The sequence below is a fragment of the Arthrobacter sp. fls2-241-R2A-172 genome (genome assembly GCF_030208885.1).
In the GTDB taxonomy this organism is placed as follows: Bacteria; Actinomycetota; Actinomycetes; order Actinomycetales; family Micrococcaceae; genus Arthrobacter.
On sequence record NZ_JARVTB010000008.1, the window covers coordinates 230,687 to 273,315 of the forward strand.

General features: G+C 63.7%; 38 protein-coding genes and 2 tRNA genes (1 of these 40 cut by a window edge). 19 read left to right on the forward strand and 21 right to left on the reverse strand.

The features are described 5' to 3' along the window. Nucleotides 1–975 carry the 5' portion of an ADP-ribosylglycohydrolase family protein gene (locus tag QRM57_RS13950; protein ID WP_257369119.1) on the reverse strand. 96 nt of this gene lie to the left of the window's left edge, so the window shows 975 of its 1,071 coding nt (coding positions 1–975); the start codon lies at nucleotides 973–975; its stop codon lies beyond the left edge, outside the window. An 81-nt stretch (nucleotides 976–1,056) separates the two neighbouring features. Between QRM57_RS13950 and QRM57_RS13955 the strand changes: the two genes are divergently transcribed. The 6 genes from QRM57_RS13955 (at nucleotide 1,057) to QRM57_RS13980 (ending at nucleotide 8,638) form a co-directional block, all read left to right on the forward strand. After that, the gene (locus tag QRM57_RS13955) at nucleotides 1,057–1,413 is read left to right on the forward strand and encodes a YidH family protein (protein WP_175538584.1); all 357 of its coding nucleotides are present in this window, start codon (nucleotides 1,057–1,059) and stop codon (nucleotides 1,411–1,413) included. 28 nt (nucleotides 1,414–1,441) lie between these two features. Further along, nucleotides 1,442–1,792, forward strand: a complete 351-nt coding sequence (locus tag QRM57_RS13960; protein WP_257369118.1) for a DUF202 domain-containing protein — start codon at nucleotides 1,442–1,444, stop codon at nucleotides 1,790–1,792. Nucleotides 1,793–1,945: 153 nt separating this feature from the next. After that, on the forward strand, nucleotides 1,946–2,887 hold the full coding sequence (locus QRM57_RS13965; protein WP_284987055.1) for an MIP/aquaporin family protein: 942 nt from the start codon (nucleotides 1,946–1,948) through the stop codon (nucleotides 2,885–2,887). Between the two features lie 71 nt (nucleotides 2,888–2,958). Beyond that, entirely contained in the window at nucleotides 2,959–4,137 is a 1,179-nt protein-coding gene (locus tag QRM57_RS13970; protein ID WP_284987056.1) for an exonuclease SbcCD subunit D, read from the forward strand. Then, nucleotides 4,134–7,190, forward strand: a complete 3,057-nt coding sequence (locus QRM57_RS13975) for an AAA family ATPase (protein WP_284987057.1) — start codon at nucleotides 4,134–4,136, stop codon at nucleotides 7,188–7,190. Before QRM57_RS13970 ends, QRM57_RS13975 begins: the two co-directional genes overlap by 4 nt. 86 nt (nucleotides 7,191–7,276) lie before the next feature. Beyond that, nucleotides 7,277–8,638 carry an MFS transporter gene (locus QRM57_RS13980; protein ID WP_284987058.1) on the forward strand — a complete coding sequence of 454 codons (1,362 nt, stop codon included), beginning with the start codon at nucleotides 7,277–7,279 and terminating at the stop codon, nucleotides 8,636–8,638. A gap of 27 nt (nucleotides 8,639–8,665) precedes the next feature. Here QRM57_RS13980 and QRM57_RS13985 read toward each other — a convergent pair whose 3' ends face one another. Then, the gene (locus tag QRM57_RS13985) at nucleotides 8,666–9,628 is read right to left on the reverse strand and encodes an AraC-like ligand-binding domain-containing protein (RefSeq protein ID WP_284987059.1); all 963 of its coding nucleotides are present in this window, start codon (nucleotides 9,626–9,628) and stop codon (nucleotides 8,666–8,668) included. A gap of 235 nt (nucleotides 9,629–9,863) precedes the next feature. Here QRM57_RS13985 and QRM57_RS13990 point away from each other — a divergent pair, with 235 nt between their 5' ends. After that, nucleotides 9,864–11,339, forward strand: a complete 1,476-nt coding sequence (locus QRM57_RS13990; RefSeq protein ID WP_284987060.1) for an APC family permease — start codon at nucleotides 9,864–9,866, stop codon at nucleotides 11,337–11,339. Between the two features lie 74 nt (nucleotides 11,340–11,413). Here the strand turns inward: QRM57_RS13990 and QRM57_RS13995 are convergent, their stop codons facing one another. Beyond that, entirely contained in the window at nucleotides 11,414–12,214 is an 801-nt protein-coding gene (locus QRM57_RS13995) for a MoaF C-terminal domain-containing protein (RefSeq protein WP_284987061.1), read from the reverse strand. A gap of 122 nt (nucleotides 12,215–12,336) precedes the next feature. Continuing rightward, on the reverse strand, nucleotides 12,337–13,083 hold the full coding sequence (locus tag QRM57_RS14000) for an IclR family transcriptional regulator (protein WP_235521569.1): 747 nt from the start codon (nucleotides 13,081–13,083) through the stop codon (nucleotides 12,337–12,339). A 131-nt stretch (nucleotides 13,084–13,214) separates the two neighbouring features. On the opposite strand from QRM57_RS14000, the gene QRM57_RS14005 reads away from it, so the two are divergent. Next, nucleotides 13,215–14,549 carry an MFS transporter gene (locus tag QRM57_RS14005; RefSeq protein WP_257369111.1) on the forward strand — a complete coding sequence of 445 codons (1,335 nt, stop codon included), beginning with the start codon at nucleotides 13,215–13,217 and terminating at the stop codon, nucleotides 14,547–14,549. A gap of 88 nt (nucleotides 14,550–14,637) precedes the next feature. On the opposite strand, the gene QRM57_RS14010 is transcribed toward QRM57_RS14005, so the two are convergent. Next, nucleotides 14,638–15,354 carry a phosphoribosyltransferase gene (locus tag QRM57_RS14010; RefSeq protein WP_284987062.1) on the reverse strand — a complete coding sequence of 239 codons (717 nt, stop codon included), beginning with the start codon at nucleotides 15,352–15,354 and terminating at the stop codon, nucleotides 14,638–14,640. A gap of 38 nt (nucleotides 15,355–15,392) precedes the next feature. Here QRM57_RS14010 and QRM57_RS14015 point away from each other — a divergent pair, with 38 nt between their 5' ends. Further along, the gene (locus QRM57_RS14015; protein WP_284987063.1) at nucleotides 15,393–15,806 is read left to right on the forward strand and encodes a winged helix DNA-binding protein; all 414 of its coding nucleotides are present in this window, start codon (nucleotides 15,393–15,395) and stop codon (nucleotides 15,804–15,806) included. A 55-nt stretch (nucleotides 15,807–15,861) separates the two neighbouring features. On the opposite strand, the gene QRM57_RS14020 is transcribed toward QRM57_RS14015, so the two are convergent. The 5 genes from QRM57_RS14020 to QRM57_RS14040 form a co-directional block, all read right to left on the reverse strand. After that, the gene (locus QRM57_RS14020) at nucleotides 15,862–16,689 is read right to left on the reverse strand and encodes an alpha/beta fold hydrolase (RefSeq protein ID WP_235521566.1); all 828 of its coding nucleotides are present in this window, start codon (nucleotides 16,687–16,689) and stop codon (nucleotides 15,862–15,864) included. A 4-nt stretch (nucleotides 16,690–16,693) separates the two neighbouring features. Beyond that, nucleotides 16,694–17,023, reverse strand: a complete 330-nt coding sequence (locus tag QRM57_RS14025; protein ID WP_211711587.1) for a biotin/lipoyl-containing protein — start codon at nucleotides 17,021–17,023, stop codon at nucleotides 16,694–16,696. Beyond that, entirely contained in the window at nucleotides 17,016–18,086 is a 1,071-nt protein-coding gene (locus QRM57_RS14030) for an alpha-ketoacid dehydrogenase subunit beta (protein WP_284987064.1), read from the reverse strand. Before QRM57_RS14030 ends, QRM57_RS14025 begins: the two co-directional genes overlap by 8 nt. Then, nucleotides 18,079–19,125, reverse strand: a complete 1,047-nt coding sequence (locus QRM57_RS14035) for a thiamine pyrophosphate-dependent enzyme (RefSeq protein ID WP_284987066.1) — start codon at nucleotides 19,123–19,125, stop codon at nucleotides 18,079–18,081. The genes QRM57_RS14030 and QRM57_RS14035 overlap by 8 nt, the downstream gene beginning before the upstream one ends. Nucleotides 19,126–19,266: 141 nt before the next feature. Then, nucleotides 19,267–20,649, reverse strand: a complete 1,383-nt coding sequence (locus QRM57_RS14040) for an amino acid permease (protein ID WP_284987067.1) — start codon at nucleotides 20,647–20,649, stop codon at nucleotides 19,267–19,269. A gap of 174 nt (nucleotides 20,650–20,823) precedes the next feature. Here QRM57_RS14040 and QRM57_RS14045 point away from each other — a divergent pair, with 174 nt between their 5' ends. The 6 genes from QRM57_RS14045 (at nucleotide 20,824) to QRM57_RS14070 (ending at nucleotide 27,302) form a co-directional block, all read left to right on the forward strand. Then, complete coding sequence (locus tag QRM57_RS14045; RefSeq protein WP_284987068.1) at nucleotides 20,824–21,297, forward strand: Lrp/AsnC family transcriptional regulator; 474 nt, start codon at nucleotides 20,824–20,826, stop codon at nucleotides 21,295–21,297. Nucleotides 21,298–21,398: 101 nt separating this feature from the next. Beyond that, on the forward strand, nucleotides 21,399–22,118 hold the full coding sequence (locus QRM57_RS14050; protein WP_257369289.1) for an NUDIX hydrolase: 720 nt from the start codon (nucleotides 21,399–21,401) through the stop codon (nucleotides 22,116–22,118). After that, nucleotides 22,115–23,422 carry a quinolinate synthase NadA gene (gene nadA / locus QRM57_RS14055; RefSeq protein WP_257369106.1) on the forward strand — a complete coding sequence of 436 codons (1,308 nt, stop codon included), beginning with the start codon at nucleotides 22,115–22,117 and terminating at the stop codon, nucleotides 23,420–23,422. The genes QRM57_RS14050 and nadA overlap by 4 nt, the downstream gene beginning before the upstream one ends. A 35-nt stretch (nucleotides 23,423–23,457) precedes the next feature. Beyond that, nucleotides 23,458–25,257 (forward strand): L-aspartate oxidase, encoded by a 1,800-nt coding sequence (locus tag QRM57_RS14060; protein WP_284987069.1) that lies wholly within the window; start codon nucleotides 23,458–23,460, stop codon nucleotides 25,255–25,257. Next, complete coding sequence (gene nadC, locus QRM57_RS14065) at nucleotides 25,250–26,128, forward strand: carboxylating nicotinate-nucleotide diphosphorylase (protein ID WP_284987070.1); 879 nt, start codon at nucleotides 25,250–25,252, stop codon at nucleotides 26,126–26,128. Before QRM57_RS14060 ends, nadC begins: the two co-directional genes overlap by 8 nt. A 16-nt stretch (nucleotides 26,129–26,144) precedes the next feature. Continuing rightward, a complete protein-coding gene (locus QRM57_RS14070) occupies nucleotides 26,145–27,302 on the forward strand; it encodes a cysteine desulfurase family protein (protein ID WP_284987071.1) in 1,158 nt (385 codons plus the stop codon). A 9-nt stretch (nucleotides 27,303–27,311) separates the two neighbouring features. Here QRM57_RS14070 and QRM57_RS14075 read toward each other — a convergent pair whose 3' ends face one another. Together QRM57_RS14075 and QRM57_RS14080 are read right to left on the reverse strand one after the other, a co-directional pair. Continuing rightward, nucleotides 27,312–27,797 carry a GtrA family protein gene (locus tag QRM57_RS14075; protein ID WP_235521558.1) on the reverse strand — a complete coding sequence of 162 codons (486 nt, stop codon included), beginning with the start codon at nucleotides 27,795–27,797 and terminating at the stop codon, nucleotides 27,312–27,314. Nucleotides 27,798–27,814: 17 nt separating this feature from the next. Then, entirely contained in the window at nucleotides 27,815–28,678 is an 864-nt protein-coding gene (locus QRM57_RS14080; protein ID WP_284987072.1) for a fumarylacetoacetate hydrolase family protein, read from the reverse strand. A 273-nt stretch (nucleotides 28,679–28,951) separates the two neighbouring features. Here QRM57_RS14080 and QRM57_RS14085 point away from each other — a divergent pair, with 273 nt between their 5' ends. Then, complete coding sequence (locus QRM57_RS14085) at nucleotides 28,952–30,148, forward strand: SLC13 family permease (protein ID WP_284987073.1); 1,197 nt, start codon at nucleotides 28,952–28,954, stop codon at nucleotides 30,146–30,148. On the opposite strand, the gene QRM57_RS14090 is transcribed toward QRM57_RS14085, so the two are convergent. Beyond that, nucleotides 30,145–30,813 carry a DUF1684 domain-containing protein gene (locus tag QRM57_RS14090; protein ID WP_284987074.1) on the reverse strand — a complete coding sequence of 223 codons (669 nt, stop codon included), beginning with the start codon at nucleotides 30,811–30,813 and terminating at the stop codon, nucleotides 30,145–30,147. The two genes, QRM57_RS14085 and QRM57_RS14090, sit on opposite strands and share 4 nt — an antisense overlap. A gap of 54 nt (nucleotides 30,814–30,867) precedes the next feature. Here QRM57_RS14090 and QRM57_RS14095 point away from each other — a divergent pair, with 54 nt between their 5' ends. Together QRM57_RS14095 and QRM57_RS14100 are read left to right on the forward strand one after the other, a co-directional pair. Next, nucleotides 30,868–31,719 (forward strand): hypothetical protein, encoded by an 852-nt coding sequence (locus QRM57_RS14095; protein WP_284987075.1) that lies wholly within the window; start codon nucleotides 30,868–30,870, stop codon nucleotides 31,717–31,719. Nucleotides 31,720–31,788: 69 nt separating this feature from the next. Further along, nucleotides 31,789–32,595, forward strand: a complete 807-nt coding sequence (locus QRM57_RS14100) for a transglutaminase-like domain-containing protein (protein WP_284987076.1) — start codon at nucleotides 31,789–31,791, stop codon at nucleotides 32,593–32,595. Here QRM57_RS14100 and QRM57_RS14105 read toward each other — a convergent pair. From QRM57_RS14105 to bcp, 7 genes are all read right to left on the reverse strand, one after another. After that, complete coding sequence (locus QRM57_RS14105) at nucleotides 32,592–33,059, reverse strand: MarR family winged helix-turn-helix transcriptional regulator (RefSeq protein WP_257369097.1); 468 nt, start codon at nucleotides 33,057–33,059, stop codon at nucleotides 32,592–32,594. The genes QRM57_RS14100 and QRM57_RS14105 overlap by 4 nt on opposite strands. Further along, a complete protein-coding gene (locus QRM57_RS14110) occupies nucleotides 33,059–34,183 on the reverse strand; it encodes an LLM class flavin-dependent oxidoreductase (RefSeq protein WP_284987077.1) in 1,125 nt (374 codons plus the stop codon). The genes QRM57_RS14105 and QRM57_RS14110 overlap by 1 nt, the downstream gene beginning before the upstream one ends. 136 nt (nucleotides 34,184–34,319) lie before the next feature. Continuing rightward, nucleotides 34,320–37,529: an efflux RND transporter permease subunit gene (locus QRM57_RS14115; RefSeq protein WP_284987078.1), complete on the reverse strand. Its 3,210-nt coding sequence runs from the start codon at nucleotides 37,527–37,529 to the stop codon at nucleotides 34,320–34,322. Between the two features lie 67 nt (nucleotides 37,530–37,596). Then, complete coding sequence (locus QRM57_RS14120) at nucleotides 37,597–39,102, reverse strand: malate:quinone oxidoreductase (RefSeq protein WP_257369095.1); 1,506 nt, start codon at nucleotides 39,100–39,102, stop codon at nucleotides 37,597–37,599. A 79-nt stretch (nucleotides 39,103–39,181) separates the two neighbouring features. Further along, on the reverse strand, nucleotides 39,182–40,843 hold the full coding sequence (locus QRM57_RS14125; protein ID WP_257369094.1) for an ABC transporter substrate-binding protein: 1,662 nt from the start codon (nucleotides 40,841–40,843) through the stop codon (nucleotides 39,182–39,184). Nucleotides 40,844–41,039: 196 nt separating this feature from the next. Next, nucleotides 41,040–41,121, reverse strand: a tRNA-Leu gene (locus tag QRM57_RS14130). Nucleotides 41,122–41,174: 53 nt separating this feature from the next. Further along, entirely contained in the window at nucleotides 41,175–41,648 is a 474-nt protein-coding gene (bcp, locus tag QRM57_RS14135; protein ID WP_257369093.1) for a thioredoxin-dependent thiol peroxidase, read from the reverse strand. An 85-nt stretch (nucleotides 41,649–41,733) separates the two neighbouring features. On the opposite strand from bcp, the gene QRM57_RS14140 reads away from it, so the two are divergent. Continuing rightward, a complete protein-coding gene (locus tag QRM57_RS14140) occupies nucleotides 41,734–42,201 on the forward strand; it encodes a MarR family winged helix-turn-helix transcriptional regulator (RefSeq protein ID WP_284987079.1) in 468 nt (155 codons plus the stop codon). A 103-nt stretch (nucleotides 42,202–42,304) separates the two neighbouring features. Here the strand turns inward: QRM57_RS14140 and QRM57_RS14145 are convergent. Further along, a tRNA-Lys gene (locus QRM57_RS14145) sits at nucleotides 42,305–42,380 on the reverse strand. Between the last annotated feature and the right edge of the window lie 249 nt (nucleotides 42,381–42,629).

Sequence of the window (42,629 nt, forward strand, 5' to 3'; positions counted from 1 at the left end):
GCCGTAGTATGCGCCGAGGATGTTGCCCGCGATCGATCCGGTCGAGTCACTGTCACCGCTGTGGTTAATGGCGACGCCGATTGCGTTGCGGAAATGTTCTGCCGGCTCGCTGCCACCTGTGGACAGGACGGCGTACAGCCCGACGGCGAGTGCTTCCTCAGCCACCCATCCCTCACCGAGCTCCGCGGTCAGTTCTTCCGGGCCCAGCGTGGTGGATTCCGCGGACAGTCGCAGGGCCGCGTTCAGCCTTTCACCGAGCTCGGGTGCCTTGGTGGGAACGGCGCTGACGTACTCAAGGGCGTCGACGGCGGCAGTATGGACGTCGCTGCCTGCCACGATGTTGTGGATCAACAGGCTGAAGGCGGCCGCACTGAGCCGTGCCGAGGGATGTCCGTGGGTCAACGAGGCGGCGTCGGAGCTGAGCTTGTAGACCGCTTCACGGGAGATGTGGGGGATGAGCCCGAACGGGGCTGAGCGCATCACTGTGCCGCATCCTTTGGAGTCCGGGTTGACGGGCCGGGCTACTGTTCCCATGTCGCCGGTTGCCAAGCCGCTGAGGCAGGCGTTGCCGGGCGCGCGGCGATGCTTCAGCACGTCCTGGGAGTCAATCCACCGGGGCTGCGGCGCTGGAGCGGAGGACGAAACGGCGACATCCTGGGTCGCAAGCCAACGCAGGTAAGCGAGCCAGAGGCAGGCGATCTCGTCCGCAGCTACACCGTCGTTCGCCCATTCGAGGGCTTCTACGAGCCCGTCAACCGTATACAGCGTCATCTGGGTGTCGTCCGAAAAGTGGCTGCCGCCGTCGAGCTGCGTGAACGAGGTCAGGCCGTTCGGCCCAAACCGTGCGCGAATGGCGGCAAGGGAATCGAACTCCACCTCGTAACCCAGGGAATCACCCAACGCCCCTCCCAAAAGTGACCCGTAAACCCGGGATTCGAAGGACGGAACGGCGGGGGAGGAAGCGTCAACACTCATGCCAGTAACTTACCGTGCCCGCAGGCCTCCGCTGATATGGTGGGGAAGCTGCCGGCACCGATGAAACCCTGGAGAGACAACGTGCGTGAACCTGCTTGGCGACGGACCGGAAAGACACCTGACTACCGGTTTTCGCTGGCCAACGAACGTACCTTCCTGGCATGGATCCGCACATCCCTGGCGCTGCTCGCGGGTGCGGTAGCGGTTGACCAACTGGCCCCCAACATCGCCCCTACGCCGGTGCGCTTGGTTCTGTGTGTACTGTTGGCGCTTGTCGGGGCCGGGCTGGCCGCCTTGTCGTATCGTCGCTGGGGTCAGATGGAAGCCGCGATGCGCAATGACCAGGCCCTCCCTTTCTCCCGGGTGATGCTGTTCATGACCATCGTGGTGGCCGTAGCCGCCTTCGCCTTCGCCGTGTTGATCCTCGTGGCGCGTTGAGTATGGTCGGATCGAACAGGACGGAACCGTGAGCGTGGAAGTCCGGGATCCTGGCCTGCAACCCGAACGCACCACGCTGGCATGGCGACGCACACTGATTTCGCTGGTGGTGGTGGACCTTTTCATCTGGCGAAGTTGGCTGACATCGGAGCCCGCCGCCGGCAACGTCGTCGCCGGCCTGCCAGGGCTGGACTACCAAGGGCTTTGCGCTCTCATGGCCGCAGCGGCCACGGTAGTCCTCGCGGCAGTGGTGTGGGTCCGCTCACGCCAGCTCCAGGCTGGCAGCCAGGCGGCATCGGCACGGTTGGTCCTGGTCAGCACGCTGGCAGTGGTGGGCCTCGGGGGCACGGCCATCGCAGCGATAGCCTTGGGCGGATAAGCTCGGAGGCGGGATTCAGCAACTGCCCAGATTCGGCTGGCAAGATGCTCAAGGACTCCGGACGTTCCGGGCGAACCATGGGCACGCCACCGTGCAGCGCGATCCGCGGCAGGCCATACCGGCCTGCACACCAACCGTAAGGACAACTTCGTCATGACCTCTCCTGTGCACGCCACCTCCGATCCCCAACCGGGACTCATCGCCCGGCTGTCGGCTGAAGCTTTGGGCTCCATGTTCGTCGTGCTGGTTGCGGTCGGTGTCTCGATCTTCTCCAACCCTTCCGGTGCCCCGCTGCCTGCAGCACTGGCAACCGGCCTGACGGTTACCGTGGCGATGCTGGCTTTCGGGTACGTTTCCGGTGGCCACTTCAACCCGGTGATCACCTTGGGCAACCTGATTGCGGGCCGCATCCGCGCGGTGGCCGCGATCGCATACATCGTGGCCCAGGTGATTGGCAGTGTTGTGGGTGCCGCCCTTGCATACTGCGTGGTGCTGACCGTTCCCGTGCTGACGGACGCCCGCGCAGCCTTCGGCTCTGTGGCTGCCGGTTATGGTGAACACGCCGCTGCACAAACCCAGATGGCCGGGGTCCTGCTCGTTGAGGTTATCGGTTCGGCACTGCTGGTCGCCGTGTTCCTTGGGGCCACCTCCGGCCGCCGCGCACTTCCTGCAGTGGCACCTTTCGCAGTAGGACTCGCCACGGCTGTCCTGCTCCAGTTTGGACAGGTCTTGGGCAACCTTCCGTTCAACCCTGCACGTGCCACAGGGCAGGCGTTCTTCAGCCCCTCCTGGGCATTGGACGGTTTGTGGCTCTTCTGGGTGGCTCCCTTGATGGGTGCCGCGCTCGCCGGTCTGGCATTCAGGGGTTTCCAGGGTTTCTCTGCCGGCAACCGGGGTGCCGAAGCAAGCTCCGTGCTCGCAGATGGCGGCGTCAACGATTCCTTCGACACGGAGGCGGACCCCACCGAGGACGTTGCAGTGACCCGTGAGGCGAAGGGCAGCCAGGATGAAGGCAGCACATCGGCCCGTCCGGCTCCTGCTGCTCCCGTCGCCGACGATGACGCACGCGACTTTTTCGAGGGCAAGAAAGGCTAGCAGCCGGACAGGACCGACGGCGGTCGGCTCGCCTCCGCTTTAATGTCGGTGCTCCCGGATAACTTGAGAATATGCGGTTACTCCATACTTCCGATTGGCATCTTGGCCGGTCTTTCCATGGCGTTGGGATGCTTGAAGCCCAGCGCAACTTCGTGGACCAGCTGGTGTCTTTCGTCGAAGCCAGGTCCGTTGACGTTGTCCTGATTGCCGGTGACGTCTATGACCGCGCGCTGCCTGGATTGGATGTCGTCAAGCTGCTTGATGAGGCTTTGGTGCGCATTACCCAGGCGGGGGCCAATGTTGTGCTGACCAGCGGCAACCACGACTCCGCGATCAGGCTGGGCTTCGCCTCACGGTTGCTGGAACGTGGGGGAGTGCATTTGCGGACCCGGATCGAGGACCTGGACGTACCGGTCATGTTGCCTGCACGTACGGACGGCCAAGGAAACCCTGCGACAGTGGCCATTTACGGCATTCCGTTCCTTGAACCGCGGCTCGTGGCTGAGCGGTTGGAGGCCCCCAGCGCCACCCACTTTGAGGTCACGCTCGCTGCGGTGGAACGCATCAAGGCCGACGTTGCACAACGCCGCGTTTCCGGGCCTGTTCATCCGGTGGTCCTGGCCCATACTTTCGCCAGCGGCGGTATCACCTCGGAGAGTGAGCGGGACCTGAGTATCGGCGGCCTGGGCGCAGTCCCGTTGGATCTCTTCGAGGATTTCACGTATACCGCGCTCGGTCATCTCCATGGCCGCCAGGAGCTGGCACCCCACGTCCGTTACTCCGGTTCACCCTTGGCCTACTCGTTCTCGGAGGCCAGGCACCACAAGGGCGCCTGGCTGGTGGAGATCGGTGCCGATGGCGTGCCGGACGTCCAGGAAGTCCTATGGGAGGCCCCACGGACACTCGCCGTGTTGAGGGGAAAGCTCGATGACCTGCTGGGGTCCGCGGAGCATGCGTGGGCGGAAGCTGCGTACTGCCACATCACGTTGACGGACGCCCAGCGGCCCGCCCAAGCCATGGAGACGCTGCGCAGCCGTTTTCCAGACACCCTGGTCCTGGCATTCGACCCCGAAGGCGCCGAAGCCCGGTCCAAGACCAGCTACAGCACCCGGCTTGCCGAGGCTGAGGACGACCTCGGAGTATGTTGCGGCTTCCTGGACCATGTCCGCGGCCGTGCCGCAGGCGAGGCCGAAGAAACGGCGCTGCGGGAAGCCCTTGAGTCCGTTCGGTTGGAGGAAGCGGAGCTGTGAGAATCCACCGCCTGGACATCGAAGCGTTCGGTCCGTTTGCGACCCCGCAGCACATCGACTTCGACCAGTTGAGCTCCCAGGGACTCTTCCTGCTCAATGGCCCCACCGGGGCCGGCAAGACGAGCATCCTGGATGCCATCTGTTTCGCCCTGTACGGATCTGTGCCTGGCGCCCGCCAGGAAGGTAAGCGGCTTCGTAGCGACCACGCGGCACCGGGGGTTGAACCGCGCGTGGTCTGCGAATTCACAGCCCGTGGCAGGCGCTTCGAGGTAAGCCGTTCTCCGGCATGGGAACGACCCAGCGCCCGTGGCCGCAAGGGGTACACAACCCAGCAGGCCAAGACGCTTCTCCGGGAACGCATCGGGGGCACATGGGAGGAAAAGTCGTCCAGGAATGACGAGGTAGGTGCCGAGCTCTCTGACGTCCTGGGGATGGACCGGGACCAGTTCACCCGTGTAGTGATGCTCCCCCAAGGGGACTTCGCAGCCTTCTTGAGGTCAAAGGCCGGCGACCGCCTGGACCTCCTCCAGAAGCTCTTCGGCACTCAGCGGTTCGAGGCCGTCGAACAGCAACTCGCCCAGCAAGCGGCGGCAGCAGCCAAAGAGGTTGGGGAGAACGCATCGGGGCTCCAGATGCTGCTGGACAGGATTGCCTCAGAACAGGCACAGTTGGGTCTTTCCGGCGCCACGGGGGAGGACGCACCGGGCGACCATGACGGGCCTGCCCTTACTGCTGGAGAGACACCCCAGGCTGACAACGAGGACCCTGAGGCGTGGCTCCAGGTTGTCGAAGAAGACGTTGAGGCCGAACGGAAACGCCGGGAGGCCGCGGCCACCGAAGCGGAAACGCGATCCGTCCGGTATGCCGAGGAATTCAAGGAAGCCGAGGAGAAGTCACTGCGGCATGCCCGCCTCGCTGCCGCCTTGCAGCGGAAGATCGTGTCTGAATTGGCGGCACCCCGGGCGCTTGAGAACAGGGAAGCATTGGCCAAACACCGTCGTGCTGCCGTTCTCAGCGGCCAGCTCGACGCTGTTGGATCTGCGGCCCGAAAGGTCGAGGCCGCTGTAGAACGGGTGGCAAAGGCTCGCGGCAAACTGGCTGCGGCGGGCGTGGCGACCGAAGATCCCACAGTGGCCCTGGATAAAGCGAAGGCGTCGCATGCGGTACTCCAGGCCCGGCTGCCGGACGAGCAACGCATGGAGGAAATCGCCGGACGCCTCGCTGCCAAGCGGACTGAGGAGACAACCCAGCTGGCTGCGGCGGCGAAAGCAACGTCCTTGCTGGCTCAATTACGCGAAGAAGCCTCGACGTTGGAGTCACGGATTGAGCCGCTGAAACCTCTTGCTGCCCACCTCGCAGACCGGGAACGGGACGCCGCGTCAGCAGCCGAATTGGTAGGCATCGTAGCCCGCTACTCCACCGCAACACACGAACTCGACACCCTCAACGAACAACACCTCCAAGCACGGTCAGCGTCGCAGGATCTTCGTCAGCGCTGGCTTGATGTCCGCGAGCTCCGCCTCGCCAACGCCGCAGGGGAGCTTGCCGCGGCGTTGGAGAACGGGAAGCCGTGCGCCGTCTGCGGCAGCGCGGACCATCCGCAGCCTGCGGCAGCTGCGCGCTCGGCCCTGTCTCTGGCCCAGGACGAGGAAGAAGCCAGGCAGCTTTTTGAGGGCAGCGAGAAAGCCCTGGCAGAGTTGGCCGGGCACGTTTCCGCTGCGGCCCAGGTTGTCGCCGGTTTGGCGGCCCAAGGCGGTTCACTTGACCTCGCCGAGGCTAAGGCCAGCCTTGTGGCGGCTGAGGCTGCTGCGCTGGAAGCCCGGAAGGCTTCCACCTTGCTGGCGGAGCTGCGGGGCGAGCTTGAGGTCCTCAGCAAACGAGTGGCCCAGATGCAGGAAGAACATTCCGCGTCAGTCGGCGCGGCAGCGCATGCGGCCTCGAGTGTCCAGCTTCTTCAGGAGCAATGCGATGCCCTGACAGCCGAGCTGGCAGGTCTAAGGGGGGATTTCCCCAGCCTGCGTGAACGTCTGGAAGCGCTGTCCAGGGAAAGTGCCCTCCTTCAGGAGGCTGTCGATGGGGATCAGGAGCTGGAGGGCGCCCGGCATATCATGAGCGAGGCCGCGGCCGCACTGGAACGCGCGCTGCCCGAATCCGGGTTTGCCACCGCTGAAGAAGCCCGTCGTGAGTTGCTGTCTCCCGCCGACGTCGTTGGACTCGAGCAGGACCTCGCCGATTTCGACGCCGAAGCAGCAAAGTTGGACGAGCTGTTTGCCGGCGAGGACCTGGTCCTGGCTGGCAAGGAAGCCAGCATCGGCGAACTGCCCATGCCTGAATCCGAACGCGCGGAAGCACGGCTCCGTGCTGCCAAGGCCGCAGAGGATGCCCGGTCTGCTGCCCTGGCCGCAGGGCTCGCGGGCAAGTCGGTTGACGCCATTCGCCGCTACCGGGCGGAGTACCGTTCCCTTGCCCAGGCCGCTGAAGAACCGCGCAGGAAGGCCCGCGTGCTTGCCGGGCTGGCTGAAACAGTCCGGGGAGCCGGGGAGAACAGTTACCGGATGAGCTTGAATACCTATGTTCTCGCTGCTCGTTTGGAGCAGGTGGCCGCTGCCGCTTCCGAAAGGCTTGTTGCCATGAGTGATGGCCGGTATACCTTGCAGCACACCGATGCCAAGGCTGCGCGGGGCGCGAAGTCCGGCCTTGGGTTGGAAGTAGTCGACGAATGGACCGGCCAACATCGTGACACGTCCACGCTCTCGGGCGGTGAATCCTTCATGGCCTCCCTGTCCCTGGCGTTGGGGCTCGCGGATGTCGTCCAGCATGAGGCAGGTGGAGTGGACATTGAAACGCTCTTCGTCGACGAAGGCTTCGGCAGCCTGGACGAGCAAGCGCTCGAGCAGGTCATGGACGCTTTGGAGGGACTACGCGACGGCGGCCGGGTCGTCGGACTGGTCAGCCACGTTGCGGAGATGAAGCAGCGCATCACCAGCCAGCTCCAGGTGGTCAAGGGGCGCCATGGGTCCAGTGTGCGGATTGCCGAGGTAGTTCCCTCATGACCCATATCCGATAGACTTACCCCGTTACACCGGGTCGCGCGCATCGGGAGGAGGGACGATGCGCACCTTTTAGCGAACCCGGATTAATGGAAAAATCTTCTGTGGCCTCCGAGCCCTTGTCATTGGCGCCAGCACGTCCCTCACGCCTGCCAGGCCGTTTCGCCCGGCTTCCCGAACTGGCTGGACCCGGCTTCCTGCCTTTGGGTCTTTTCGCCAGGCTCCCCTTGGCCATGCTTACCGTGGGTACCTTGACCTTGGTGACAGCCGTCAGCCATTCGTACGCGATCGGCGGGATGGCAGCCGGAGCCGTAGGCATCGGCTCTGCACTGGGTGCTCCGGTCCTGGGCTCCCTGGCTGACCGCGCCGGCCAACGCATCGTGCTTGTCGTTGCGGCCATCGTCAACACCTTGGCCGTTGCCGCACTGCTTGCTGCGGCCTACCTCACTCCCGGCTACGAATCGGCGGCTGACGCGATCGCCGTCCTTGTCGCCGCGTTCCTGGCCGGGGCGAGCTGTCCCCAGGTAGGTCCCATGGCAAGGGTCCGCTGGATGGCGCTGACCACACGCAACCTGTCGCCTGCGGCAGGCAGCGGGGGCAGGAGCGTCGCGGCCAACCGGGCCGACCTGGATACCGCCCTGTCCTACGAGGGCACCGCGGACGAAATCACTTTCGTCCTTGGTCCCGCCTTGGTGGGCGTCCTGGCGAGCATCGTAGCCCCTTGGCTGCCCCTTGCCCTGGCTGCTGTCATGACCATCACCCTCGTTCCTGCTTTTGCCGTCCATCCCAGCCAACAAGCTGTGGTGCCGGCCCCACGAAAGGCGCGCACCGGCGGCGTGCCCGCCGCAGGGCAAAACGGCGGAGCGAAACCACAGCGGCGTCACCGCTGGGCCGGTGCCGTGGTTGCCGTTCCGGTCCTGGCCATGGTCTGCATGGGCACCTTTTTCGGCGCGACCCAGAACGCTTTGAGCGCGTTCTCGGCGCAATACGCGACAGCCGAGATCGCCGGGCTTCTGTACGCGGTCATGGGCATGAGCTCAGCGGTTGCGGCGTTGTCTGTCGCTTTCTGGCCGCAACGGTTCAGCTTGGCTGCGCGTTGGGTAGCCGCTGCCCTGGCGATGTCGGTGTTGTCGTTGCTGTTGCTGCTCCCGGCCGGAATCTGGCCCATGGTCCTGGTGCTGCTGGTCCTTGGCATTCCTGTGGGACCGGTCATGGTCACCGTCTTCAGCATCGGTGGCCTGGTGGCGCCTGCCGGCCGGATGGCAACCGTGATGACGGCGCTGGCCAGCGGAATAGTAGCGGGTACCGCACTGGGCTCCTACCTGGCCGGGCAATTGGCCCAAACCCAGGGCTCCGGGGCGGCGTTCGTGGTTTCCATGGGCGCAGCAGCAGGACTCTTCATGCTGGGCGTCGTCACGTTCCTGGTGATGAAGCGTCGGCCCCAGGGTTGACCTTCCAAGCCCCGACCTTAGGGCTGGTCACGCTCCGGCATTGCGGTATCCGGTGGGCGAGTTGCCGAAAGCGGCCCTGAAGATGCGGCTGAAATGGGCGGCGTCGGTGAACCCCCACCGCGCTGCGATGGCTGTGACGGGGCGTTCTGCCAGTACCGGATCCATCAGGTCCCGGCGGCACCGCTCAAGACGCCGTTGCCGGATCGACGAAGCCACCGTAGTGCCGATCTCCTGGAAAAGATCGTGCAGGTGGCGGGTGGAGATGTAGTGGGCGGCGGCGATGGTTCCGGGGGAGAGGCCGGGATCACCGAGGTTGGCTTCGATGTAGTCGTGGATCCGGCCCAGCAACAGCAGGTGAGGATCGCGGCCCGTCTCGATCATTTGGTCGAGTTCGCCGTTAAAGAGCGTTGTCACCAGGTCCAGGGCATTGCGGACCAGCCGCAGGCCGTTGGTGCCGGACAGGGCTTCAAGGTTGTCGGCCAGTTTCACCAGGAAGGGGCTGATGAGTTCGCCGAGCCCCTCGTCACCGGGAATCCGCAAAGCTGTCACATGGCCCATGGCTTCGGCCGGCAAGTCCAGCAGGACGTGAGGGAACATCAGCACCAAAGTGCGGAAGTCGTCGTCGAACGTTAGCTGGTACGGGCGTGAGGTGTCGTAAATGGAGAGGTCGCCGGGGCGCAACACGGCTTCGCGTTCGTCCTGCACCAGGCGACCGGACCCACTGAGCTGGATGCTGAGTTTGAAGAAGCGGCCGGTGGACTTGGCTATCAGCTCAGGAGTGCGGAGGACAGCATGGGGTCCGGCGGTGACTTCAACTACGGAGATCTGGTCAAGGACACGTGCCCGCATGGTTCCGTGGAAGGCTGAGTTGCGTGGGCCTTGGGCCAGCAATGGCACGAAGGATGCGGAGATTGCCCTGCTCCACTCCTGGAACGACTCCGCCACGATGGTTTCCACGGTTGCGGGGCCGGTTTCGGCCGCGACGGTCATCAAACTCCCTTTCAGAGGCCCGCGGTGCCGCTGCGAGTGGGCCGGGAGGGCCGGCACTGCGGGACGTGAGCTTGCCCACGATTCTACACCGGGGACCATGTGGCACTGTGCCTGCGTCCAGCGACAACGACCTTGCCGTGTGAGACAAGTCACGCGGTGGCACGGCGGTGGAAGATTGCGGAATGACAGACACCGTGCCGCGCTCTCTCCCGCGGCACCGAGGCAGGAGCACACTATGAGCGTGGACAACCCCGTCAAAGGCAGGACCCCCGCAGCCGCCGTCACCAAGAAGCGGCTGGGCGTACCGGCAGTGACCTTTATGATCATCGCGGCCTCCGCGCCGCTGACCGTCCTGGCAGGCGGAGTAACCACCACGTTCGCCGTCACGGGGGTGACCGGCGTCCCGCTGTCCTTCCTGCTCCTCGGCGGAATCCTGGCGTTGTTCGCTGTGGGTTACGCCGCTATGAGCCGCTACGTCACCAACGCCGGCGCGTTCTATGCGTACATAGCGCAAGGCATTTCCAGGCCGGCCGGAGTGGGCGCTTCCCTGGTTGCCCTGATGGCCTACAACCTGATGCAAGTGGGGATCTACGGACTCTTCGGCTTCACAGTTTCATCACTCCTGTCCGTGCGGCTGGGCATCAGCGTTCCTTGGTGGGTACCCGTGCTGGTGTGCATCGCGATCGTGGGCTGGCTGGGCGTGAACAGGGTGGATTTGTCGGCGAAGGTCCTTGGTGTCCTGGTGGCCCTCGAGTTCCTGGTGGTGATCGTGTACGACATCATCAGCCTCGCCGTGGCCCCTGAGGGCATCAGCGCAGCTGCCTTCAGCCCTGAGAGCCTGTTCGTTCCCGGCATCGGCGCGGTACTGTCCTTTGGCATCGCCGCCTTCATGGGTTTTGAATCGGCAGCTATCTACGGCGAGGAATCCAAGGACCCCCAGCGGACCGTCGCCCGTGCCACCTTTGCCGCCGTGGGCATCATCGCCGTCTTCTATGCGGTATCTGCCTGGGCGATGACCGTAGGAACGGGGCCGTCAGCTGTCATTGAGACCGCGGCAACCTCCGGCCCGGACATGATCTTTGCTTTCCTGGGCGCCAACGGTGGTGTGCTGCTCAGCGATATCGCCCAGGTCCTGTTTGTCACAAGCCTCTTTGCCGCGCTCGTCAGTTTCCACAATGCAGTGGCGCGCTACTTTTTCTCCCTTGGCCGCGAACGGGTCCTTCCGGCCGCGCTGGCCAAGGTTCGCACGCAGAGCGGGGCACCGTTCGCCGGTTCCTTGGCGCAAACGGTGATTGCCGTCGTCGTGACCGTTGGGTTTGCCATCGCGGGATCGGGCTCCGAGCTGGGCGAACTGTACCCCGTGCTGACCATGTTCACGTGGTTGACCAACAGCGGCGCCATGGGCCTGGTGCTGCTCATGACCGTGGTCTCCGTTGCCGTGATCGGTTTCTTCCGCCGGCAGCAGCATGGGGCAAGCCTGTGGGTCAGGGTTGTCGCCCCGGGCCTGGGTTTCGTTCTCCTGGCTGTGGTATTTGTGCTGATCGCCACCAACTTCAACGTCCTGCTGGGCCAAACCGAATCGACACCAGCCACGTTTGTCCTGCCCGCGCTGGTCCTGCTGCCCGGCGTCGTGGGCATCATCTGGGGCCTACGCCTCAGGCGCTCGCAACCGGCACTCTACGCCCGGATCGGCCACGGCGCCGAAGACTGACCCTGATCTGCCAAGAAAGCCCCGGCGCGCATTCCGCGCCGGGGCTTCCTTGTGCCGGGCCTGCCTCCTGGGGGTTAGAGCCCTTGGGCCGGGTCCAGTTCGGGGCTGTGCAGGGTCATGCTGATCAGGCGGCCATGGGCACCGAAGGTGAAGTGCACGGGGGCGGTGCCTGCCTCATCCCAGCCGAAAAGGCTGCCGTGGGAGCGGATGGAGTGGGGGTCCCGGTGGTCGGCGACGGTGACTGAGCCGCATGGAATGACTTTCTCCCGCCATGTGAACACGAAAATCCCGGGGCGGACCTCGAAGACCGTGTTGGAATCGGTGTCGGCCAATCCGCGCTCCGGACCTGCCAGGCATTGCCAGGTGTACCAAGTGGGGCTGAGGTAGATGTGCTCGTACGCATGCGATCCGCTGTAGACCCATTCAACGCGGCGCCCGATGAGTCCGGTGCTTTCAGCGATGTCAGGGCCAGTGGCCTGGTATCCGTCAAGGGTGCCCGGACGGAAATCGTGACTGACGGCAACGCTGGAAGGAGTTGCCCTGCCAAGGAGGGCGCCGATGTAGAGTGCCCGGCCGTGGGTAAGGTCCAGGACCAGAGAAACGGCGAGTTCCGGCTCCAGGTCGCTCTGCCATTGGGCGTAGTACAGATCTTCGGCCACGGCAAAGGCCTCATACGTGGATGTTCCGGCATGTCCCGCCGCAGACCATTGCACGGCTTCGTCGTCGAAGCTGAACGTCATGGATCCGCCGTCGCTGTGGACGGAGAACCGTTGCCCGGCAAGGTCCTGCACGGTGGGGGCTTTGTTGGCGTCGAAGCCAGGTGCCAGGCCATCCAAAGGCAGCCAGTTGGAGGTGTCAAGAAGATTCAGGCTCATGGTTCCTTCTCAGTCTCGGGAGAAGGACGGGACAGCGTGTCCGGTCCTTCTTCGAGTATTCGGTCCGGCCCCGGCTGCCGTCTTGTGCTGCCCGGCACGCTGCTTGGCGTGGAAGGAATGGTTCAGGCGAGTTGGCTTTCGATGCGCGCTGCGCTCGCCGCCAGTGCCTGGCCCACGGCGTCCGGATCCTGGTCCAGACGGATGTAGACGACGGCGATCGCGGCCGGCCGTCCGCCGGGAACCCGGATGGGAGCGGCAATGGAGGACAGTCCGGCGATGACTTCGTCGTGGCTGGTGGCATAGCCCAGGCGGTGCGCCTCCCGGGCCTCTTCCCGGTAGGGGATGCCGGCTCCCACCTGCTGCCACCGTTCCTCGGTCATGGTGGATTGGATGGCGATCCCTGGGGCGCCTGTGCCAACGGGGTGCCGGCTGCCCGGATGCTGGGCGAGTGCCGCACCGGAGTGGCGGGGCTCCACCGTTACGAGGGTGACGCATTCCTGGTGGTCCCAGACCGCGACGAACGCGGTCATGTGCAGTTCGTTGGCCACTTGGGTCAGTTCGGGCAGCGCTGCCGCTTGCAGGTTCCGTGACACGCCCCGGGCCAACACGGCCAATCCCGGCCCGGGCTGGACCCGTCCGGAGTCGTCGCGGACCAGCAGTGAATGGTCTTCGAGGGTCCGCAGGATGCGGTAGGCCACCGAGCGGTGCACTCCCAGGGCCTCGGTCAGTTCCGCGATGCTGAGGGGACGCTCTGCTGCTGCCAGTATTTCCAGCGCACGAATCCCCCGGGAGAGGGTTTGCGACGGCGGCGCCTGGGTGGACGCGTCGGTGGTGCCCTGGGTGCCGCTGCGGGGATTCATGCGAACCATCCTATGTTGGACCGGCTTCGGCGCGTGCCTGTGCCTTGGGTCACAGCGTGTAGTATCCTTTCCTAACTGACCGTTCTGTCGGTTTATGTACGTCACTCGCTGACCGCACCCTCACCCCACATGGAGTTCCAATGACCGCAACTTCCACTGTCGACTCACCGTCAGGCCCCAGCAGCAAGCGCGAAGAGCGCCGGGTGCTTGCCGGGACACTGGTAGGCACCACTATCGAGTGGTACGACTTCTTCATCTTCGCCCAGCTCACGGCCACCTTGCTGGCTCCGTTGTTTCTTTCTCCTTTGGAAAAGTCCAACCCGGGTGTAGCCCAGCTCCTGTCCTTCGCCACGATTGGCATCAGCTTCCTGTTCCGTCCGCTGGGGGCGTTCGTTGCCGGGCACTTGGGCGACAGAATGGGACGCAAGGCAGTGCTCGTCATGACGCTGGTCATGATGGGTGCAGCAACCGCCCTGATCGGCGTCCTCCCGACCTACGACACCATCGGGCTCTGGGCACCGGTATTGCTGATCTTCCTGCGTGTCCTCCAGGGTTTCTCGGCTGGTGGCGAGTGGGGTGGAGCAGCCCTGATGGCCGTGGAGCACGCGCCTATCCAGAAGCGCGGCCTCTTCGGTGCCTACCCCCAGATTGGCGTGCCCATCGGCATGATCCTTGCTACCGGGCTGCTGTTCTTCCTGCAGTCGGGGATGTCCAAGGAGGATTTTGCGGCCTGGGGCTGGCGCGTGCCGTTCCTGTTGTCGGTGGTCCTGATCGTGGTGGGGTACCTGATCCGCCGCGCCGTTGGCGAGAGCCCTGTGTTCAAGGAGCTTGCCCAGCGCAAGGCAGAAAGCAAAGCACCTCTTGGTGAACTCTTCCGCAGGAACAAGAAGGAAGTCGTCCTCGCCGCGCTGATCTTCATTGCCAACAACGCCGCCGGCTACCTGCTGATTGCGTTCTTCATCTCCTACGCCACCAAGACCTTGAAGATGCCCGCGCCCCAGGTCCTCCTGGCGACAACCATTGCTTCCTTCGGCTGGCTCATCTTCACCATGGTGGGCGGTTGGCTGTCGGACAGGATCGGACGCGTTAAGACCTTCCTGATTGGTTACGGGCTTGTCTTCGCCTGGATGATCCCCATGTTCGTGCTCATCGATTCAAAGGACATCCTGCTCTACGGGACGGCCCTGTTTGTCCTGACCATCGGACTCGGACTCTCCTACGGCCCGATGTCTGCGATGTACGCCGAGATGTTCCCGGCACAGGTCCGTTACTCAGGCATCTCCATCGGTTACGCCCTCGGTGCCATCCTTGGTGGTGCTTTCGCGCCGTTGATTGCCCAAGCACTCCTGGATTCCACGAAGTGGTCGGGTTCGGTGGGGCTGTACATCATGGGTCTTTGCATCATCTCCTCGGTGGGCGTCATCCTCGCCAAGGAGACCAAGGGACGGCCGCTGGGTTACAGCGTCCACCACTAGGCTCTTCCGCTATCAGGCGGATCAAAGGGTGCGGTCCTCTGGGCCGCACCCTTTTGTCGCCTCAGGTCTTGCAGCGTCACGACGGCGGTCAGCGGCGACCGCTGGCACCGGCAGCTTCCAGTTGGCTCACGACGTCGGCGTCGGACAACTGCTCGAACCGTTCGTAGAAGGCGCCGACTGCGTGGAACTTACCGGGTGTGTGCAGGGCAAACACGTAGTCGCATACCCGGCCCAGGGACGTTGACGCCTCGAGTGATGCCACCGGAACGGCCGCTATCACGGTGCTGGCCCCGCTGGCGCGGACGGCTTCCACGGCAGCGCGCATGGTGGCTCCCGTGGCGAGCCCGTCGTCCGCCAGGACCACGGTCTTGTCCCGGAGATCATGGCTTGTTCCCGGGTACTGCTTGGCGCGTCGAAGGAGCTCAGAGCGCTCGTGGGCTTCCACGGCGTCAAGCGCGGACTGGGAAATGCCGCGGGAGAGAATGAGTTCCTTGAGCGGCTTGTTGACGATTCGCAGGACGTCCCCGTTGGACCATGCCAAGGCTCCGAAGGCGGTCTCGTCCCGGCCCGGAATGCCGAGCTTACGGACCAGTACGGCTCCGAAGGGCAGGTAAAGTTCGGAGGCCGCGGCGGCAGCGACGGGAATCCCCCCGCGGGCAAGGCCCAGGACTATGGTGTCAGGGCGTTCCCTGAGCTGGGGGAGCCCTTCGGCCAGGCGGCGACCGGCTTCCGCACGGTCCTTGAAACGCATGCCCATCTGCTCCACTTCCACGAAATTCGTTGCATTCCCAAGCCTACCGTCCATGCCTTGCCGGGCGAGGCCTCCACTGAAAGCATGGCAGTGTGAACAAGCCCATCGGATACTGGATCAAGAGGCTCGACGCCGCGTTGGACGTCCAGTTGGACAGGACGTTGGCGCGGATCAAACTCAGCAAACGTCAGTGGCATACCTTGGGAACCCTTTCGGGGGGTGCCATGCTTCCTGACGAACTCGAGGAATGCCTGCGACCGCTGTGGGGCAGCGATATCCGTTTGCGTGAGCGGGAGCTCGCTGCCTTGGTGGGCCGGGGTTTGATCACCATGGTCGATGACCGGCTGACGCTCAGTGAGCGGGGTCGGGAAACGTACCACGAGGCCCAACGGCTCGTCGAAGATGCCCGCCAGGACTTGTCCCTGGGCATCGGCATCGACGAGTACGCCATGGCGCTCAGCGTCCTGGAGCGCATGAGCCTCAATGCAGAGCGGCTGGCCCGCTGACCTCAGCCAGCAGCACCAGCCGCCTTCCACCAGCCGCCTGCAAGGGGAGCCGGGCCTACACTCCCAGGAACTCGAGGGCAGCTTCCTTGAAAGCCCGGCTGGTTACTACATTGGTGTGCGTCCGCCCCGGAATCACCAGGGTCTCAACCATGCCACCGTGCTTGCCCGCAATGGAGGCCAGTTCCGGCATTGTCGCAGCACGTTCGTCCTTCTCGCCTGCAACCAGCAGGAGAGGCATGTGCGGGGCCGCCTCGGCCGGATCGAAAGGTTCCCCCTTGATGGCCTCGATGAGTGAGAGCAAGGCGAACAGGTTGTTGCTCGGCAGCATTTGCGCCATCTTTAACAGTCCGGCCGTCGATTCGTCCGCGATGGGCGTGCCGTCGGCCAGGTGCCGTTGCGCGGCTGCGAGGTCGAAAGCGGCCAAAGGATCAGCCGAACTGGGCCCACCCAGGACGATCCGATGGACCAGGTCCGGCTGGGTCGCGCCGAACTCCCACGCCAGGCGGGACCCCAGCGAATAGCCGATGATGTCCAGCCCGGTGGACGGGTCGCCGTCGCGCAGCGGCCGGGCGCCGACGTCGGTGACTATCTGAAGGAGGTCCGCCCGGATGCGGCTGGGCGTGTACGAGTCCAGGTCCTCGGGGGAGTGGCTTCGGCCGTGGCCTGGAAGGTCAACGGTGATCGCCCTGCGGCCGGCATCCTGGAGGGCTGCAAGCCATCCGCTGTCTACCCAGTTCAGCTTGCTGGAGGAGGAGAAACCGTGAATCAGCAGCACCGGGCGTAGTCCGGCGTCGGCACTTGGTTCATGGACTTCCACGAACAGTCCCGGGTCTGTGCCCTCCACGGTGTGCCTGCTGTGTTCCACGGTGTGCCTGCCGGTCATGGTGTCAGTCCTCATCGAGTACGGCGCTCAGGCGGACCCGGCGCTTGGGTGCTTCGTCCTTCGGAACAGTGCCCACGATTCCGGCGGTGTCATCCGGAACCTCGAACACGATCAGCGGTTCGCCAACGTTGATGGTCTCACCGGGCGCCCCGTGAATACGCACCACTTTACCTGCCTGCGGGCTGGGCAATTCGAGGGCTGACTTGCTGGTTTCGAGCTCGACGATCGCCTGGTTGCGTTCGACCTGCTGGCCGGGTTCGACCAGCCATTCGAGCACGGTTGCTTCGATGAGGCCTTCACCAAGATCGGGAAGCGGGAAGGAAATTTCAGCCACGGCGGTACTCCAGTACTCGTTGGATCCCAAAGAGGATGCGATCGATGTTGGGGATGTATTCGTCCTCCAGGTCACCGGAGGGGTATGGGACGTCGAAGCCGGTCACACGCTCCACCGGTGCCTTGAGTGTTGCGAAACAGCTCTGCGTAATCAGTTGCGCAACTTCGGCCCCAAGGCCGGAGGTGAGCGGCGCTTCATGGACGACGACGGCGCGCCGCGTCTTGCCCACGGATGTTGCCAGTGCTTCGGCATCGATGGGCTTGAGCCAGCGCAGGTCCAGGACTTCGATGTCGATGCCGTCCTCGGCCGCCAGTTCAGCCACCTGAAGGCAGCGGGAGACCATGGCTCCCCAGGCCACCAGCGTAAGGTGCCGGCCTTCCCTGGCCACCCGGGCGCCGGTGAGGCTTCCGGCGTCGTCCGTTCCGCCGTCGTGCGCGGCTGTGTCCTGGTCGGCGGACGCGACGTCCACCGGCCCCTTCTGCCAGTACCGGGACTTTGGTTCCATGAAGATGACCGGATCCGGACGGGTGGCAGCGTACTTGAGGAGATGGTAGGCGTCGTGCGGGTTCGACGGCGAAACCACCTTCAGGCCGGGTACATGGGCGAACAGTGCTTCAAGGCTTTCGCCATGGTGCTCGGGGGCGCGGATGCCACCGAAGCTGGGGACGCGCAGCGTGATCGGCATGGGGAGCGTGCCGCGGCTTCGGTAGTTCATCCGGGCGATCTGGCAGACGATCTGGTTGATCGCCGGGTACGCGAAACCGTCAAACTGGACCTCCGGAATGGGGTGGAAGCCGGCCATGGCTAAGCCAACGGACATGCCCAGGATGCCCGACTCGGCAAGGGGGGTGTCGAAAACGCGCGCCTCGCCATGTTTGGCTTGGAGGCCGTCGGTGATGCGGAAAACTCCGCCGAGTTGGCCGCAGTCCTCTCCAAAGATCACCGTCTTGGGGTTCTCGTTGAGGATTTCGTCGAGGGCCCGGTTCAGGGCCTGCTGCATGGAAAGCTGTTGAATGCCGACGGCGGTGGTTGCCGTGGCCTCAGCGGTGGTGGTCTCAGGCATGTTCGGACTCCTCGCGCCACGCGGTGGCCTGGGATTGAAGGGCGGGCGTTGGCTCCTGGAAGACCAGGCTGAACATCTCAGCGCCTGGGCGCGGGCCGAGGTCTGCGATCCCCGCCCGGATGGTTTCCTCTTCCTCGGCTGCCTTGCGCTGAGCCTCGGCGAAGAAGGCCTCGTCGGCCACCCCGTCTGCGAGCAAGCGCTGCTTGAAGCGTTCCAGCGGATCCTCGCCCGCGCCGAGCCGTTCCTCATCGAGCGTGCGGTACCTGCCGGGATCGTCTGCGGTGGAGTGCGGGCCGCGGCGGTAGGTCATGGCTTCGATCACCACGGGGCCGTTGCCGGCGCGGCAATGTGCGAGGGCCGAACGGGTGGCTTCGAAGACTGCCACTACGTCGTTGCCGTCCACTTGGAGTGACGGGATGCCGTATCCGGCGGCGCGGGCGCCGACGGAACCGCCGGCAACCTGCCGTTCGGTCGGGACGGAGATGGCCCAGCCGTTGTTCTGGATGAAGAACACCACCGGGGCCTTCATAACGGATGCGAAGTTCATGGCTTCATGGACGTCACCCTGGGATGAGGCGCCGTCCCCGAAGTACGTCACGGCAACCCCCGTCTCTTGTGCTCCGGCAAGGGTTTGGCCATGCGCCCATCCGACGGCGTGCAGGACGGAACCCGCAACCACTGCCTGGATGGGCGCGAACCTGGATTCCAGCGGGTTGTACATGCCGCCGTGCCAGGTGGCCTTGTGTGTGGACATGTAGCCCACCATGTCCACGCCCATGGCGCGGGCAACGCCCATTTCGCGGTAGGTGGGGAAAACGAAGTCACGGGCGCGGTCCACTGCGTATCCGCTGCCCACCTGGGCGGCCTCCTGGCCAAGCTCGGGGGCGTAGCCGGGAATGATGCCCTGGCGCTGCCAGGCGACTGCGGCAGTGTCGAGGTGGCGGACGGCAACCATCAGGGTGTACAGCTCGCGGAGCTGATGGTGGGTGAGCGGGGCCGCATCATCATCGAGTGCGGCCAGCACAGGTTTGAGAGTCATGGCTGTGACCCTAGTCACCGCCCTCGACTGTGCGCAATCAGCTCACTTCAAACGGAGCACTTTGTACAATTTGGGCACACAACGAAGCCCTGCACAGTACAAACTGTGCAGGGCTTCTGGATGCTTGCTAGCAGGAGGCTTTTAGGCGCTCGCTGCGTCCTTGGCGGCTTTTGCCCTCGCGTTGAGGAAGCAGCCGGCAGCAATGGCCAGGATCAGCAGGAAGGTGCCCACCAGCTGGCCGGCGCTTTCGGGATTGGCAAAGCCCACCACAAGGATGATGCCCAGCAGGACCAGGCCAACGATGGTGAGGTAGGGGAAGCCTTTCATCCGAAGCGGCAATTCGGTCCCCTCCCGGTCCGCCCTGCGGCGCAGGATGAACTGGGACACCAGTGCGGTGCCCCAGACCACCAGGCAGGTGGAGCCGACCAGGTTCAGGAGCGCCGGCAGGATCTTGTCCGGGAACAGCAGTTCCAGGATGGTTGCGATGAAGCCGAAGGCAACTGAAACGCCGACGGCGGCAACCGGAACCTTGGAAGCGCTCAGGCGGGAGAGGAGCCGGGGGGCTTCCCCGCGCTCGGAGAGGGAGAAGATCATCCGCGAGGCGCCGTAGAGGTTGGCGTTCAGTGCCGAGAGCAACGCGACAACAGCTACCAGGGTGATTGCTGCGCCGGCGCCGGGAATTCCTGCGAGGTCCAGGACTCCGGCGAACGGGGACTTCAGGCCATCTGAACCCACGGGGAGAACGGCTGCGATGACGAAGACCGAACCGATATAGAAGACAAGGATGCGCCATACGACAGTGCGGATCGCCTTGCCGACGCTGTGGGCGGGGTTTTCGGTTTCCGCGGCGGCAACGCTGACAATCTCGGTTCCACCGAAGGCGAAGATCACTACGAACAGTGCGGCGGCAATGCCACCAATACCGTGGGGAGCGAAATTCCCGAACGCAGAGAGGCCCGGTGAGGGGACGTTAGGCAGCCATCCAAACAGCAGCGCTGCGCCGATGAGCAGGAAGATGACAATCGCGGCGACTTTGAGGATGGCGAACCAGAATTCGAACTCGCCGAAGTTGCGGACGCCTACGAGGTTGATCCCGGTGAAGGCCACCATGAAGACCAGGGCCAGTATCCATACCGGGATGACTGGCCAGACGGAGAACAGCAACCCTGCCGCCCCGAGGGCTTCCGCGGCGATGACCACCACGAGCTGGAGCCACCAGAGCCAGCCGATGGTGCTGCCGGCCGTTTTGCCGAGGGCCTTTTCGGCGTAGACCGAGAATGCCCCGCTGTTGGGGTTCGCGGCTGCCATCTCACCCAGCGCCCACATGACGAGGATGATGAGCGTTCCGGCAACGAGGTAGGAAATCAGGACAGCCGGCCCGGCGGCCTGAACTCCCGCCCCTGACCCAAGGAAGAGGCCGGCGCCGATGGCGCTGCCCAGTCCCATCATGGTCAGCTGGCGCGGTTTGAGTGAGTGGCCGAGGCCGCCCGTTGATGCAGGAGCCGCGATGGACTTCGTTGTCATACGTGTCTACCTTCTATGGATTTCATGCTGGTTTGGCGTGCCGGCTTCATAGGCTTGGCACGCGGGCGTCGACGACGCAGCAAGAGCCGTGGAATAATTCTCGCAGTTTGTAAGATACATCACTTTTTGCCGTGGCGATGTGATGGGTATGAAACCCAGGGGACAGGAACTTTGATGCTGGTCGATGCGCTAGATGCAAAAATTGTACGTTTCTTCACCGATTCGCCGCGATCTTCGGTGCTGGAAGCGTCGCGGGTGCTGAAGGTCGCGAGGGCTACGGTGCAGTCCCGGATCGACCGAATGATCGAAAGCGGGGTCATAGGTTCCTGGGTGCCGCAGCCGGATCCGGCAAACTTCGGGTTCCCCGTAGTGGCCTTCTGTTCGGTGACCATCACGCAGGAAATCGGCCACGACGCGATCATCGAAAGCCTGGGCGCGATTCCGGAGATCATCGAGGTCCACACGGTCACGGGGAACTCGGACCTTATGGTCCGCATAGCCGCGAGGTCCAATCCCGACATGCAGAGGGTGCTCGATGCCATGATCGCCACGAAGTCGGTGGTCCGCTGTTCCTCGGTCATTGTGCTGAACAGCCACATTCAGGGACGGACCCTTCCCCTGATGGAGGCGGCGGCCAATTCAGTGTGACGCAAAGCATTTTGCGGGACGGCGGATTGAGTCGTACCATTAGTTCTAGTCAATATGACTTTAACTAGGATCCGATCAGGATCGCGCGGCGACGAAGCGAGGTGAACGCCGTGAACACCAGCTCAGCCAATGTCGCCGAACGGCGGCTCGCGCCGCCGTCGTTGGCTATCTCAACGGTGATTTTCGCCCTCCGTCCCAGCGAGACATCCGGCCGCCCCACACTGTGGTTGCCGCTCGTCCGCCGGATCCGTGAACCGTACAGGGACATGTGGGCATTGCCCGGCGGCCCTCTGGCGCATGATGAGTCCCTGCAGGATGCAGCCTCCCGGAACCTGCGGGACACCACGGGACTAACCCCGCATTACCTTGAGCAGCTCTACGCCTTTGGCGGACTCCATCGATCACCGACCCAGCGCGTCGTGTCCATCGTGTATTGGGCCTTGGTGCAACCCACCGAGGCCGCACTGGCGGACGAGTCGGAGAATGTCCGGTGGTTCCGTGCCGACAAACTCGGCGAGCTGGCATTCGACCACAACGCCATCGTGGACTACGCGCTGTGGCGGCTTCGGAACAAGATGGCCTACGGGTCCATTGCCTACCACCTGCTGGGAGAGTTCTTCACCCTCGCCCAGGTCCGGGAAGTCTACGAAGCCGTGCTGGACCGCCAGCTGGATCCCGCCAACTTCCGCCGACACATCAAAGCCACACCGGAGATCGAAGAAACCGGTGAATACCTGCAAGGCGGAAAACACCGTCCGCCACGCCTCTACCGCTTCACCGGCACGCCCGGCCTCGGGCCAGATAACAGGAGTACACCATGAGCAGCGTCAACACTGCCGTCCAACTGATCACTCGCGAAGAAGCCGAGGAAGGCCTCTCCCGCGCAGGGTCCACGTGCAGCCCGGCATTGGCCAGGGGCCCATGGGAATACGACCTTGCCGAGGCACTCGCAGGCGAGCCGGCCTACGGCCCGGGTGCCTCCAGCAATGATGTCGCGCCCAAGGCCACGCCACGCCAGGGCCAGCTGCCGGAAGAGTACAAGAAAGCCTCCGACGCCGAACTTGACGCCCGCATCCGGGCCGCCAAGGCCACGCTCGGGGACCGGGCGGTCATCCTTGGCCACTTCTACCAGCGCGACGAAGTCATCCAGTACGCGGACTTTGTGGGCGACTCCTTCCAACTGGCCAACGCCGCGCTGACCAAGCCCGATGCCGAAGCCATCATCTTCTGCGGGGTCCATTTCATGGCCGAGACTGCGGACATCCTCTCCACACCCGAGCAGGCCGTCATCCTGCCCAACCTCGCCGCCGGCTGCTCCATGGCAGACATGGCAGATGAGGACTCCGTGGAGGAATGCTGGGAGCAGCTGGAGGAAATCTTCGGCACAGAGCCGGATGCTGACGGCCGGGTACCGGTCATCCCCGTCACCTACATGAATTCCTCTGCCGCGCTCAAGGCCTTCTGTGGCCGGAACGGCGGTATTGTCTGCACGTCCTCCAACGCCAAAGTGGTCCTGGAATGGGCTTTCGAACGCGGACAGCGCGTCCTCTTCTTCCCCGATCAGCACCTCGGGCGCAACACAGCCAAAGCCCTTGGCGTCCCGTTGGAGCAGATGCCCATGTGGAACCCGCGCAAGGAACTCGGCGGCAACGATGAGCAGGCACTGCTCGATTCCCGGGTGATCCTCTGGCACGGTTTCTGCTCGGTGCACAAGCGGTTCAACGTAGGCCAGATCGAGAAAGCCCGCCAGGACTTCCCGGGCGTCAACGTGATCGTGCACCCCGAATGCCCCATGGAGGTAGTGGACGCAGCTGACTCCGCCGGGTCCACCGACTTCATCAAGAAGGCCATAGCCGCCGCCACCGAACCCACCACGTTCGCCATCGGCACAGAAATCAACATGGTCAACAGGCTTGCCGCGGAAAACCCGCAGCACACCATCTTCTGCCTCGACCCCGTCATTTGCCCGTGTTCCACCATGTACCGCATCCACCCCGGCTACCTCGCCTGGGTACTGGAGGAACTCGTCGAAGGACGCATCGTCAACCGCATCACTGTGGACGACGCCGTACAGGACAACGCAAAAGTTGCCCTGGAACGCATGCTGGCCGCCAAGCCTGCCTAGCACCAGGCATTACCCCTAGCTGAAGAGAGCCTCGCATGACCACAGAGAGCGTTGCTGGAGGGCCCCGGCCCAAGCGGCTGATCGTCGTCGGAAGCGGTATCGCGGGACTGTACTCCGCGTTGCTGGCCGCGGAAGCGGGCGCTGAGGTGGTGTTGCTGACCAAGGGGGGCCTTGCGGACAGCAACACCTATTACGCCCAAGGTGGCATCTCAGCGGTCCTGGACGAGCCGGCGCCCGGGGATACGGTCGCCGCCCACATCGCTGACACCCTCAAAGCGGGCGCCGGGCACTGCAACGAAGAAGCCGTGCGGGTGCTGTGCACCGAGGCAAGGCTGGACATCGCCGGGCTGGAACGGTTCGGGGTCCGCTTCGACGTTGACGACGACGGCGACCCCGCCCTGGGCCTGGAAGCCGCCCACTCAGCGCCACGCATCCTTCACGCAGGCGGCGACGCCACCGGGGCCGGGGTTGCCGCCGCACTGATCCGGACTGTCCTGGACTTCCAGGCCGCCGGCAGGATCCAGGTGATCGGCCACGCGTTTGTCACGTCCCTGACTCAGGGCGTCGGCTTCGCTGGCGAGGTTCGCATCTCGGGTGCCGATTACATCCAGGACGGACGCCACCACAGCATCCAGGGCGACGCCGTACTGCTCGCCACAGGAGGCGCTGGGCAGCTGTTCGCGCAGACCACCAATCCTTCCGTGGCCACGGCTGACGGACTGGCGCTGGCGTGGCGCGCCGGCGCTGCTGTGTCCGATCTGGAGTTCTTCCAATTCCACCCCACGTGCATGGTCCGTGCCGGCATCGGCTGGGACTCATCGGGCAGCCAGAGCAGCACCGCCCCTTTGCTGATCTCCGAAGCAGTCCGCGGTGAAGGGGCCACCCTGGTGGACGCCACTGGCCACCGCTTCATGCCCGACTACCATCCCGATGCCGAACTCGCCCCCAGGGACGTGGTCTCACGCAGCATCGCCCTGCACCTGGCAAAACTCAACGACCCCAACGGCCACGTCTTCCTGGACGCCACCGTGGTCGAAGAGGCACGAGGGCAGGGATTTCTGGAAAAGCGATTCCCGACCCTCAGCAAACACACCCGCCAAGCCGGGGTCGACTGGACCCGGGAGCCCGTTCCCGTAGCACCGGCCGCGCACTACTGGATGGGTGGGGTGGTGACCGACCTGCACGGCCGGAGCTCTGTTCCCGGGTTGCTCGCTGCCGGTGAAGTTGCTTGTACCGGTGTGCAGGGTGCCAACCGCTTGGCCAGTAATTCGTTGCTTGAAGGCCTGGTCTTCGGGCGGCGGGCTGTGTGTGCGTTCATTGGGTCGGCTGACGCTGGTGGCCGCGACGCCGCAGGCCCCTTGGCGCCTGCGCTCACGCCTCGTACCGGCGCTCGCCTCGCAGGCTCGGCGGCCGGTTCGGACGTTCACGCGACAACGGCGCTGTCGGGGCCTCCGGTGCCGCTTGGTGCTGAGCCCCTCCCGTCTCCGCTTGCTCACGACCGCTCCTCCGCGTTCTCCCGGAGTGCGCTCCAGAAACTCATGACAGCCAAGGCCGGGGTCCTGCGCAACGGGGTCTTGTTGGCTGAGGCTGCCGCGGCCCTTGGTGAGTGGGAGGGCGACGTTCTTCCGTTCACTGTTCCTGACTCCCTTGAGGTGCGGGAGCATGAGGATGCGAACCTGCTGCTCGCCGGGCAGTTGCTGGTGCAGGCTGCCCGGAAGCGGCGTGGGTCCCTGGGGGCGCACTACCGCAGCGACAGCGTGACCGAACCGGCCGCCGTCGAACATTTTGACCAGACTTACACCATGAGCCGGAAAGCGAGCCTCGTCCATGACTAACCTGACCCTCCCCGCAGCCCCAGTCCGGGACATTCTTGAACGGGCGTTCGCGGAGGACGCGCCGAGCGGCGACATCACCTCCCACCTGCTGATTCCTGCTGAGGCCAGGGCCACGGCCGTGCTGAACGCGCGCGTTCCTGGCGTGTTCAGCGGTGGCACGGTATTCCGCGACGCTATGAAGCTGGTGGACCCGGACACCGACGTTGAGCTGCTGCTCGCCGACGGTGAAGCGTTCGACGCCGGCACGCACCTTGCTCGGGTCAGCGGCAGCGCCCGCTCGGTGCTGCTGGCTGAACGCGTAGGGCTCAACCTGGTGCAGCGAATGAGCGCGATAGCCACCAAGACGGCCGAGTTCGTCAGGCTGGTTGAAGGCACCCGCGCCCGTATTACGGATACGCGGAAAACCACTCCCGGACTTCGGGTGCTCGAACGCTACGCCGTGCGTTGTGGCGGAGGAGCGAACCACCGGTACAGCCTCTCCGATGCTGTCCTGGCCAAGGACAACCACCTGGCCGTCATGACAGGCGGTGACACCACCAAACTCACCGAGTTGTTGGCGGCGGCCAAGGCCCAGCTGGGCCACACCACGCATTTCGAAGTCGAAGTGGACAGCGCCGAACAGATCGAACCTGTACTGGCGGCCGGCGTTGACACCATCATGCTGGATAACTTCTCCGTTGAAGAACTCCGCGCCGGTGTCAAGCAGGTGGACGGCCGTGCCATCGTCGAAGCCAGCGGCAACGTGAACATCAACACCGTCACCGGGATCGCAGCGGCCGGCGTGGATGTCATTTCCGTCGGCGCACTGACCCACAGCGTGAACGCTTTGGACCTGGGCCTCGACATCGAACTCACCACATCCCAGCCCTAGGAACAACGTCATTCCCATGATCTTCCTCGATGCCGCAGCCACCACTCCGATCCGTCGCGAAGCCCTGGATGCCATGTGGCCGTACCTGAGCGGCGAGTTCGGCAACCCCTCCAGCCATCACAGCCTGGGCGAGGCCGCTGCCACTGCGCTCGCAGAGGCCCGCACCGGCGTCGCGAAGGTATTGAACTGCCGCGCCGGCGAGGTGACGTTCACCTCGGGAGGAACAGAAGCGGACAACCTGGCAGTCAAGGGCATTGCCTTGGCCAGGCGGGCGACGGATCCGTCGCTGAGCCGTGTGGTCATCAGCGCGATCGAACACCCGGCTGTTGAAGAATCGGCCCGCTACCTCCAGCGCGTACACGGTTTCGACGTCGATGTCGTCCCGGTCGATAGCCAAGGAATGGTCACTGTGGCGGCGCTGCGGGCAGTGCTGCGTCCGGACACCGCCCTGGTGAGCATCATGTATGCGAACAACGAGATCGGGACCGTCCAACCGGTCGCCGAACTTGCTGCCGTGGCCAGGGAGTACAACGTGCCGTTCCATACGGACGCCGTGCAGGCTGCAGGGTGGCTCCCCGTGGACGTCAAGGCCCTCGGCGTGGACGCGATGAGTATCTCAGGGCACAAGCTGGGAGCACCCAAGGGATCCGGCGTGCTGTTCACCAGGGGTCGCTTGCGGGTTGAGCCCCTGGTCCATGGCGGAGGCCAGGAACGGGGCAGGCGTTCGGGCACCGAAAACGTGGCCGGGGCCGTTGCCCTGTCCACAGCACTGAGGCTCTCGCACGCCGAGCAGCAGGAACAGGCAGCCAGGGTGTCGGTGCTGCGCGACGGGTTCATCAACCGGGTACTTCAGGCCGTGCCCGACTCCATGCTCACAGGCCACCGAAGCCTGCGGTTGCCCTCGGTTGCGTCGTTCTGCTTCCCGGGAACCAGCGGCGAATCGGTGCTGCTCGAGCTTGAGCGGCTGGGTGTGGTGTGCTCCAGTGGCTCGGCGTGCGCGGCCGGTTCCGATGCGCCGTCGCCCGTTCTGCTGGCCCTCGGCATTGCCCCCGAAACTGCGCAAACCGCCGTGCGCTTCAGCTTCACGTCAGCTGTTACGGACGCCGAACTGGAGCAGGCCGCCGCAGCCGTGGAAGCCGCCGTCGGACGTGTCCGTAAGCTGGCCCCTCAGTAGCCGGCCCGGCTACACATGGCGGGCGCGCCGGAAAATCCAGTGCCGCAGCAGGGTGAAACGAACTGCCGTGGCCACGAACCCGGACAATGTGGTGGTCCAGAGCTCCTCGGTTACTGTGGCTCCGGGCTTGAACAGATGCAGAAGCCCCAAGCTGCCGCCCGTGATGATCAGCGCAATGCCGATGACGATGGCGCCGCTGAGGTGGTCCTTGGCCCGCTTCTTTTTGCCTGTGATCTTGAAGGTGAGCCGCCGGTTCAACGCAGTGTTCATCAAGGACGTCACGATCAGGGCAACAGCGTTGGCCAGTTGTGGGTCAATCACGGGACGCAGCAACGCATAAAGGGCCAACGAACTGGCTGTGCATACGATACCGACGCCCGTGAATCGCACCAGTTGGCGCACCACCGGGTACTTCAGGACGCCGCGATGCCGCTTTTTGGGCGGCTTGCGTGGGGGAGAGGAGCGAAGCTCAGTGGCTTCCGCGGCGATCTCCATGGGTTAAGCCTGACACACTAAGCCGGGTGCTCCTCCCAGGATGCGCCGGTGACGGGGTTGTGGAGTTCGCCGATGCCTTCCACTCGGCACACCACCGTGTCCCCGGGATGGATGCGCGCGGACTCTGCCGGGAATCCCGTGAGCACAAGGTCGCCGGGTTGCAGGGTCATGAACGAGGTCAGGTAAACCAGGATCTCATCCACTTTCCAGCCGAGGTCCGCCGAACTGGCGGTCTTCAGCTCGGTGCCGTTGTGGACAATACCGATGGAGAGGGCTGAGTCGTCCAGCTCCGTGACGATCCAGGGGCCAGCCGGGGTGAAGGTGTCCTGGCTCTTGGCGCTGATCCACAGTTCGTCAGATTTCTGGAGCTCGCGGGCAGAGACATCATTGCCGATGGTGTAGCCCAGGATTGCCGATCTCGCCGTTTCGAGGGTCAGGCCCCGCGCCTTACGGCCCACGACGACGGTCAACTCGGCTTCGGGGTCCACGTGGCCCACCGTCGAGCCCAGCTGGATCGCCTCGCCCGGGCCGATCACGCTGGACGCCGCTTTGTGGAATGCCTGGGGCGGCAGGTCGCGGCCTGGTTGGCCGGTGTTGTGGGCCATCCCGAAGACATTGACCGGTACAGATGGCGCCAGGAAATGGAAGCTGTCTTCACTGACCTCGGTGCCCAATTCCCACCCTTCGCGGCAGGAGTTGGACGCATTGGCCCGCGATGCAGGGAACGGCGAGTCGATGATCGTCCACGTCCTGCCCTCAGCGGAGTCGAAGTCAGCGGCATCGTTGGCCACGAAGAATTGTTCGTCGGGAGCCTGGCCCGTGGAGGATTCTGCGGCAACAGGGCGAACACGGGCGATACGACGGGGAAGGCGTGATGTCATGAAGACATCCTACGTCCTCTGTGAAGGTCCACTGCGTTGTGAGGCCTGGTTGACGCCCCATATCCCATCCGATCCGCGCAGAGCGGGCCTGGCAACGCTCATCCGGTGAGCAGCTGAGCCAGACTTTGACGTCCGGACCGTCGCTGCAGGCCAGGTTCTCGGTCCGCTCGGTGTGGGCGAAGTACTCGGGCCCGTCGAGGTTGACGGGCCCGAGGCGGCTGTGGGGCCGTGCCGCGCAGGAAGAACACAGAACGCGGGCTTAGAATCCGTTCCATGCGTCTGGCGATAATTGGTTTGATCCTCCTTGTGGCGGGCGGGGTCACTGTTGCGACAGGTATCCTCCCGTGGCACGAAGTAACGGTGCTGGTGGACAGGGTGGCCCCGATCCTGGCCTTCGTCGTGGCCATGACGGTGGTGACCGAGCTCGTCAGCGAAGGCGGTGCCTTCCAATGGATCGCCCGGCATTTGCGCGGGTGGGGACGTGGCCGGGCAGTCCTGTTGTGGTTGCTGCTGGCCCTGTTCGCCACCCTCAGCACAGTCTTCCTCTCCCTGGACACCACGGCCGTGCTCCTCACTCCGGTGGTTGTCACTGTCGCACGCCAGGCGGGCCTCCCTGTCCTGCCCTTCGCCCTGACTACGGTCTGGCTGGCGAACACGGCCAGCCTCTTGCTTCCCATCTCCAACCTGACCAACCTCCTGGCGCAACACAACCTGGGCGGAATCAGCCCGGCACAGTTTGCCCAGCTGATGTGGGTGCCGTCATTGGCCGCGGTTGTGGTCCCCTTGGCTTTCATAGCAATCGTCTTCAGGCGCGATCTGCGCAGGACCTATGCGCGGGATTCCACAAGGCCGGCAGTCCTGGCCCAGTCCAAAGCGTCGCAGGACAAGACCCTGCTGCTGGTCAGCGCAATTGTGCTGGTACTTCTCTTGCCGGCGCTGGTTTCCGGCGTGGCTATCTGGATTCCCGCAACTGCAGCGGCCGCGATCCTGGTAGTGGCGTTCGCCGTCCGGCGACCCAAGGTGCTGACGATAACCCTGATCCCGTGGTCGTTGCTGCTGTTTACCTGCGGGCTGTTCCTGGTGGTGGAGGCCGCCCAGTACATTGGCGCATCAGCGCTGCTGGGGCAAGCAGCGGGCGAAGGCAATGGCTTCATTGAACTGTTGCGGTTGGCCATGACAGGTGCCCTGGGTTCCAACGTCGTCAATAACCTGCCCGCCTACCTGCTGGCCGAGCCCCTGGCCGGAACCCCGGAAAGGATGGCCGCGTTGCTGGTGGGCGTCAACGCCGGACCGCTGGTGGCGCCGTGGGCGTCGTTGGCCACCCTCCTGTGGCACGATCGGCTGGTCCGCATGAACGTACTGGTCAAATGGAAAGGGTATGCACTGCTCGGCCTGATCGTGGCCCCCTTAACCATCGTCGCGGCGGTGGCTGCGCTCGCCGGGGTAAGCCCGGGCGGGCTTTTTGGCTAGCCCAGATACAGTTCTCCTACTGGAATGTCCGCGGCCAGCCGGTTGGCCGGTCCTGCCAGCGGGCACGCCCAGGCTTCGTTGTAGGCGCAGGACGGGTTATAGGCGAAGTTGAAGTCGAGAATAAACTCCTGCTCCCCTCCAGAGCCCCTCGTTCCGTGGAAGGATCCCTTGACCGTATCCAACAGGTACCTGCCAGCACCGTAACTTCCGCCTGGTTTCCCGGCGGTGGCGTCACGGAAGGGAACGAATATTCCTCCGCCGTAGGTCCTCAGCCGCCATACGGCCAGGGAACCGAGCCCGGGAAGTTCGAAGGTGCCGATACGGGTGAAGGGCACCACGCCGTCCGTGCCCGTTTCGACGTTCATCTCCTGGCCGGTACCTTCAGGCGAGAGCGCAGCGTACATCCGGAAGGAGGGGTCGTAGTCGGCGGTTCGCAATCCGGAAAAGCGCGCCTTCATGTCCGCAGTGAGCGCCGACGCCGGGTGCGTGGCGAACATCAGATCCCGTTCCTGGCGCCAGAACACATGGGCGTCGAACGGGTTGGTGGCTGCGAGTTGCCGTACCTTGTCGTACAGGGCGAAGGTCCGCAACCGCCAGTCGGCAATATCGACCGCCGACATGGTGGGCAGGGTGTCCTCAAATTCGTCGTACTGGTCAGGAGACATACCATCAGCCTAGCCCTGTGCGTGTCGCACTATCCCCGCCGATAGGCTGGGACCATGAAGGGCTTGATGATCCCGACCCGGCCGGCAATCCGGCCTGTTGCCGCGGCAGTACTGGCATGCGGCGTTCTTTTGGCTGGCGTTGCCTGTTCGGCCGACAACAAGGGCCCGCAGGTCAGCCCCACCATCAGTTCCAAACCCAACAGCTCGGAATCCGGGACAGCAACGCCGGAGAGCACGACGACGGCTGCCGAGTCCGCGTCCAGCTCGCCTTCCGTGTCGGCTGGTCAGGGTGAATCGCCCAGCGCAGCGGCCAGCCCCGTGGCGACAGCGTTGTCCTGGAAGACCTTTACCGACCCCGCGAAGACGGTCAGCTTCGAGTTGCCCGAAGATTGGATAGCCCAGTCCCTCACGCCGGAGGCAGGGTCCCTGCCAGGCGCGGTGAAGGTCGAGGTGAAGGACGGGGCCGGGAAGTACGTCGCTACACTCCAGACGGGCCTGCCGGCACAGGCCCCCTCTGCCTGCCCTGCCGGGCAGTCGCGACCCTACGTGGTGATCAGCAGCGTTCCCTTGGACCTCCCGCATTCCGAAGGTCCCGAAACCATCGATCCCAGGGTTGTTTTCCGCGTGATCCAGGGCTACAAGTTCTTTGGATCCTATGGCGTCACCAATGTGGTGGCAGGAAGTGACGGGCAGTCCTGCGAACTCCGGAACCGGGTCCAGGGGCCGGCCGGCAAGGGCGATTATTCCTTCGCGGACGTTCCAGCCATCCATGCGTTTGCCGCAGACGAGAAAGTGGCTCCCGCCAAGGCATTCGATACCTTGGACCTGGCCGCCAAATACGCAGTCCACGGCTCCGATTTTGCGAACGTCCAGCGGATGCTACTGTCACTGAAGGTCAATTTGTAGCCCAGCGATTTGGCTGATTCACGCAAACGGCGGCACGGGCCTGCCTGCCGCAACCCACTCCGGAGATTAATGGAACGCAACGTAGCCGCCACGCTCGTTTTCAAGACCGCACCCATCACGAAAGTGGCCATGGCCATTGCCGTTGCCAACAACGCAGGCTACGACTCGGTCACGGAGAGTCTCTCCATTACCGCCGCAGGCAACGAGGTTCCGTATGCCGAACTCAGCGACCACCACGGGGGCCGCTTCCACTACCTGGAATTCGATGAACCCACGGAAGTCACGGTGGATTACCGGGCCACTGTCCTCGGCGTAGGGCAGCCCGCTACCTCGGATCCCATGGAACTGATCAGGTACGTCAGGCCCAGCCGATACGCGGAGTCTGACAGGCTGCTGCCGACCTCCTACGCCGAGTTCGGCGGACTGCACGGCGCGGAACTGCTCCAGGCCGTCCGCGATTGGGTCAACGGTGAGCTGCGCTACGTCAGTGGCTCATCACGGGGAACCGACGGGGCAGTGGAGACCCTGCTCCACCGCAAGGGTGTTTGCCGGGACTTTGCCCATCTGGCCATCGCCCTGCTGCGATCCAAGGATGTTCCGGCGCGCTTGGCAGCTGTCTATGCACCCGGCCTGAGCCCCATGGATTTCCATGCGGTGGCTGAGGCCTTCATCGACGGTGCCTGGCACGTCATCGACCCCACTGGCCTGGCACCGCGCGGATCCATGCTGCGCATCACCGCGGGACGCGACTCCTCGGACACGGCGTTCCTGTCCACGGTGGGCGGCAGCCTGTCCTTGAAGACACTCAAAGTCAGCGCATCCGTTAACGGGACGCTCCCGGAGGAGAACCCCCGGGAGCTTGTCAGCCTGCGCTAGTGGCCCGCTACCGAAGCCCTGAGCTTTTCGGTCAGCCGCAACAACTCGCGTTGCTCCTCCGGCGTTAGCGCGGGAGCCACCAGGTTGGCTATGTCGCGCACATGCTCCCGGCCGATGGTTTTCTGTAACTCGCGCCCTGATTCGGTGAGTGAGAGCAGGACCCCACGGCCGTCGTCGGGCGCTGCGGTCCGCTCCACCAAACCACGCTTCTCCAAACGGTCAACCAAACGGCTCAAGCTGGATTGGCTCAGCAGGACCTTGTCGTTGATCTCGTTGAGGCGAAGCTGCCCTGACGGGCACCTGGACAGCGTGAACAGGACGTCGTACTCCTTGACGGGGAGCGTCTTGAAGGCCGGTCCGGACTGAAGCTTCCGCATCACCGCCACCTGGGAGCGGAACAACGACTCCCAGGTTTCTGCGGCGAGGCGAACAGCGGAAGACGCAGTGCCTGTTGGGGCGGACATCAGGCGTCCTGACCCGCGACCCCGGCAGCAGCGGACTCGCTGACCTTGGCCTCCAGCGCTGCCGCAACACGGGAAGCGTGCGTGGGTGCGTCGGGTACATTGGCCGGCTTCATGGCCGCGTACTCCTTGCGGAGGACCGGCAGCACCTCTTCACCGAAGAGGTCCAACTGCTCCAGTACGGTCTTCAGCGGAAGGCCGGCGTGGTCGATCAGGAACAGCTGGCGCTGGTAGTCCCCGAATGCTTCGCGGAACGTGAGCGTCTTTTCGATCACTTCCTGCGGGCTGCCCACGGTCAACGGCGTCTGGGAGGTGAAGTCCTCCAAGGACGGTCCGTGGCCGTAGACCGGAGCGTTGTCGAAGTACGGCCGGAATTCCTTGACCGCATCCTGCGAGTTCTTCCTCATGAAGAACTGACCGCCCAGGCCCACGATTGCCTGCTCCGGAGTCCCGTGGCCGTAGTGTGCGTAGCGTTCGCGGTACAAGCCGATCAGCTGCTGGTAGTGCTCCTTCGGCCAGAAAATGTTGTTGGCGAAGAACCCGTCACCGTAGTAGGCGGCAACTTCTGCGATCTGGGGAGTCCTGATGGAGCCGTGCCACACAAAGGGAGCGACGTCATCCAACGGCCGCGGCGTGGAGGTGAAGTTCTGCAGCGGGGTGCGGAACTTGCCCGACCAGTTCACGGTATCTTCATCCCACAGCTTGCGCAGCAGGCTGTAGTTTTCGATGGCCAGCTCAATGCCGTCCTGGATGTTCTTCCCGAACCAAGGGTAGACCGGCGCGGTGTTGCCCCGTCCGAGAACCAGGTCCACACGGCCATCGGAGAGGTGCTGGAGCATGGCGAAGTCTTCAGCGATCTTGACCGGATCGTTGGTGGTGATCAGGGTGGTGGCAGTTGAGAGCGTAATGCGCTCAGTCTGTGCCGCAATGTAGGCCAAGGTGGTGGTGGGGGAGGAGGAGAAGAAGGGGCGGTTGTGGTGCTCGCCCAAGGCGTAGACATCCATGCCGATTTCTTCGACCTTCTTGGCGATGGCCACCGAGGCTTTGATGCGCTCGTTTTCCGTGGGCGTGCGGCCCGTGGTGGGGTCAGTCGTGATGTCGCTGACGCTGAATACACCGATCTGCATGATGTGCCTTTCTCCCTGCCCGTAGTCGGGCGTTGTAAACAGTGTACCTCAAACTAGATGCATTTGCATGTATCGCTGTCTGTAACAGGGCAGGGCCGGGAAATGTTCCCGGCCCTGCCTGATGGGTTGTCTGCGGTTACTCCGCGGGATTGTGGGCCGCGCGGCGGCCCTTCACCCGGGGAATCATGCCCGTGGTCCAGTCCTGGAATTCCTCGGTTCCGCCCGCGCCCTCTTGGGGATGCGGAGTTGGCTTATCCTGAAGGTCCTTCAGCAGTTGCTTTTCCTCACGCCGCCCTTCGACCAGCTTGTAGAGCACCGGAACCAGGATCAAGGTCAGTGCGGTAGAGGAGACCAGGCCGCCAATAACCACAATGGCCAGGGGCTGCGAGATGAAGCCGCCGCCTCCGGTCAGGCCCAGCGCCATGGGAGTCAACGCAAACACGGTGGCAAGGGCAGTCATCAGGATCGGGCGCAGGCGTTGGCGTGCCCCGTGCGTGATGGCGTCGGCCACGTTCATGCCGGCACGGCCATCCTGTGGCTTGCGGTACTGGTTGATGAGGTCGATGAGCACGATCGCGTTGGTGACCACGATGCCGACCAGCATCAACATACCGATCAATGAGGGCAGGCCCAGGGGAACGCCGGTCAGCAGCAGCAGGCCCACGGCGCCGGTGGCGGCGAAGGGGACCGAAACCAGCAGAATCAACGGCTGGATCAGGGACTTGAAAGCCGCCACCATGATGACGTAGACAATCGCGATCGCAGCAAGCAACGCCAGGCCGAGTTGCCGGAAGGATTCAGCCTGCTGCGTGGTGGCACCACCGATCGTGGCTGTGACGCCCGCGGGCAATTCGACAGAAGCCAGCCGCTGCTGGACTGCGCTGCTGACGCTGCCAAGGTTGGAACCCGACGGCGTCACGGTCACTTTCGCGGTCCGTTGACCGTTGCTGCTGGTAACGGACACTGGCGTGTCCACCTGTTCGACGGCGGCGATACTTTCCAGCGCCACGGGACCACGCGCCGTCGGCAATTGCAGGGAGCGCACGGCCGCGATGCTGGTAAAGCGGGTTCCCTCGCCGATCTGCACCGGATAGTCATTGGTGGCTATGCGTACCGTGCCGGCGGGGATGGGGCTGACGGTGGAAGCAAGGAAAGCACCCACTTGCTCCTCCGTCAGCCCGGCAGCTACGGCCTTGGCACGGTCCACCCGGACCTGGACGACCGCCTGGGTAGAGGCAAGGTTGGTGGCCACCTCGCTGCTTCCCGGCACGCCCGTCATTGCCTGGACCATGGCGTCGCTGGCTGTCCGAAGGTCCGCGGAGTTTGCGGCCTTGATGGTGATGTCCACCGTGGAGGAAGTACCGAAGCCACCCTGCTGGGATCCAACGGTGACCTTGCCGGCCGCCCCTTCGAGCTTGGCGCGGACTGCGTCCTGGAGCTTGGCCTGGTTCACCTTCTCGTCCGTGACGATCGTGAACGTGGAGTTCGAGGATCCCGTGGACGTCAGTGCTGCAAAGCCAGTCTGGGCATTCCCCGACGTAACCTGCACGTCCTTGATGCCGTCCATGCCCTTGAGGGCGTCCTCGATCTTCGCCGCTTCATCGCTGGTGGCTTGGAGGCTAGTTCCGGCGGGCAGGACCTGCCGCACCGTCATGCTGTTTTCGCCTGAGCGGCCCAGCAGGTCCGTGGACAGCAGCGGTGAAACCGCGATGGTAGCAACGAGGACGACTGCCGCCGCGGACAACGTCAGGACCGGGTGCCTCTGCGTCTTTTCAAGAATGGGCAAGTACCCGCGTTGGAGGCGGCTTCGCTGCTCCGCTTCCCGAGCCTTTTCCGCGGATTCCCTGGCAGAAGAACGATCCTCCACTCCGTTGCCTTTGGAAGACAGGAACCAGTAAGCCAGGACGGGGACAATGGTCAACGAGACCAGCAGCGACGACAACAAAGCGATGGTCACCGTCAAAGCGAAGGGGCGGAACAACTCTCCGGCAAGGTCCCCGACGAATGCTATGGGCAGGAACACTGCCACGGTAGTGAGCGTCGACGCGGTGATCGCCCCGGCCACCTCCCGAATGGATGTCAGGATTGCCGTCAGCTTGTCTTCGCCATAGCTGAGGTGCCGTTTGATGTTCTCGATCACCACGATGGAATCGTCCACGACGCGCCCGATCGCGATGGTGAGTGCGCCAAGCGTCAGGATGTTCAGCGAATAACCGGTGGCAGAAATGCCGATGAACGTAATCAACAGCGACAACGGGATCGACACGGCCGTGACCAGCGTGGACCGCACGGACATCAGGAATACCAGGATGACGGCCACGGCAAAGCCCAAGCCAAGGAGGCCCTCGGTGGTGAGGTCCTTGATGGATTTCTCGATGAACGGAGCCTGGTCAAAGACCGGGGTGAACGCCGCATTGTTGCCCAGCTCGTCCTGCATGGGTCCGATGGCATCCCGCACGGCATGGGAGATGGCGACGGTATCGCCGTCGGGTTTCTTGGTGACCGACAACGCCAGCGTGGGTTTACCGTTGGTGCGGGTGATGGACGTCGCGGCATCATCCTGGATGCTGACATCGGCTACAGCGCCAATCGTTGCGGCGTTCTTGGCGCCAGCCAAGGGAAGTCCCTTGATGATCTCCAGGGAGTCCACCGGGCTGCCCAACTGCAGTGACAACGTCTTGCCCTGGTCCTCGATGGTGCCCACGGGGACCAGGGTGCCGTTGTTCTTCAGCGCGCTGCTGATGGACTGGACCGACGCCCCTGTGCTGGCAAGATCGGCCGGCCGGGGCTGGATCAGGATGTGCTGGCTCGCGCCACCGGTCACATCGGCGCCGCGGACGCCGTCGATCTTTTGGAGCCTGGGAACGCTGAGCCGCAGCAGGTCGGCATTGAGTTCGCTGAGCGGCTTGTCCGAGGAAACCGCCAGGAAGACGATCGGGAAATCGCTGATGTTCCCGGCGATGGACTGGGGTTCCACATTGGCGGGCAACGCCCGCTTGGCGTTGGAAATTGCCCGGTCAATCTGGTTCCTGGCCCGGTCCAGATTTGAACCGTAGGTGAACACCATGGTGATCTGGGAAACGCCGTTGCGGGACGTTGAGGTAGTGGACTCAAGGCCCTCGACGCTGTTCAGCGCAGTCTCAAGCGGCTGGCTGAGCTGCTTGTCCACTACTTCCGGGGAGGCGCCCGGCATGGAGGTCACCACGGTGATCTGCGGGAACTCGATCGAAGGAATGAGTTCCTGTTTCAACGATCCCATGGTGATCACGCCGAACACCGCCGCAAAGACGGTGATCAGCGCGATCAGGGCCCGGTTTCCCAGAGAAAGCTTGGCCAGGCGGAACATTGCATTGACTCCCAGGGTCTACGTAACGATTCGTCTGACGGGAACCGGCCGCAGCCCCGGGTATGGCCTAGCTTTGGATGGCGTTGGCCACTTCCAGCTGCAAGGAACGTGCGGTGCTTGCTTCCAGCTCGGCAGCCAATTCAGGGTTCTCGTTGAGTTTGACACCGTAACCCGGCATCATGTCCTTGAGCTTGGACTGCCAGCCCTTGAAGTTCTTGGGGAAGGACTTCTGCAGCAGTTCGATCATGATCGGCACGGCAGTGGAAGCTCCCGGGGATGCGCCAAGGAGGGCGCCGATCGATCCATCGCGGGAGGCGATGACTTCGGTGCCGAACTGGAGCACGCCGCCCTTTTGCGGGTGCTTCTTGATGATCTGCACACGCTGGCCGGCAGTAATCAGTTCCCAATTGCCGCCGGAAGCCTCCGGATAGTATTCGCGCAGGGACTCGACCTTGGCTTCGTGCCGCTTGGCAACTTCCTTGATGAGGTAGGCCGTGAGGTCCATGTTGTCCTTGGCCACTGCCAGCATCGGAATGATGTTCCCGGGGCGGATGGACAGCGGAAGGTCCAGGTAGCTGGAGGTCTTCAGGAAGTTCGTGGAGAAACCTGCGTACGGGCCGAACAGGAGGGAGCGCTTGCCATCCACGAACCGGGTGTCCAGGTGGGGGACGGACATCGGAGGGGCGCCAACGGATGCCTGGCCGTAGACCTTCGCGCTGTGCTGGGAGGTGATGGCGTCATCTGTGCAGCGGAAGAACTGGCCCGAGACCGGGAATCCACCGTAGCCCTTGCTTTCCGGAATGCCGGAGGCCTGGAGCAGGTGAAGCGCACCGCCGCCGGCGCCGACAAAGACAAAGTTCGCGTGGATACGCCCATGCTCGCCCGACTTGGCGTGCTTGAGGGAAAGGTCCCAGCCGCCGCCGGCTGCTCGGTTGATGTTGGTGACATCGTGTCCGTAGTTGACTTCAGCGCCGGCGGCTTGCAGGTAGCCGGTCAGTTCGCGAGTCAGGGCACCGAAGTCGACGTCGGTGCCTTCAGCCGCGCGGGTGGCGGCGACGCGCTGCTTGGGGTCACGTCCCTTGACGATCAAGGGCGCCCACTTGGCGATCTGGGCCTGGTCCTCGGTGTACTCCATGCTGCGGAACAGCGTGTTGGGCTTAAGGGCCTCGTAACGGGTCTTCAGGAAGTTCGCGTGGTCATCGCCGATGACGAAGCTCATGTGCGGAACGGTGTTGATGAAGCCCTTGGGGGAGCCAATGACGTTGCTGTCCACCAGGTGGGACCAGAACTGCCGGGACAGCTGGAACTGCTCGTTGATGTGCAGCGCCTTTGACGGGTCCACGGAGCCGTCCTTGGCTGCCGGGGAGTAGTTGAGCTCACACAGCGCGGCGTGTCCGGTGCCTGCGTTGTTCCATGGTCCGGAACTCTCAAGCCCCACTTCGTCGAGTCGTTCGAACATGGAGATGGTCCAGGAGGGTTCAAGCTGCTTGATGAACGCACCCAGGGTGGCACTCATGATTCCGCCGCCAATAAGGACGACGTCGGCATGTTGAGTCTTGGAAATGAAGGTCACAATCAATCTCCGTTAGCGGCGGCACTGGCTGCTACAGAATATCCCCGCGAAGTCCTAATACTGAAATTACGGCCGCTCGTCAAGGCTTTAGCCGGACGTTCGTGAAAACTTCGTTGAGTACCGGGGAGGCCGGGTAGCTTTCGACCTTGTCGGACAAAGCCAGCGCTGAGATGGGGAAAGCGATCGGGACAGCCGGCACGGACGCAGCGATGGCAGCGTTGATGGCCTGGTACTGTGCGTTGCGCTCATCGCCGTCGGGCAGTGCGCGTGCCCGCTCGATCCTGTGGAAGACGTCCGAATCGCTGTATCCGAACTCGGCGCGGGTTTCCCCAAACAGGGGCCCAAGGAAGTTGTCGGCATCGGCGTAGGAGCCGTTCCAGCCGAGCAGGTGCAGGGCACGGTCTCCGGGTGACTGCACCTTCTGGAGGTAGCCATCCTCCCAGTCCACGGGCACAGGCTTGATGTTGAAGCCCACGGCAACCAGTTGACGGCTGATTTCGGCGTAGATCTTCTCCGGTGTGGGCATATAGGCCCTGGTGGCGTTCAGCGGATAGTAGAACTTCAACTCTTCGCCTTTATAGCCCGCCTTGGACAACAGGTCCTTGGCTTTGTCCGGGTTGTACCCCAGAGATGGGGCATTGTTGTTGAAGCCGCTGAGCTTGGGCGGAACGAACTGTGACGCCTGCGTGGTGTTGTCGATGAAGAACTTCCGGATCAGCGATTCCTTGTCGATGGCCATTTCGATCGCCTGGCGGATCTCCGGCTTGTCCAAGGGCGCGACGGCCTGGTTGATACCGAGGTACATCACCGAGAAGGGATCCCGCTGGATAATCTGGACTCCCTTCTTGACCAATTGGTCGAAGGTTCCGGACGTCACGAGGTCGTAGGCGTCGATTTTTCCGTCCAGCAAAGCCTGCTGGCGGGTCTCGGCGCGGTCGTAAGGGATGAAGTTGATGGTGGCTATCTGGCCCCGGTTACCCCAGTAGTTCCTGTAGCTCTTGAGGGTGACGTGCTTGTCGTCCCAGGCGCTGAATTCGTAAGGGCCGGTTCCTACAGGGTGGCTTGCGTAGGTGGAGATCGCTTCGCCGTTGCGGACCTGGTCCAGGACGTTTGCTTTTTGGGCTGCCAAAGCTGCCGGAGAGGAGATCGCGAATGCCGGCAGCGTGAGGGCCTTCAGGAATCCGGTGAAGGGACGCGTCAGGTTGATCTGGACGTTGTTGGCTGAAACTGCCTTGCAGTCCTTGAAGATGGAGAAGACGGGGGAGTCAGAGTACGCCTTGAAGACGCTCTGGAAGGAAATCCCCGGGGCTTGTTTCCGGAGGTCCGGGGAGAAGGTGAACCAGCGGTCGAAGTTGGCGCAGACAGCGGCCGCATCCAGCGGGGTTCCATCGTGAAAGGTGACCTGGGAGCGGAGCGTGAAATCGTAACTGAGGCCATTGTTGCTGTCTTTCCATTCCGTTGCCAGCAACGGGGTGGTCTGCCCGGTCTCGCCGTCGACGCCTACCAGGCCTTCGAGGACCTGGCGTGTGATGCGGTAGGACTCGGAATCGGAGGTCAAGGCCGGATCAAGGCCCAACGGCATGGAGGATGTTCCGAAGTTGAACGTGGCGGTGGGCTCAGCGGTGGTGGTGCTGCTTGGGGTAGGCGAGGGGCCCGTTAATCCAGTACATGCTGAGAGCCCCAGCGCCACAACCACGGCTCCGAACTGTACGGTCAGGCGCCGCCTTTTGCTGCTTGCCACTGTTGTCCCCTCAAGCCGGTTGGAAGTGCTGTGGCCGGCTTCGGCCAGACCGCATTCCAGTGTAAATGAACGTCCTGAGCGCGCTCCCCAGCGCGTCTTCAGGAAGCTCCCCGGCTGCTGGAGGAGAGTGCCCCCGGATGTCTCGCCAGGGGGCACTCCTGCGGCCCGAAGCCGCTGTGCTTCTTCACTGCATCTGTGCGCAAGGGGGGACTTGAACCCCCACGCCCGAAGGCACAGGAACCTAAATCCTGCGTGTCTGCCAATTTCACCACTCGCGCCGGCGGCAGCCTGGCAGCACTGGGCCGCCATCTACCGGCCTCCAGTGTACCCGCTACGTATCCAGTTTCAGATCGCGCCGGAGCTTGGCAACATGCCCTGTGGCCCGTACGTTGTACTGCGCCAGCGACACTTTTCCGTCCTCGTCGACCACGACCGTGGAACGGATCAGCCCCATGTAGGTCTTGCCATAGTTCTTCTTCTCTCCCCAGGCAGCGTATGCATCGGCCACCGCGTGGTCAGCATCCGAGAGCAGTGGAAATGTCAGGGCCTCCGCTTCCGCGAACTTGGCCAGGTCCTTGACCGGGTCGGGGGAAATGCCAACCACCCCGTACCCAGCGGCCTGCAGTGAAGCCAGCGTGTCGCGGAAATCACAGGCCTCCTTGGTGCACCCGGGCGTGGAGGCCGCCGGGTAGAAATAGACGATGGTCTTTCGCCCACGGAAGTCCGATAATCCCACGCTATTGCCGGTTTGGTCCTGAAGGGTGAAGTCCGGTGCGGTGTCGCCCGGCATAAGTCGTTCAGCCACAATAATCTCCTTGCTAACGATCGCGATTTACCAGTTTAGTGGGGAAAAGGCACGTCCTGGCCTGTTGCGCGCATATACTGTCGGCATGCCAGATATGGAGAGATGGCCCACTACCCGATTGCTTTCAACGGCTGCGCGCCTGGTGGAAATCTCGTGGAACGAAAAATTGAAGTCCATCGGCCTTACCCACGCCGGCGTCATTGCCATGCAGGTGCTTGCCGCCAAGGGTGCCATAACCCAGGCCGCGCTTGCCGAGGTTGCAAGGGTTAAGGCCCAGACCATGGGAACTACCCTCGCGAGGCTCGAGCTCCACGGTCACGTCACGCGCCACCGCAGTGACTCCGACCGCAGGAGCCACGTGGTGACATTGACGGAGGCCGGCACGGCAGCCCTCGCGGAAGCCGTGAAGCTCGAACAGGATGTCCTGTCGCCCGTAGCAGTGGACACCGCCAGGTTGCGTGAAGAACTCAGGATTGTGGTCCGGGGGCTTGCCGGCATCCCGGCGCCGGAGCAGAAGGTCCATGACGACGACGCCGAGCCGTCCCAAGGCTGAGCCCGTACCGGCCCCTTTGTAACAACACGCCCCTCGCCGGGTTCAGCCTGTGCGGGAAACAGAAAGGCTCCGGATCGTCATAACGATCCGGAGCCTTTCTTCGTGGTGCACCCCCCGGGACTCGAACCCGGAACCCATTGATTAAGAGTCAATTGCTCTGCCAGTTGAGCTAGAGGTGCAGCAATTACAAAGACCAATTCGAAGAATTCGCATTCCTCGTTGACCTCCGCAACGACAAATAACTCTACACTACTTTTTGAGCGCTAATGACCATCGGCCTGGTGACCCGTCCCGCTTCGGGGATTGCGATCCTTTTGCCAATACTTAAAAAGAAAAGGCCTTGAAGATCAATGATCTCCAAGGCCTTTTCCAATGGTGCACCCCCCGGGACTCGAACCCGGAACCCATTGATTAAGAGTCAATTGCTC

Excerpts from the sequence above, each read along its gene's own strand:
- QRM57_RS14100 (WP_284987076.1), top strand. The coding sequence starts at position 31,789 with ATGGAACGCAACGTAGCCGCCACGCTCGTTTTCAAGACCGCACCCATC.
- QRM57_RS13990 (WP_284987060.1), top strand. The coding sequence starts at position 9,864 with ATGAGCGTGGACAACCCCGTCAAAGGCAGGACCCCCGCAGCCGCCGTC.
- QRM57_RS14040 (WP_284987067.1), bottom strand. The coding sequence starts at position 20,649 with ATGACAACGAAGTCCATCGCGGCTCCTGCATCAACGGGCGGCCTCGGC.
- nadA (WP_257369106.1), top strand. The coding sequence starts at position 22,115 with ATGAGCAGCGTCAACACTGCCGTCCAACTGATCACTCGCGAAGAAGCC.
- QRM57_RS13965 (WP_284987055.1), top strand. The coding sequence starts at position 1,946 with ATGACCTCTCCTGTGCACGCCACCTCCGATCCCCAACCGGGACTCATC.
- QRM57_RS14005 (WP_257369111.1), top strand. The coding sequence starts at position 13,215 with ATGACCGCAACTTCCACTGTCGACTCACCGTCAGGCCCCAGCAGCAAG.
- QRM57_RS14085 (WP_284987073.1), top strand. The coding sequence starts at position 28,952 with ATGCGTCTGGCGATAATTGGTTTGATCCTCCTTGTGGCGGGCGGGGTC.
- QRM57_RS14140 (WP_284987079.1), top strand. The coding sequence starts at position 41,734 with ATGCCAGATATGGAGAGATGGCCCACTACCCGATTGCTTTCAACGGCT.
- QRM57_RS13995 (WP_284987061.1), bottom strand. The coding sequence starts at position 12,214 with ATGAGCCTGAATCTTCTTGACACCTCCAACTGGCTGCCTTTGGATGGC.
- nadC (WP_284987070.1), top strand. The coding sequence starts at position 25,250 with ATGACTAACCTGACCCTCCCCGCAGCCCCAGTCCGGGACATTCTTGAA.
- QRM57_RS14030 (WP_284987064.1), bottom strand. The coding sequence starts at position 18,086 with ATGCCTGAGACCACCACCGCTGAGGCCACGGCAACCACCGCCGTCGGC.
- QRM57_RS14090 (WP_284987074.1), bottom strand. The coding sequence starts at position 30,813 with ATGTCTCCTGACCAGTACGACGAATTTGAGGACACCCTGCCCACCATG.
- QRM57_RS14045 (WP_284987068.1), top strand. The coding sequence starts at position 20,824 with ATGCTGGTCGATGCGCTAGATGCAAAAATTGTACGTTTCTTCACCGAT.
- QRM57_RS13980 (WP_284987058.1), top strand. The coding sequence starts at position 7,277 with ATGGAAAAATCTTCTGTGGCCTCCGAGCCCTTGTCATTGGCGCCAGCA.
- QRM57_RS14105 (WP_257369097.1), bottom strand. The coding sequence starts at position 33,059 with ATGTCCGCCCCAACAGGCACTGCGTCTTCCGCTGTTCGCCTCGCCGCA.
- QRM57_RS14095 (WP_284987075.1), top strand. The coding sequence starts at position 30,868 with ATGAAGGGCTTGATGATCCCGACCCGGCCGGCAATCCGGCCTGTTGCC.
- QRM57_RS14020 (WP_235521566.1), bottom strand. The coding sequence starts at position 16,689 with ATGACCGGCAGGCACACCGTGGAACACAGCAGGCACACCGTGGAGGGC.
- QRM57_RS14060 (WP_284987069.1), top strand. The coding sequence starts at position 23,458 with ATGACCACAGAGAGCGTTGCTGGAGGGCCCCGGCCCAAGCGGCTGATC.
- QRM57_RS14035 (WP_284987066.1), bottom strand. The coding sequence starts at position 19,125 with ATGACTCTCAAACCTGTGCTGGCCGCACTCGATGATGATGCGGCCCCG.
- QRM57_RS14115 (WP_284987078.1), bottom strand. The coding sequence starts at position 37,529 with ATGTTCCGCCTGGCCAAGCTTTCTCTGGGAAACCGGGCCCTGATCGCG.
- QRM57_RS14010 (WP_284987062.1), bottom strand. The coding sequence starts at position 15,354 with ATGGACGGTAGGCTTGGGAATGCAACGAATTTCGTGGAAGTGGAGCAG.
- QRM57_RS14000 (WP_235521569.1), bottom strand. The coding sequence starts at position 13,083 with ATGGTTCGCATGAATCCCCGCAGCGGCACCCAGGGCACCACCGACGCG.
- QRM57_RS14080 (WP_284987072.1), bottom strand. The coding sequence starts at position 28,678 with ATGACATCACGCCTTCCCCGTCGTATCGCCCGTGTTCGCCCTGTTGCC.
- QRM57_RS13970 (WP_284987056.1), top strand. The coding sequence starts at position 2,959 with ATGCGGTTACTCCATACTTCCGATTGGCATCTTGGCCGGTCTTTCCAT.
- QRM57_RS14070 (WP_284987071.1), top strand. The coding sequence starts at position 26,145 with ATGATCTTCCTCGATGCCGCAGCCACCACTCCGATCCGTCGCGAAGCC.
- QRM57_RS14110 (WP_284987077.1), bottom strand. The coding sequence starts at position 34,183 with ATGCAGATCGGTGTATTCAGCGTCAGCGACATCACGACTGACCCCACC.
- QRM57_RS14075 (WP_235521558.1), bottom strand. The coding sequence starts at position 27,797 with ATGGAGATCGCCGCGGAAGCCACTGAGCTTCGCTCCTCTCCCCCACGC.
- QRM57_RS13985 (WP_284987059.1), bottom strand. The coding sequence starts at position 9,628 with ATGACCGTCGCGGCCGAAACCGGCCCCGCAACCGTGGAAACCATCGTG.